Raw genomic sequence first — 55937 nt, forward strand, 5'->3', positions numbered from 1 at the left:
CTCTGCGCGATTTCGATGCGGCAACGAAACATCTTCTCGCTGATGCCTTAAGTGAAGTGAGACACGCCGCACCAATGCCTTAAGTGTGGTGAGACAGAAACCGCCAATGCATCATCTGTAGTGAGATTGCCTCAACTTAGATGAGACAGGACAACCGGATAGTCGACGAACGCACATCCTGATCCCGCAGATCCTGATCCCGCGGGGGATGCCCAAATTCCGAACTACTTTACATAATGTAGATTATCGGCGTTATAGGGGAGAAGTCCGGCCAGGCGAGAGGGGGCCTGTTTTCCGCCCGTTTTCCGTGTCGTGGTTACGGCTGATCGTGCCGTGCTTAAACCGCGTTCCGTTCACCCTGAAGCTCGGACGTTCAGCCGCCGACGTACGCTGCGAGGTGCTCGCCGGTCAGCGTCGAGCGTCCTGCAACGAGTTCTGCCGGGGTTCCTTCGAAAACGATCCTGCCGCCGTCGTGCCCGGCGCCCGGGCCGATGTCGATGATCCAGTCAGCGTGAGCCATGACGGCCTGATGGTGTTCGATCACAATGACCGATTTGCCGGAGTCGACAAGCCTGTCCAGCAAACCCAGCAACTGCCGGACATCGGCAAGGTGGAGGCCGGTGGTCGGCTCGTCGAGGACGTACACGTCGCCCTGCTCGGCCATCTGGGCGGCCAGCTTCAGCCGCTGGCGCTCACCGCCGGACAGCGTGGTGAGCGGCTGGCCCAGGCTGAGGTAGCCGAGCCCGACGTCGGAAAGCCGCGCGAGGATCTTATGGGCAGCCGGAACCTTCGCGTCGTCTGAATCGAAGAAAACCGTCGCCTCGGTCACCGGCATCTCCAGCACCTCCGCGATGTTCCGGCCGCCCAGCGTGTATTCCAGGACCGATGCCTGGAACCGCCGGCCTTCGCAGTCCTCGCAGGGCGACTCGACCGTGGCCATAACGCCAAGTTCGGTGAAGATGACACCGGCACCGTTACAGGCGGGACAGGCGCCTTCAGAATTGGAGCTGAAGAGCGCCGGCTTGACGCCGTTGGCCTTGGCGAACGCCTTCCGGATCGGCTCGAGCAGGCCTGTGTACGTAGCAGGGTTGCTGCGGCGCGAGCCCTTGATGGCTGCCTGGTCGATGACCACCACGCCGTCGCGGCCGGCAATAGAGCCGTGGATCAGCGAGCTCTTCCCGGAGCCCGCTACCCCCGTGACGACGCAGAGCACGCCGAGCGGGACATCGACGTCCACGTCCTGGAGGTTATGCGTCGATGCGCCGCGGATCTCCAGTTTGCTGGCTGACGTACGAAGAGCGTCCTTCAGGACCGCCCGGTCGTCGAGGTGGCGCCCGGTGGTGGTATCGCTCCCCCGCAGCCCCTCGACGGTTCCCTCGAAACAGAGCGTTCCGCCGGCCGTACCTGCGCCCGGTCCCAGGTCGACGACGTGGTCTGCAATGGCGATCGTCTCCGGCTTGTGCTCGACCACCAGCACCGTGTTGCCCTTGTCGCGCAACTGGAGCAGGAGCCGGTTCATGCGCTCGATGTCATGCGGATGCAGGCCGATCGTGGGCTCGTCGAAGACATAGGTGACGTCGGTGAGCGACGAGCCCAGGTGGCGGATCATCTTGGTCCGCTGTGCCTCTCCCCCGGACAGCGTCCCGGCCGGCCGGTTAAGCGAGAGGTAGCCGAGGCCTATTTCGGCGAAGGAGTCGAGCAGGTGCTGCAGTCCCTTGAGCAACGGCGCCACTGAGGGCTCGTTGAGGTCACGGATCCAGTCGGCAAGGTCGGTGATCTGCATCTCGCAGAGCTCGGCGATGTTCTTGCCCTGGATCTTCGAGGTCAGGACGTTCTTGGTCAGCCGCGTGCCTTCGCAGTCGGGGCAGGTCTGGAACGTCACCGCCCGCTCGACGAACCGGCGCACGTGCGGCTGCATCGCCTCGGGGTCCTTGGAGAGCATCGACTTCTGCATCTTGGGGATGATGCCCTCGTAGGTGAGGTTGATGCCCTCCACCTTGATCTTGGTGGGCTCGGCGTACAGCATCGTGTCGAGCTGCTTCTTCGTGAACTTGGCGATCGGTTTGTCCATTGGCAGGCCGACTCCCTCGAACAGCCGGCCGTACCAGCCGTCCATCGAGTAGCCGGGAACCATGAGGGCGCCGTCGCTGAGTGTCTTGCTGTCGTCGTACAAGGCGGTGAGGTCGATATCGCTGACATTGCCCATGCCCTCGCAGCGCGGGCACATGCCGCCCAGGTAAACAGCCTGGCTGACAACGCTCTTCTCGACGCGGCCGCCCCGGTCGGTGGACATGACGCCGCTGGCCTTGCGGGTGGGCACGTTGAATGAGTATGCCGTTGGCGGGCCCACGTACGGGCTGCCCAAGCGGCTGAAGAGGATCCGCAGCATGGCGTTGGCGTCGGTGGCGGTGCCGACCGTGGAGCGCGGGTTGGCACCCATCCGCTCCTGGTCCACGATGATGGCCGTGGTCAGGCCCTCGAGGAAGTCGACGTCGGGCCGCGCCAGGTTGGGCATAAAGCCCTGCACGAACGCGCTGTAGGTTTCGTTGATCATCCGCTGCGACTCGGCGGCGATTGTCGCGAAGACCAGTGAACTCTTGCCCGATCCGGAGACGCCCGTAAACACCGTCAGGCGCCGCTTAGGGAGCTCCAGGCTGATGTCCTTGAGGTTGTTCTCCCGCGCACCCTGCACACGGATCAGGTCGTGAGTGTCGGCTACATGCAGCGCGGACGACTGCGGGTCCGACGTGGTGGCCATGGTCATCGTCTCTCCATCTGCTCATCGGGGCCGCCTCGTGGCATTCGCCGGGCGGTCACCTGGCTCAATCTAACCAGCCTCTAGGGGTCCGCCGGGCTTCCTACCGTATGGTAGCCACCATTGTCTTAAGGCGAAAGCTCACTGAGAATGAACCATGACGGTCTACCTGAGGTCCCTGGAAACTGCTGTCCCGCCCACCGTACTCATTCAGTCCGAGGCCCGTGATGTGTTTGCTGCCCAGCCGGGGCTGACCAGGCTGGGGTCGCGGCTCGTGAACACCTGTTTTGATTCCGCCGCCATCGACACCCGCCATACTGCCGTCACGGAGCTGACCAAAGAGAGCCGTGCCGACGATCCACAATTTTTTGACCCCGATACCGGCCTGGTACTGAGTCCCAGTACGAAGGTCAGGAACGACATCTTCGGCCGCGAAGCCACCAAACTCTTCGTGGAGGCTGCCAAAGCCGCGCTTGATGCCTGTCCCGGCGTCGAGTCAGCTGATATCACCCATCTGGTCACGGTCTCGTGCACCGGTTTCTTCAACCCGGGTCCTGACTACAAAATCGTCCGCGCACTGGGCCTTAACCCGGCTGTGCAGCGCTACCACCTTGGCTTCATGGGCTGTTACGCGGCTTTTCCGGCCTTGCGTGCCGCCAAATCCTTCTGCGAGGCGGACCCCGACGCCGTGGTCCTGGTGGTCTGCGCCGAGCTCTGTTCGCTCCACGTCCGCACCTCCAACGACCCCGACACCATCATGGGCTCGGCCCTGTTTGCGGACGGCGCCGCTGCCGCGGTCGTCTCGGCCCGGGACATCCCCGACGGCAACCCCCTGCTGCGGCTGGACCACTTCGAGACTGTGCTCACTCCGGTCGGCGAGGAATCCATGGCATGGAACATCGGCGACGAAGGCTTCGAGATGGTGCTGGGCAACTACGTCCCCCACATCATTGACGACCACATCATCGGCGCACTGGAGCCGCTGCTTGCGCGCGACGAATCCCTGCGGGGACTCCCCTACCGGGACATCACCCACTGGGCCATCCACCCCGGCGGGCGGAGCATCCTGGACAAGGTGCAGTCCCGGCTTGAGCTCACGGACGAGCAGCTGGTTCCTGCCCGGGAAACCCTCCGCAAATTCGGCAACATGAGCAGCGCCACGGTGCTTTTTGTCCTCAAGCACATCGCCGGACTCCCGCCGCAGGACGGCGACGAACGCATCTGTTCGATGGCGTTCGGGCCGGGGCTCACGGTGGAAACGGCGATGTTCACCAAGGTGCGTGCACCGCTCGCAGGATCTTCACCCGAGGCAGCCGGGGAGTCCTCAGTACTGCCTGCTGCAGCACGGACAGAGCCGTCGCTCCTCTGATGGCAGCCCGTTTGATGGCTGGCTCGGGATGGCTGCGCGAGCGGGACGTCCACGCCCTTGAGGAAATGGACCGTCCCGGCTGTGATCCGGCGCGGCTGGACCGCACGTACGCGCAGTTTTCCGTGGTGAACAGGGCCATTGCCGGGTGGCGCGGAATCTACCGGACCCATCTCAGGCCCGTTCTCTCAGCCACAGAAGTGACGACGTTGCTGGACATCGGCTGCGGCGGCGGGGACGTGCCCGTAATGTTGGCGGCGTGGGCGGCCAGGGACCGGCGGAGGGTGGAGATCACGGCCATTGATCCGGATCGCCGGGCCTTCGAGTTCGCCCTGCGCCGCAGGCGCGTCGACGGCGTGACGTTCCGGCAGGCGTCAACTGCCGGCCTGGTAGCCGAGGGACAGCGCTACGACGTCGTCCTGTCCAATCACGTCCTGCACCACCTGGACACAGTTGAACTACCGCAGTTCCTTGCCGAATCGGCGCTGCTATCCCGCGGCCACGTCCTCCACAACGACATTCGCCGCAGCCCCGCCGCGTACGCGCTGTTCTACGCCGTTTCGTGGCCGTTTCCCGGATCCTTCATCAGGGACGACGGGCTGACGTCCATCCGCCGCAGCTACACGGCGGCGGAACTCCAGGCTGCCGCTCCCCCGGGCTGGGCCGTTGCGCCCCGTTTCCCCTTCCGCAACCTGCTCACTCTGGACCGGACCAATCGCGGTGATTGACGTCGTCGTGGTGGGCGGCGGGCCGGTGGGGATGTTCCTGGCGGCCCTCCTGCTGCAGCACGGAGTGTCGGTCCGGATCCTGGAACAGCGCGCGGAGCCCAACGCCCACTCCCGCGCCATCGGCATCCAACCCCCGTCGCTGGAAGCCCTCGACTGCATCGGCGTAGCGTCCGGCCTGGTAGCCGAGGGCGTCCGGATCCGCCGCGGAGTTGCCATCGGGGGCGGCGTGGAAGTGGCGGGAATGTCCTTCGACTCAGTGTCCCGGCGCTACCCGTTCGTGTTGTCCGTTCCGCAGGCGCGAACGGAAGCCGCCCTGGAACGGCGCGTCCGGGAGCTGGACTGCGGCGCGCTTCTCCGCGGCGCAACCGTGACTCGAATTCACGACGACGGGACGTCAGTTGCGGTGGACGTCCTCACCGCCGGCGGGGAATCCAGGATTCATGCGTCCCTGGCAGTGGCCGCGGACGGGGTGCGCTCCACTGTCCGCCAGTTGCTGGACGCCCCCGCCCGGCTGAAGGTGTATGGCGACAGGTACCTGATGGGAGACTTCGCCGACAACACGGCGTTCGGCCCGGACGCAGCCCTTTTCCTGGAAACCGCCGGCATCGTGGAGTCCTTTCCGCTGCCGGGCGGAGTGCGGCGTTGGGTGGCCAGATTGCCGGGCGCCCTGGTCGCTGCTGGCGCTATTCCGGGTGCGCCGACTCCCGGCAGCCTGGCGCGGATCGTGCAGGAGCGGACCGGGATCGCGGTCGACGCTGGCACCAATTCGATGCTGAGCAGCTTCGGCGCCCGTACCCGGCTGGTGGAGCGCATGGTCCACGGGAGGATCACGGTCATCGGTGACGCCGCCCACGAAATCAGCCCCATCGGCGGCCAGGGCATGAACCTGGGCTGGCTGGATGCTGCTGAACTGGTGCCGGTCATCCTCCGCCGGCTGGCGCGGACCGGGCTGGAGCGGGATCTCCGGTCGTTTGAAGGTCACAGGCTGCGGGCGGCCGCTAAGGCTGCCCGGCAGGCAGAAATCAACATGGCGCTGGGCAGGCCGTTGGCGCATCCGTGGTGGACAGTCCGGAACCGGCTGATCGGATCTGCGGCGGGCGTGCCGGCGGTCAATTCACGCGTGGCCGCCCGGTTCACCATGCACTAGCGCAGTTCACCGCCGCAGCGGACTACTCCGCACCTGCCGGGTCCGCCTCTGAATCACTGCCGAAGTAGCAGTCGTAACTGTCCTGACTGGTGATTCTTCCGTCGCGGACCTCGAAGACCGATGTGGTGCGGGCCCGGATCGTATCGCCGGCGTCCCAGTAGCGCAGGTCCATCAGCAGCGTGGCCGACCAGTCCGCTTCCAGGACCACGCGGCCTCCTTCGCATGTGGTCCGCCGGACGTCGAAACGCTGCCCGGACACCACCTGGCGGCTCTGATCCGCCCCCGCCAGCACCTGCGCACGGCTGCGAGTGGACCCTTCCGGCGCGAGCAGGTGCGGCGCTTCAGCCAGCGTGAAGTCCTCGGCCAGGAAGCTGTCCACTTCAGCGGCGCCGCCGCCGGCCTCAATGGCGCGGACAAATCCAAGGACACAGTTGAGCGGGGTCTGTTCGGTCATGGAACGAGGGTAGCCCATGGCCAGGCGCCCGGATTCAACGGGCCTTTAGACTGCTGGCATGGACGGCGCAGCGCAAGGGAAGCGACGATGGTCAGCAACAGCCGCCGTCGTACTCGCTGCTGCGGTGGCAGTTCCGGCGCTGCAGGGCTGCAGCACGGAGGCGGCGGTGGCCGCTCCGTTGACGGCGGAACTCAACCAGTTCAGGGACAACTACGGCAGGCAGATCATCGAGATCCAGCTCAGCAACACCTCGTCCGTGCCGCTAACGGTCTTCAGTGCTGAGGTGTCCAGTTCCCTGTTCCCGGCGGGCACATCCTGGCGGGCAATGCCGGAGGGCACCGAAGTGCCGCCGGGCCAGACAAAAAGCCTGCCGGCCATGCTGCCGGCGCCAGCCTGCGGCAGCCCTGGGGCGGATGCCGACGCAGATACCTCGGCGGGCGCGGCGGCGGCGGAGGTAGAGGTGTCCTTCCGCCAGGGCTCTATATCCAGCGACGTGCGTTTGCCGGCAGCGGACCCCTTCGGAGTCCTGCCACGGAACCGCGCTGAACTCTGCCTTGCGCAGGACGCCGGGCGCATCGCCCGGATGGATCTCGCCCCGGAACTGGAGGTTGCGGCGGACGGCCGGACCGCCGTCGTACGCCTTCAAGTGACGCCCCGCGCGGCCGAAGCCGGGACACCGCGCACCCTGACCATCGAAAGCATCGAGGGCACCACCCTTCTCGCCGAAGCCCCGAACAGTCCGTGGCCGCGCGGAGTCATGGTTGCTGCCGGCGGGAGCCCCGGCGAGTTCCGGCTCCGGTTCCGCCCCGCCCGCTGCGATCCGCATGCCGTCGCTGAAGACAAGGTGGGAACCCTGCTGCCCCTGCGCCTTGATGTCGGCGGACGGCGCGGCGTGTTCAAGGTTCCTGCCGGTGCCGCCCTGACGGGCCGGATCCACGCGTTCGTCACGGCGGCCTGCACAGCGCACTAGGCTTTTCCCATGCTTCACGTCGCGAACCCCACCCCGTTCAGCAACGCCCGGATCAGGGAAACCGTCCAGGAGATCCTCGCCGCCGGGGTGCTTCCGCCCATTGTGCAGGCCGGCCATCCGGTGCTCCGGCAGCTCGCTGCACCGTACGACGGCCAGCTGAACAGCGCCGAACTCGCGGCGCTCATCGCGCTGATGCGTGAGGTGATGCATGACGCGCCCGGGGTCGGCCTGGCGGCCCCGCAGCTGGGCATTCCCCTGCAGCTCGCCGTCCTCGAGGACCAGTACGACGTCGACGCCGACATTGCCGCTGTCAGAAACCGGACACCGCTGGAGTTCTTTGCGGTCATCAACCCGAGCTATTCCCCAGTGGGGACCGGCGCCGCGGCCTTCTACGAAGGTTGCCTTTCGCTCCAAGGCCTGCAGGCCGTGGTGTCGCGGCACGAGTCAGTGCGCCTCGACTTTACCGACGCAACCGGAACCACGCTGCAGCGGGATTTCTCCGGCTGGCAGGCGCGTATCGTCCAGCACGAGACGGACCATCTGCAGGGAGTGCTCTACATCGACAAAGCCGAGCTGCGCTCCCTCAGCAACAACGCGGAATACGGTGCGCGGTGGGCCCACCCGGACATTGGCCTCGCCCGGCAGGAGCTGGGCTTCCTGCCGGACGAACCCGCGGACTAGGGGTTGGCCCGGGTGGGCAGGTAGCGGGACCACCAGCGCAGGATTTCCTCGAAGCGCTGCTTCCGGTGGTGCGGGGTGCCGGACCGGGACAGCTCGTGGTTTTCGCCCGGGAAGACAAGGAACGCAGCGTCCACACCCTGCTGCTTCAGTGCCGTGAAATATCGCTGGCCCTGTTCCACCGGGCAGCGGAGGTCTTCTTCACTGTGGATGACCAGCGACGGCGTGCGGACGTTGCGGACGGTGGCCATGGGGCTTTGGGCGGCCATCTGTTCCGCTGAACTTCCGGTGTATTCGCCGCCGAAGAACCAGCCGATATCCGAGGAGCCGACGAAACTGACCGGATCGAGGAATCCGCGCTCCACGATGGCCGCTTTGAAACGGTGGTCCTGGCTGATGGTCCACGCCGTGAGGTATCCCCCGTAGGAACCTCCCATGATCCCGAGCGAACCGCCGTCGAGCTCCTGGAACTTTGCCAGCGCGCCGTCGAGGAAGGACAGGACGTCCAGCATGTCCACGGTTCCCATCTTTTCCTTGATGGCACGCCCGTGGGCCTGGCCGTAACCGGCAGAGCCGCGGGGGTTGCACATGAGCACCGCGTAGCCGGCCGCGGCGTAGACCTGGGCTTCGTCGAACAGGGCCACGGTGTACTGCGAGAAAGGCCCGCCGTGGATGTTGAGCAGGACGGGGTGCGGACCTTTTCCGGGCGGCAGCACCAGCCAGCCGTGGACCGGGTAGCCGTCAGCCGCATCGAAGGTCAGTTCCCGGGGCTCAATAATCTCGGCCTGAAGCCGCAATTCGGCCGAAAAATCCGTCAACAGCCTCAGCTGGCCGCCCTCCAGCGCCGCGACGTCCCCCGCTGTGGCGGCGTCGCAGAGGCTGACGAACAGTGAGCCGCCCGCGGACGCAGCGCCTGTGACGACCCGGTCTCCGTGGACCAGCAGCGAGTGGTTGCCTGTTGCTCCAAACTCGAGCAACTCAACCGTTCCCTGCGCGTTGTTCAGGAGCAGTACCGAATCAGGGCCGCGGAGCTCCAGTCCCCCCGAGCCTCCGGCAAGGTCCATCATTTCCACGTCGCTGAGGACGCTGGCGTCGCCGCCTTCCGCCGGCATCACGTACAGGGCCGTATTCCGTGCCACAAAGTCCTGGCCGGACTCGCCGAGTTCCTGGGCGGTGTAGAATAGCCACTTCCCGTTCCTGGACTGGCGTGCGGCACCGACCGTCTGGCGCCCGCTGTTGGCGGCTTTGATGGATACCGGCTCACCGCCCGAGGCTGCCACCCGGTACACACCGGCTTCCAGATCACGGTCACTGCCTTCGTGAAGGGCGGCAACGAAGTACACGGATTGTCCGTCCGCGCTGAACGATTCACCGCTGTGGTCTGCCGCGGCAAAGGTCAGTTGCCGCGCGGCCGGGAGCAGTTCGCTCGCCGCCGCATGGGCTGCGGCTTCGCGGGCGTCGGCGTCTGCCGCCGGACCGGGGCCCGCCGCCGGATCTTTCGCTGCGGGCTTGCGGGCCTTCAGCGCCCGGCCAACCGGCGCCACGCGCGGTTCGTCGTCCAGTTCGGGGACCTCCACGATGAAGAGCTGGAGGGGCTTGTCCGCCGTATACCCGACACCGTTCATCCGGTATTTGTAGTCCGTGATCAGCCTTGCGTCCTCAGCACCGGCGGATACGCCGTCCAGCGTGCCGTACCGGCCGTCGTCGGGCGTTCTGGCGCCGAAGACAATGCTGCGCGAATCGGGAGACCACGCAAAGGATGAGACGCCGAGCTTGGCGTTGGTCAGGACCTGCGGTTCGCCGCCGGCCGCCTCCACGACGTGAAGCTGCGGCCTCCCGCCTGCCGTCGCGCGCAGGAACGCCAGCACCAGCCCGTCCGGCGAAAAAGCCGGGGCAGTGTCGCGGAAACCGCGGGTCAGCCGGCGGGGCAGCTTCTCCGGATCCAGCGGCACGGTCCAGAGCTGGCCCACGTAGGTGTCGGCGTCGAAATCGGGGCGGACCACCGAAACCACGGCCCGGCTGCCGTCAGGGTGGACGGCGGGGGCGGAAACGGACTTCAGCAGGGGCAGATGTTCAGGCTTCACGCCTGTGAGCCTAACGGCTCCCGCATGACCTGTGAAATAACTCACGCCGCGCTCGGTCGCGGTGCTTCAGGCCGTGGGGCGCCGGGGACGGCGACCCCCGCCGCGGCCCTAGGATTGGGTGCATGCTTCCCGACGCCGCCCGTTTGCTCCTGTGCCCCGTCTGCCGGAACAGCCTTACCTTCCGCGGAGACCGGCTGGCCTGCCCGGAGGGCCACAGTTTCGACGCGGCCAGGCAGGGCTACTTCAACTTGCTGGTGGGCAAGGGCACTGTCTTCGAAGCCGATACCGCCGCTATGGTGGCCGCCCGCTTCGACTTCCTGTCCAGCGGGCATTACCGGCCGCTTGCCGACGCGGTCGCGGAACTGGCCGCCGCGGCGCTTCGCGGGGCGGACGCTGCGGTGCTGGATGCCGGAACGGGAACCGGACATTACCTGAATGCGCTGCTGGCGGTGGCCCCCGCGTCCGCCATTGGCCTGGATATTTCCAAATTCGCGCTGCGGCGCGCGGCCCGGATGAATCCCGACGCCGTCAACCTGGTCAGCGACGTCTGGCAGCCGCTTCCGGTCGCGGACGCAGCTGTTGACGTCGTCACGGTGGTTTTCGCGCCGAGGAACGCCGCGGAATTCGCCCGCGTGCTCCGCCCCGGCGGGCGGCTGATCGTGGTCACCCCGCGGTCAGGCCATCTTGCTGAAATAGCGGGACAGACCGGCATGCTCGGGATCGAGCCGGCCAAGGAGGAGCGGCTTGCCGCCTCCCTGGCGGGACATTTCGCCCAGCGCTCCACCCGGGAGTTGGACCTGGATCTGGGGCTTGAACCGGCCGACGTCGGCAATCTGGCCCTGATGGGGCCCGCCGGCCACCACTTGGATCCCGCAGCCCTGGACGCCATCATCGCGGCGCTGCCGCCCCTCACGCAGGTCTCGGCCCGGTTCCGAATCAGCGTGTTTGAACCCTTGGAGCAGCCGCCCGCATAACGACTTGACTACTTTCCGAACGTGCCAAACGGTCCCCTCCTGCGCCCCGCCGCTTCGGTCTAGGATGGAAGGACAGTTACTGAGGGCCTGCGTCCGCAGCCCCGGGGACGGAGGGGGAACGCATGTTTGAATGGCTTAACGAGAACTGGTGGGCACTGTGGCTCACCGTTTTCCTGGCGTTTGCCGTGGTGGAGATGCTCACCTTGGACCTCTTCTTCATCATGCTGGGAGGCGGAGCGCTGGCCGGACTGCTGGCTGATTTCGCCGGTGCCGACTTCTGGCTGCAGATCGTGGTCTTCTGCGTAGTCTCACTGCTGATGGTGGTCTTCGTCCGTCCGGTTGCGCTGAAGCACCTGAAGAAAGGCCCTGCGGAGCAGCGGACCAACATCGACCGCCTGATCGGCGAGTCCGCCCTCGTCATGGAGACCGTCAGCACCTCCTCCGGGCTGGTCAAGATCGGCGGGGACGTCTGGAGCGCACGCTCGGAGAACGGCGTCCTGAACGCCGGGCAGCGAGTAGTGGTTTCGGCCATCGAAGGAGCCACCGCGGTGGTGGCGCCACAGCCGGAGACGGCCGTCCAGTAGGACCGGCAGCGCCAGCACGCAAGGACATTTTTCCGGCCGCCGCCACCGGCGCCGGGCACGCGGCGGACCACCGCCGCGAAAATAGCAAGGCACATAACTGGGGAATAGGTGATGTATGGATATCGCAGTCGCAATCGTGCTGCTGGTTCTCGTTGCGTTCGTAATAATAGTGCTGGTCCGGTCGGTGCGGATCGTCCCGCAGGCCCGCGCGGGCGTCGTGGAACGGCTCGGTAAGTACCAGCGGACCCTGCTCCCGGGCCTCACCATCCTGATTCCCTTCGTGGACAGGCTCCTGCCGCTCCTGGACCTTCGCGAGCAGGTTGTGTCATTCCCCCCGCAGCCGGTTATCACCGAGGACAACCTCGTCGTCTCCATTGACACGGTGGTCTATTTCCAGGTCACGGACGCCAGGGCAGCCACGTACGAGATTGCGAACTACATCCAGGCGGTCGAACAGCTGACCACCACCACGCTCCGAAATGTTGTTGGCGGCCTGAACCTCGAGGAGGCCCTGACCTCCCGCGACCAGATCAACGGCCAGCTTCGCGGCGTCCTGGATGAAGCGACCGGCCGCTGGGGCATCCGGGTTTCCCGTGTGGAACTGAAGGCCATTGATCCGCCCCACTCCATCCAGGATTCGATGGAAAAGCAGATGCGTGCCGAGCGCGACCGCCGCGCAGCCATCCTCACGGCTGAGGGCACCAAGCAGTCGGCCATCCTCACGGCGGAAGGGCAGCGCCAGTCTTCCATCCTGAAGGCCGAAGGTGATGCCAAGGCTGCCATCCTCCGCGCCGACGGTGAAGCCCAGGCCATCCAGAAAGTATTCGACGCCATCCACAAGGGCAACCCGGACAACAAGCTCCTGGCGTATCAGTACCTGCAGACACTGCCGAAGCTGGCCGAGGGTTCCTCCAATAAGCTCTGGATCATCCCCAGCGAAGTCGGGGAGGCCCTGAAGGGCATCGGCAATGTCCTCGGAGGCAACAATGCCGATCCCCGCACCGGCGGTCTCTTCGACGGCGGCAGTGACACCAAGTCGGACGACGGCGGCACTGGCGGCGGCACCGCCGCCAATCACGGGGGCACGCAGCCCGCGGACCCGCGGCAGCCTCTGTAGGCAACAACGTCCGGCATTGGCCGCGGGAGGTGTCCGCGTTGCGGGCACCTCCTTGCGCCTGCGGCAGCGTCCGGCTTTACGCGCCGGGAAGTTAGCCCGTATAATGGGATATTTGTCCGGCCGGTTCAGACCTGCTGGAACAATCAAGCTTGGCAAAGCGTTGTGTCTAATGATGCAGGGCAGTGCAAACAGTAGTCCGAGGCGTGAGCTGCCCCGGCTAGCGCGGAGCCTGGCTCCGCGAACCGACCAAAGGGAGAAATCATGAGCGATCGCAGCCTCCGGGGCATGCGTCTTGGCGCACAGAGCATGGAGACCGAGTCCGGTGTTGAGCCGGCTCCGCGCCAGCGGGTTGAGTATCGTTGCGAGGACGGCGAGCAGGTCTTCGTTACCTTCTCCTCCGAAGCCGAGATTCCTCCGGTGTGGGTTTCGAAGACCGGCAAGGAAGCCTTGCTCGTTGACGGCGAACGCCCCGTCAACAGCAACGAGAAGGCCGTGCGCACGCACTGGGACATGCTCCTGGAACGCCGTTCACTGCCCGAGCTCGAGCAGATCCTCGAAGACCGTCTGACCATCCTTCGCGAACGCCGCGGCGAACGGCGCTCGGCCTAAACCGGCGCCCCGCGAAGTCGAGAACGCAAGGGCCGGGCCCGTAACCTCTTGGAGAGGTTACGGGCCCGGCCCTTTTCTTGTGTCCGGCTAGTGTTTCTTGTGTCCGGCTAGTGCCGGACGTTCAGCACGGGCCGGCTAGGACGTGGCCGAACCGCGGCCTGTGAGCTTCCGCCAGCGGGCGGTGAGTCCCCACTTGGTGACGTTGATCATGGCTTCCACCACGATGTTGCCGCTCATCTTGGAAGCTCCGAGTTCCCGCTCCACGAACGTGATGGGTCGTTCCACGATCTTCAGGCCCATTTTGGCCACCCGCCAGGCGAGGTCCACCTGGAATCCGTAGCCCACGGAGTCCACCTGGTCCAGGTTGAGCTTCTCAAGCGTCGTCCGCCGGAAGGCGCGGTAGCCGCCTGTGACGTCCTTGATTTTGATGCCCAGCATAAGGCGGGCGTACGTGCTGCCGATCCGTGAGATGCCCTGGCGGTACAGCGGCCAGTTGACCACGCTGCCGCCCGGCACCCAGCGGGAGCCCATGGCTAGGTCTGCGCCTTCTTCCACGGCGTCCAGGAGCTGCTGCAGCTGCTCGGGCTGGTGGGATCCGTCGGCGTCCATTTCCACCAGGATGTCGTACCCGGCTTCCAGCCCCCACTTGAAGCCGGCGATGTAGGCGGCTCCCAGGCCGGCCTTGCCTTCGCGGTGCAGAACGTGGACCTGGCTGTCCTCCGCGGCGATGCCGTCCGCAAGCTGTCCGGTGCCGTCCGGGCTGTTGTCGTCCACCACCAGCACATCGGAAGCCGGGACGGCTGCACGCAGACGTGCGAGTGTCTTGGGCAACGATTCCAGCTCGTTATAGGTCGGGATGATGGTGAGGACACGCACAGCGAGGCCCTTTCCTTGATGGGAGCGGTCACGCGCCACGAAGCCGAACAGAAGTGAGGGCTTTAAGGCGCAAGTCACCATTATAGGGAGTTTGCGCTGGCGGGGCGCGTCACGCGGGCGGGCCGCGGGCAGGTCCACATGCCTCGGGCCAGTTGCATCCGGATACGATGTGCCTCGGCGGAACTGTTTTCTGCTGCAAAGTGGACCTGCCCCCGGGACTGCCACGGTCTGGCCCGACGGCAGGTCCGGGCTGGGCACCTGCTGGCGAGTCACGCGGCCAGACGGAGACCCCTTGACTGTTGGTTCCGTCCGTTGCGACTCAATGCTACGGACAGCCCCGGCAGTGTCAACCCGGGTTTGACCTGCAGTTTTAGGCATAACTGCAGGTCAGGAGCATACGGCGCGCCGGTAAGCTTTCCGGCCTATGACCGCAGGGAGCCGTTTGTGAACAACTCTTTTCCGTCCCGGACGGTCTGCAGGCACACAGGATCGCGGCCGGTGTCCAGCGCCGGCAGCAAGGGTGTGCGCGCCCGGGGGTCCGTACTCCAGGACTGAACCCGGCCGTCGGCGACCTGCACCATGAGTTCCTCCACTTCCCAGACCGCGAAACTGGCCGGTGCGCCCGGAACCAGCTGGCCGGCCATCGGGTTGCGGTACTTGGCTGCCCGCCAGCCGGCCCTGGTATGGCCAAGGAACGCCGCCCTCGCTGAGATCCGCTGGTCCGGGTTGCTGTGCTCAAGGCAGGCGCGGACGCTTGCCCAAGGGTTGAGCGGAGTGACAGGACTGTCGCTGCCAAAGCTGATGGGAACCCCTGCGGCATAGAACGATGCGAAAGCATTCATCCCGCGCTCCCGGTGCCCCAGCCGTTCCTGATAAAGGCGCCCGGCCCCGCCCCACGCCGCGTCGAATCCCGGCTGCACACTGACTGTCACGGAGTATTTGGCCAGCCGGCCGATTGCTTCGGCATCGGCCATTTCCACATGTTCGAACCGGTGGCCGGCGGCCCTGACCCGCTGCTCCCCCACTTCCGCGGCCGCCCGGTCCAGTGCGTCCAGGGCCGCGTCGAGTCCTGCGTCTCCGATGACGTGGAAGCCCCCCTGGATGCCCAGCATGGAACAGGCGGCCAGGTGGGCGGCTGCCTGGTCCACCGACAGGTAGAGGCTGCCGCGCTCTCCCGGGGCATCGCTGTAGTCGTCCCTCAGTGCGGCAGTGCGGGACCCAATGGAACCGTCAACGTTCAGGTCACCGGCGAGTCCGCGCACGCCTGCTCCGAGGCCTGCCAGGATAGCGCGGGCATCTTCCTCGGACCCGGCCAGCTGGCCCCAGTACGGCAGGACCTCGGGCATCGGCTTCCCGAGTGCATCCGGGCCGTTCCAACCGGCGGCAATCCGCAGGTCTGCAGGGCTGCCGATATGCGGCGCGGCCATTTCCGCCACTGCCACATAGCCGTTTGCGGCGGCGTCGGCCAAGGCGCGCGACTGGTAGCTTCGCAGGGCCTCGTCCGGCAGTTGCCGCGCGGCAAGCCTGGCCGACGTGTGGGCCTGGCGTTTCACCTGGCTGCCGGCCGAGTAGCCGTCCAACCCGGCCAGGCCGGCTGCTTCGGCCAGGGATGATGACACCAGCGCGGAATGGGCGTCGACGCGGGAGAGATACACGCGCCGGCCCCCTGCCGCACGTTCCAGTTCCTCGCGGCTGGGCAGTGCCGGGTCGGACCAGTTGCTCTCGTCCCAGCCATGGCCCAGGACGGTGGCACCGGCATCGGCTGACGACCCCGCAACGGAGGCAGCCACGGCATCCAGGAGTTCGGCGGCCGAGCGCACTGCGCCGAGTTTCAGCGAGTCCAGGGCAATGCCCGTTTCGGTCAGGTGAACATGTGAGTCAACAAAGCCGGGGGCCAGGAGTGCGCCATGAAGGTCGACGATGTCCATGGTCGAATCGGCGATGGATGTTGCTGCCTGCTCTGAACCGACCCATGCCACGGTGTCACCGTCCACCAGCAGTGCGGTGGCAAAGGGGTCGGCAGCGGTGTAGACGGAACCATTGCGGTAAAGCGTAACTTTGCGTTCTCCGGCCGGCTGGTCCGCCCGTGCGTCAGTCATGTTGTGTGGTGCTCCTAAGCAGCCTTGAAGGTAGTGGAAATGTGCGGGCGGGACCGTTGGGGTCACACCACCGTGGAGTAGGCAACCACTCCGCGGCGCACCAGGATGATGGCCTCCGAACAGAGCCGTGAGAGCCTCGGATCCAGGCCGGGGATCTTCGCCAGCTGGTCCAGGAGGTCGATGACCTGCTTGACCCACCGGACAAAGTCGCCGGCTGCCAGGTCCGTGCCGCTGAGGACCTCCTGGAGGTGCCTGCCCTTGGCCCACTTGAAGATGGGCCACACGAGCCCCAGCTCCGGCTCACCGGTCAACGGAAGCTTGTTCTCTTCCTCGGCATCTTCCAGCACAGACCATTCCCGAACGACGATGTCAACGGCGGTCTCCAGCGACACGCTGGGCATCCTGGGCCGCAGCCCGCGTTCCTCCCGCTTGGCCTGGAAAACCAGCACGCTCGCGAGTGCCGCCACTTCGGTGGCGTCAAGGTCGCTGAACGCACCCTGCCGGAGGGACTGGGAAATGAGGAGGTCCTTTTCGCCGTAGATACGGCGCAGCTTCTGGCCGTCGGCGTTGATGGTCACCCTTCCCGAATCGGACGTTTCGAGGTAGCCATAGCTGGAGAGAAGGTCGCAGACCCGGTCGAACGTCTTGGCGATGGTGTTTGTCCGGCCCTGGATTTCGCGGGCCAGTCCGTCCGTTTCGCGGCGGAGTTTCAACCAGCGCTCCGACCAGCGTGCGTGATCCTCGCGTTCACTGCAGCCGTGGCACGGATGGGACCGGAGCGCCAGCCGCAGTTCGGTAATCCGCTTCTCCTGGTCCGGCAGGGCAGCCGCCCTGCCGAAATCAGTGTTGCGGGTGTTTCCGGGCGCCGGGGGACGGTTTTCCCGGATGGCGTTGCGGACCGAAGCCGCCAGGTCTTTGCGCGACTTGGGGACCTTCGCGTTGAACGACTTGGGGATGCGGACCCGGGTCACCGGGGTGATGGGCCCTTCAAGGTCCTGGATGCCTATCCTGCGCAACTGGTTGTCCAGCGTCAGCACCGCGGGACGCGGCTCGCGGGAGTTGTGGTCTGAGCCGAGCACCACAGCCAGACCGGGCGCCCTGCCTGTCGGCACGTCCACCACGTCGCCGGGGAGTAGCCTGCTCAGGGAGTCCTCGGTAATGGACTTGCGGGCCTTCGAAGTGCTGCGGGAGGCGGCGTTTTCCGTGTCCGAAAGTTCCCGCCGAAGCCGGGAGTACTCGGTGAAATCACCGAGATGGCATGTCATGGATTTTTGGAAGCCGGCCAGGGACTCCTCCCTGCTCCGGACCTGCTTGGCCAGGCCCACCACGGAACGGTCCGCCTGGAACTGGGCGAAGGAGGACTCCAGGATTTCCCGGGCACGCGGCCTGCCGAACTGCGCCAGGAGGTTGATGCTCATGTTGTACGTGGGGCGAAAGCTCGAGTTCAGCGGGTAGGTGCGGCGGGACGCGAGGCCTGCCACTGCTGTGGGGTCCGTCCCGGGCTGCCAGAGCACCACGGCGTGGCCCTCGACATCGATGCCGCGGCGTCCGGCGCGGCCGGTGAGCTGGGTGTACTCGCCGGCGGTGATGCCAACGTGGGCTTCGCCGTTGAATTTGTCCAGCTTTTCGAGGACCACGGAACGTGCCGGCATGTTGACGCCCAGCGCCAGGGTTTCGGTGGCGAAGACCGCCTTGACCAGGCCTTCGACGAAGAGCTTCTCCACGACTTCCTTGAACGTCGGGAGCATCCCTGCATGGTGGGCTGCCAGACCCCGCAGGAGGCCGTCGCGCCAACTCCAGAATCCGAGTACGTCCAGATCGTCAGAGGGGATGTCCTGTGCCGCTTCGTCAACGCGGCTGGCTATGATCTGTTGTTCCCGCTCGGTAGTCAGCCACAAGCCGGCTGCGACGCACTGGGCCACTGCAGCATCGCAGCCGGCGCGGGAGAAGATGAAGGTAATGGAGGGCAGCAGGTCCTGCCGGTCCAGGCTGGCGATGACCTGGGGGCGGCTGGCCTTGCGGACGGCACTCTGCTGGGCTGCCTGGGAGCGGTTGTCGCCGCGCTGGTTCTGCTGGCGACGCTGGCTGCGTCCGCCATGGCCGAAGCGGGCCCGTGAATTCATCTGGCTCTCGGTGCGTGCCATGGCCAGCAGGTCGGGGTTCACTTCAAACCCCCGTTCGAGGGCTACGTTGGCCGTCATGGCCGTTGCGCCGGGGTTCGCTTCCCCTTCGGGGGCAATCTCATCGAATGTCGTTTCGCCCGCGAAGAGGTCCACGATCTCCCGTCCCACCATGACGTGCTGCCAGAGCGGCACCGGCCGGTGCTCGGTAACGATCACGTCGGTGTGTCCGCGGACAGTGTCAAGCCAGGCGCCGAATTCCTCGGCATTGGAAACTGTGGCGCTCAGCGAAGCCACCTGGACTTCGCTCGGCAGGTGGATGATGACTTCTTCCCAGACGGCGCCGCGGAACCGGTCAGCGAGGTAGTGGACCTCGTCCATGACCACGAAGCCGAGGTCGTCCAGGGTGTCTGAATCCGCGTAGAGCATGTTCCGCAGGACTTCGGTTGTCATCACAACCACCGGGGCGTCGCCATTGAGGCTGGTATCGCCTGTCAGGAGTCCTACGTTTTCCGGGCCGTACTTGTCCGCCAGCTCCGAGTACTTCTGGTTGCTCAGCGCTTTGATCGGGGTGGTGTAGAAGGCTTTGAGCCCGCGCTGGAGTGCCAGATAGATGGCGAACTCCCCCACGATGGTCTTGCCGGCACCGGTGGGGGCCGCGACCAGCACTCCCCTGCCCTGTTGCAGGGATTTGCAGGCCTGGCGCTGGAAATCGTCGAGTTCGAAATCCAGCGTCCGGACGAATGCGCCGAGGTAGGTGTTGGCTTCTGCGGTCCGTTCGGCACTGGCCCGATAGAGTTCGGATGGCGACTGTGGCCCGGTTGTGGAGGACATACTTCCAGCCTAGTGGGCGAGGGGCTACAGTTTCCCCAGTTCCGACCCGGGCGTCGCGATGTCTGCCGTCGCGTCAGTTTCGGCGGCGATCTTCGCAGCCTTACGGTCCCGGCGCCGGTCGTTGAAGATACAGAGTCCGATGGCGGCGAAAAACAATGCAAGCAGCGGGCCTGCGAGCAGGAACATGGACAGTGCGTCCGCTCCCGGTGCCGCGACGGCGGCAAGCACGAAGACCAGGAAGACCGTGATGCGCCATGCTTTCAGGATGGTCTCGCCCCTGATAATGCCGGCCATATTGACGCCCACCAGGACGACGGGGACGAGGAACGCGAGGCCAAGGAACAGGACCATGCGGGTGACGAAGTCGACATAGTCGCGGGCATCGATGAGGTTGGAGAACCCGGCAGGGGTGAACTGGGTCAGCGCGCGCACCACCTGCGGCGTCACCATCCAGCCAACCCAGACGCCGGCAAGGAAGAGCGGCACGGCTGCGGCCATGTAGCCGAGCGTGTAATGCCGTTCCTTCTTGGTAAGGCCGGGGGTAATGAAGGCCCACAGCTGGTAGATCCAGATGGGGCTCGAGATGACCGCGCCGATCAGCAGCGAAAGCTGCAGTTTGAAGTCAAACGGCGATGCAATGCTTGAGAAGTTCACCGAAGAGGTGCCGCCGGTTGTCTCGGCGATCCGATCGACGGGTTCCTTCAGGGCGCTCAAAACCGGGTCGTAGAGGATCCAGCCCCCGATGCCGCCGATGACAAGTCCGATGGCCGACTTAATGAGCCGGTTCTTGAGCTCCTTAAGGTGGTCCATCAGGGCCATCCGGCCCTCGGGGTTGGATTTACGGCCCTTCGTCAGTGCCACTTCAGGTCAAACGCGGTTCGACGGCGGAACGTCGGTGCCGTCGGCGCTGCCAGTGCCGCTGCCGGTGTCACCGTTTTGCGGCCGGGACTGCGGGTGGTTGACGATTTTGCCTTCAACCGGGTCCGTGCCGTCTTTGGCCTCGGGCTTGCCGTCGTTCTTCATTTCCTTGACCTCGGATTTAATGATCCGCATTGACTGGCCGAGGCTGCGGGCCATGGCCGGAAGCTTGGGGGCAGCAAAAAGAAGCAGAGCCACGATGATAATAATGACGATGGGCCAAGGGCCATCAAAGAGTCGTCCCACTGGAAGTCCTTTCCTCGAAATACATCCTACGTCTAACCGAAATCGATGTCGCGCAGCGCCTGGGGCTGGCCACGGTCCGCTTTGCGCTGAACCCGCCGGCGGCGGCGTTCATCCCTGCGGGAGGATTTGGACGTGAGGTAATCATGTCTCATCTGCATCGGCGAGGCAAAAACCGCTGAACCGGCCAATGGGTGCCGTTCCGGGCCGTGCTCCCCGTCGGGCGTCTGGCCCAGCAACGGTGCTGGGTCGGTGAGGTTGGCGAGCGGTGCGCCGAACCGTTCACCGGCAGCACCCAGGTCCCTGGCCGTGGCCATGAACTGCCTGAACAGCCTTATTCCCAACAGCACATAAAAGAGTAGGGAAACGGCTACGAGCGCTATCCAGATCAGGATCCAAGACCACCAAGGCATGCTGAGTAGTCTAGCCGCCGTAGCGGGCCAGGGCCGCGCCGATCCAGTCACTGGCAGCCTCAGCCAGGCTGGCGGGCGCAAGGATACGGACGGCTCCGCCATGCTGGGCAACGAACGTCGGTAGCCACCCGGTGCTGCCGAACCTGATTTCGGCAAGGAGACCGCCGTTGGGAAGCGGAGCCGTCCGCTCCGAGTAGTAGTCGTCGGCGAGCCCGATGGCCTGCGGCGCCAGTTCCACGGTGACCAGAGTGTCGTCGTCGTTCGGGGTGAAGAGTTTCACCGGGAAACCCTCGGCGGGCTTTGCAGCTTCGGTCACGGGCCGGCCGTTCGGTTCCAGGCTCTCGATGCGGTCCAGGCGGAAGTTCCGGAGCCCCTGTGCGCTGTGGCAGTAGGCCTCGAAATACCAGGTGTTGTCCAGTGAATAGAGCCGCAGCGGGTCGACGTCCCGTTCGGACATGGCGTCGCGTTGCGCGGAGAAGTAGGCGAGGTGCAACTGCAGGCCGTCCGCGATGGCCTGCCGGATCGTCGAAAGGTATGCGGAATTAGCCGGGCCCACCTGGGGTCCGGCGATGGACGCTGCCTTCAGGCCCTCCTCGCCCGCCGCCGCCATCAGTTTCACCGTGACGGACTCCAGGGCGCTCCCCTCTGCGAGCTCGGGCAGGCCGTTGAGGGTCTCCAGGCCCGTCAGGAGAGCGCAGGCCTCGTCCACCGTGAAGCGGACCGGACGGTTGAGGTCAAGGTCCTGGGTGATGAAGACGTGGTCGTCTTCCCACTGGATGTCCAGGAGGTCATCCGGGTACCCCTCGGGCAGGCCGGAGCAGATCAGGATCCGCAGGTCGTCTTCCAGTTCCTTCCGGGTCACGCCGAAACTGGAAGCAACCTCGGTGATATGCAGGCCCTGGTTGTGGACCAGGAACGGCACCAGCTGAAGCATCCGCTTGAGCTGGTCCTCGGACGTTCGCTTACGCGGGCGCTTCGCCGGGGCAGCTTCCGAAAAGGCGATCGCGGGCGCCGGCGACGCTACGAAGTCCGCTGCAGCTTTCAGCCGCCTCCGGACTGCCGATACCAGTTCGGCCGGCGCGCGGACCACCACGTTGGGCCCGTAGGAGGCGAGTTCCTCACCCAGCACCTCAGCATCCCTGAAGGGGACGCTGAGCCGGTCCCACCCGGCGTCGGACGTCTCCAGCGGCGCGTCCAGCGGGATGTCTGCGGGGGCTTCGGTGGCGCGCTTGCGCAGGCCAAGCACCCTGCCTTCCGCCACGTCCACCACCGAGGACTGCACCGGCAGCTCGGGGAGGGAGTCCAGCTCCAGCCGGACGTTGAAGCCTTGCGGACGCGAGTAGTCGTCTTTCTCCTGGACGGCTACGGCGGACGTAAAGCGGGACAGGCGGAAGAAACGCTTCGCTTTACGGGCCCGGTCGAAGCCCACCAGGTACCACTGCCCGAAGCGGCTGCCCAGGCCCCAGGGCTCAACGGTCCGGGCTTCTTCACGGCCCGTGCTGCCGGCCAGGTAGGTGAAGCTGACGGGATGCTGGGCGTGCATCGCCCTGATGAGGTCCTCAAAGGCCTGGCCGGCGGGCTTGATCCGCGGCTGAACGCCGGCCGGCAGTTCGGCCTCCGTGAGGCCGCCGGCCGCCTGCAGCTTGCGCATGGCGTCCTGCGCTGCCGATCCGAGTGCGGCCTGCTCCCAGAGCTGCGCCGCCAGGATGAGCACCGTGCATTCGGCGGAGGTGAGGCTGACGTCGGGGAGCCGGTTGGACTCCTTGCCGATGCGGTAGCGCGTTGTGGCAGGATCATCCGAGCCCCAGCCCTGGTCCATCACTGTTTCGACGTCGAAGCCGAACTGGCGGAGGTCGCTCTTGTCCCGCTCGAACATGCGGCCGAAGGCAACCTCGCTGCTGCTCGTGTCGTGGTACACCTTGTCGCGCAGTTCACTGCGTCGCAGGCCGTAGCGGGTGTTGAGGAGCGCGATGAGCAGGTTTAGGAGGCGTTCTGTACGTGAGGCGGACACCTTGGCTACGTTACTAAAGCCGTTGCGCCTTAACCCCGAAAGCGCGGCAACAAACGGAAATTTCCTTCCGATTGTTACCGCGCTTCCTCAGGCGTGTCCGGCTGGCGCCGGACCGTCGTCCGTTTAGCGGACTCCGACGAGGTCCACCACGAAGATCAGTGCTTCGTTGGGTCCGATCGCTCCGCCGGCGCCGCGGGAACCGTAGGCGAGCTCGGAGGGGATCTCCAGGCGGCGGCGGCCGCCGACCTTCATGCCCAGCAGGCCCTGGTCCCAGCCCTGGATGACCTGGCCAACGCCAACGCGGAAGTCCAGCGGTGCACCGCGGCCCCAAGACGCGTCGAATTCTTCGCCAGTGGACCAGGCGACTCCGACATAGTGGGTGGAGACGGTGTCGCCCGGCTTGGCCTCGGCTCCGTCGCCCTCGATGAGATCGGTGATCACCAGTTCGGTGGGGACATCCCCCTCGGGGAAGTCAATTTCCGGCTTCTGGCGGTCGAAATTGCGTTGTCCAAATGACATGCTTGCTCCTTCTTAGTTTGGGTTGGCTTGGAGGTTGAGTGGCTTATTTGACGCCGAGGATATCGACGACGAACACGAGGTCGCCCTTGGCTTCGCCCTGTCCGGCATCACCGTAAGCAAGGTCCTTCGGAATCACGAGGAGGACCCGGGAGCCTACGTTCTTGCCGGCCAGGCCCTGCGTCCAGCCCTTGATGACGCCGGTCAGCGGGAAGCTGGCCTTTTCGCCGCGGTCAAAGCTGGAATCGAACTTCGTGCCCCCGTTCAGGGTGACACCCACGTAGTTGACGGTCAGGGTATCGGTTTCCTTGACCGCCGGGCCGGTCCCCTTGATGAGATCCTGGGACACCAGCTCAGTGGGTGCCTTCACACCGTCAACAGAGATCTCCGGGATTCCTTTGTCGTTTTCCTTGACGGTCGGGAGTCCGGCAGGCGGCGTGACCGTCTCACCCTCCGGCTTGTCCAGCACCTTAGGGGCGTCCTTGGCGGAGAGCACCTTCACAACAAGCAGCTGCGTGGGGCCGGCCTCGGCGCCTTCCGCGGCGGCCTGGCCCGGCACGGCGAGGGCAAGCTGCGAGCCTATTTTGGCGCCCACAAACGCGTTGTAGATCACGGCGTTGCCGGTCTTGAGGGCGTCGTTCAGCTCAAGCGGCTCGGGGTCCTTGGCGAAGGTGTCCTCAAGGGTGCTGCCGTCCTTGCCGCTGACGGCGAGAATCGAGATGTCGGCGATCTGGTTGGCCTTCAGGCGCTCTCCGTCACCCTCGGTGACCACCTTGACGGTGGGTTCCTTCACGTCCAGAGGCTTGTCGAATTCGACGCCGGGTGCCTTCTTGTCCCCGTTATCCGTAAGCTTCAGGGAGTCGAGCTTGGCGGTCTCGCCAGCAGACTGGCTGGTGGGCTCCGGGGCTGCAGGCGATCCGCCGCAGGCGGTGATAAGCAGCAGTCCGGGAATGAGAATTGCTAGTAGTCGGCGCACGTAAGAACTTTCGTCGGGGCAAGATGGATGCGATGCCGCGAGTGGTGCGCGCGGCAACGCAGTCGGGGCCGGATAAACGGCCCCATCCAGAATAGCCCCTGAAGCTGGGTATCAGCCCATAGAGTCCAGCAGGGCGTCCACGCGTTCGTCCACGTTGCGGAACGGATCCTTGCACAGGATGGTCTGGTGGGCCCGGTCGTTCAGCTTCAGATGCACCCAGTCAACCGTGTAGTCGCGGCCCAGTTCCTGGGCACGGCGGACAAAGTCGCCGCGGAGCTTGGCACGGGTGGTCTGCGGCGGCGCATCGACGGCGTCCTTGACGGCTGTGTCATCCACCACCCGGCGGACGGCTCCCCTGGACTGCAGCAGGTAGTAGAGGCCGCGCGTGCGCGAAATGTCGTGGTAGGTGAGGTCCAGCTGGGCGATCCTCGGAGCGTCCAGCCCGAGTCCGTGCCGGTTACGGTAGCTGTCCATCAGCTTCTTCTTGATGGCCCAGTCGATCTCGGTGTCGATCGTGCTGGTGTCCCCGCTCTCAATGGCAGTGAGCGTCCGTTCCCAAAGGTCCAGGATGAGGGGCACGTGCTGGTTGTGTGCGCCGTTTTCAGCGACGAAGGACGTGACTTTGTTCAGGTACTCGCGCTGGATCTCCAGCGCCGTCAACTGCCGTCCGTTGGCAAGGCGGATGAGCGCCCTGCCACTGAGATCGTGGGAGATCTCACGGATGCTGCGGATCGGATTCTCCATCCGCATGTCCCGCATGATCACGCCAGCCTCGATCATCCGAAGGATCAGGTCCACGGTGCCGACTTTCATCAGGGCCGTGGTTTCGGACATGTTGGAGTCACCCACGATCACGTGCAGGCGGCGGTAGAATTCCGCGTCTGCGTGGGGCTCGTCCCGGGTGTTGATGATGGGCCGCGACCGGGTGGTGGCCGAAGAAACGCCTTCCCAGATGTGGTCCGCGCGCTGTGAAAAGGCGAAGGTGGCGCCGTGCGGGGTCTTCAGGATCTTTCCGGCCCCGGCGATGAGCTGGCGCGTCACCAGGAAGGGAATCAGGATCTCCGCCAGCCTCGAGAATTCCCCGCGGCGGGGTATGAGGTAGTTCTCATGGCTGCCGTAGGAATTGCCTGCGGAGTCAGTGTTGTTCTTGAACAGGTAGACCGTGCCGTTGAAACCTTCGGCGGCAAGTCGTTCCTGTGCCTCGTCCACGAGGTCGTCCAGGATCAATTCGCCTGCGCGGTCATGGGCGATCAACTGCGCCAGGTCATCACATTCGGCGGTTGCATACTCGGGGTGGGACCCCACATCGAGGTACAGCCGGGAACCGTTGGTCAAGAAGACATTGGATGAACGTCCCCAACTGACCACCTTGCGGAAGAGGTAGCGTGCCACCTCCTCAGGTGCGAGCGGACGCGAGTCGGGGCTCGAGTATGAGATCCCGAACTCGGTTTCAATGCCGAAAATTCGCTTGTCCATTTCAGTTCTCCTCAGACAACAGGGCGGCGATTTCGTCGTCGCCGAGGCGCCGGAAAGCCCGCCGGGATCCCCGGGTGCTCTCTGAGGCGCGGTCCAGTACCGCCACTTCCAATGCTGACGCCGGCAATTCGCCGGCCTCCTTGTCCGTGACGAGCCCCTTCATAGCGAGCCTGATGGCACCGGCGAAGTTCAGTTCCCGCTGCCATCCGCCCTCGACGGTCTCGGCGACTTTGTCGGCCTGGCCGCCCATCACGATAAAGCGCTTTTCGTCAGCGATTGACCCGTCGAACGTCAGCCGGTACAGGTGGTCGTCCGCCGCACTGCCCCCGACTTCCGCAACAGCAAGCTCAACTTCGAACGGCTTCTGTTCGGCCGTAAACACGGCGCCGAGGCTTTGCGCATAGACGCTGGCCAGTCCCCTGGCGGTGACGTCTTCCCGGTCATAGGAGTAGCCGCGGACATCCGCGTACCGGACACCCGCCTGGCGCAGGCTCTCGAACTCGTTGTACTTGCCGACGGCGGCGAAAGCGATTTTGTCGTAGATCTCGCCGATTTTGTGCAGCGACGGCGACGGATTCTCCGCGACGAGGGCAATCCCCTCTTCACAGCTGATCACCACGACGGAGCGGCCCCGGGCAATTCCCTTCCGTGCGAAATCCGCACGGTCCTTCATCAGTTGTTCGGGCGAAACATAAAACTGTTGAGTCATATCAGGCCTCCCGCCGTGCGGCAGTTCTGGCCTCGATGATGGCGCCCGCTACGGCAGCCAGATCATGCTCGGGGATGCGCCTGGCGCCTGTCCGGCCCACGGTGTAGACAACCGGCCACAATTGCCGGACGGGGTCCGGCCCGCCAGTTGCCGAGTCGTCATCCGCGGCGTCGTAGAGGGCTTCCACGGCGACAGCGACCGCTTCGTCCTCGGTAAGTCCCGGCCGCCAGAGTTTCTTCAGGGCTCCCCGGGCAAACATGGAACCGGAACCCACGGCATGGTGTTCCTGCTCCTCATATCGTCCGCCGGTGACGTCGTAGGAAAACAGGCGGCCGATGCCCGCCGGCAGGTCGAAGCCGGCGAAGAGCGGCACCACGGCCAGGCCCTGCATGGCCATCGGCAGGTTTCCGCGGATCATTGCGCCGAGCCGGTTGGCCTTGCCCTCGAGGCTCAGCAGCGTTCCTTCGATCTTTTCGTAGTGTTCCAGTTCCACCTGGAACAACCGCGTCAGGTCGATCGCGATGCCTGCGGTGCCCGCAATTCCCAGCACCGAGTACCGGTCGGCCGGGAAGACTTTTTCAATGTGCCTGCTCGCGATGACGTTCCCCATTGTGGCGCGCCGGTCGCCGGCCATGAGGACACCGCCGCCGTACGTCAGCGAGACGATGGTGGTGGCGTGCGGCACCTGCAGCGGCTGTGAACCGGCGGAAGCTGCAGGCAGCGGCTGGTTGAAGGGAAGTAAGCCGGGCCTGTTGCGTTGGAGGTGTTCAGTGAATGATGACGTCGCGTTGGCAGCTACCTGGTTGGCTGTGGTGTCCTGCACTGATGCACTCCTTCAACGTGGTGGGTCAACGTCTCTTCGGCCGTCCGGGCTGCCGTCCCTTCGGTTCAGGCGGTGGCAGCCTGGGCCCTATTGGCCGCCTTTTTGGACGAAGGCCCGGACGAATTCTTCGGCGTTGGATTCGAGTACGCCGTCGATTTCGTCAAGAAGATCGTCCACACCCTGGGTGGCTGCCGATGCCTGGGCGTCCCCGGATGCGGGCGGCGTGGCGGGGGCGTCGTCTTCGAATTCGTCATCGCGTGACTGCGGCTGCTGCTGCTCCTGGCCTGCCATTTCCTTCTCCTTCTATCCGTCCCCGATGAGAGGGGACATCCTGTAAGCCCATATTGCCACGCCTTAAGCCGTGGTGGGGTGCTTTATGCCGGTGGCGGAGGCGGAGTTTGTCCCAGCAATTCGGCCAGGAACGATCCGGCGTCCCTGTGCCTCGCGAACAGGCCTCCGGTGAGGGCTTCCGTGCCCCTCAACGGCTCGCGGGTAGGCACTCGCTGGAGGCGTCCGTGGCCGGGGACATCGAAGATTACCGAGTCCCAGCTGGCGCCGACAACGTCTTTGCTGAAGTTGCTGACGCAGCGCCCCCGGAAATAGGCGCGCGTGTCCGACGGCGGTTCCGTGACCGCACGGGCGATCGTTTCGTCGTCGACGATCCTGTCCATGCGGCCCCGGGCGAGCATCCGGTGGTACAGCCCCTTTTCCGGCCGGACGTCGGCCCACTGCAGGTCCACAAGCCCCAGCCGGGCGTCGTTCCACTCCAGTCCGTCCCGCTGCCGGTATCCGTCCAGCAGGGAAAGCTTGGCCAGCCACTCCACGGACGAGGCAGCGGCGGTTCGGTTGCTGTCGAGATCGGTCAGTGTTGCCGCCCAGCGTTCCAGGAGGGCGTGGGTATGGCCGTCTCCGTCCACGGCATCGCCCACTCCGGTGTCCTGGGCGAGCTTGGCGGCGGCTTCGTAATAGATCCACTGCAGGTCCAGGGCCGTGACCCGTCGTCCATCCAGGAGCCGGAGGGTGGCCGTCAGCGAGGTGTCGTGGCTGACGGTCTGGAGGGCAGCTACCGGCTCGTGGACCTCGATGCGGGGTGCCAGCCCGGCCTCGATCAGGCTGAGCACCATTGCCGTGGTGCCGAACTTCAGGTAGTTGGCCACCTGGCTGAGGTTCGCATCTCCGATGATCACATGCAGCCGGCGGTACTTGTCCGCCGTGGCGTGCGGCTCATCCCGCGTGTTGATGATGGGCCGGCGGATGGTGGTCTCCAGGCCTACCTCCGCCTCGAAGAAGTCGGCCCGCTGGCTGATCTGGTACCCCGGCCGGGAGCTGTCCTGTCCAAGGCCCACGCGGCCGGCGCCGCACATGACCTGACGCGTGATAAAGAACGGCGTCAGCCCGCGGACGATGTCGCCAAAAGGGACCACTCGCGGCATGAGGTAGTTCTCGTGCGAGCCGTAGGACACTGATTTGTTGTCGGTGTTGTTCTTGTAGAGGTTCACCGGCGGCAGCTGCGGATCGGTCGCCATTCTGCGCACCGCGGAGAGTGCAACGACGTCCCCGGCGGCGTCCCAGGCGACCGCATCCGTGGGACTCGTGACCTCAGGGCTGGAATACTCAGGATGCGCGTGGTCGACGTACAAGCGCGCGCCGTTGCCCAGCACCATGTTCATCAGGAGCGAGCCGGTTTCGTCCTCGCCGTCCTGCTCCAGTTCTTGCCGTCCGTAGGCCAGCGCCACCGCTTCGGCGTCAAGGACCGGCGGCTGGTCCGTCAGCTGGCTGGGATCCGCCTGGTTCCGCTCCAGCGTCCAGCCGCGGGCATCGTGCAGCGGCTCCTCATCGGTGTAGTCCCACCGGGTTTCGGCGCCGCCGGCGGCGCGCTGCCGGGTCAGCTGGGCGTAAGCCTGGATCACGCGGGCGGACATCATCGTGGCATTGGCGCCCGGGGCGGATGGGGCATGGATGCCGTATTCCGTCTCCGATCCCATCACCCGCATGGCGCCGCCTACCGGCAGCGGCCCCCCTGGTAGCCCGTCGCGGCGAGGCGTCACAGGTACTGGCCCGTGTTGGGCATTGTCTCGATGGATTTACCGGGCTCCTGTCCTGCCTTGCCCTGGACGATGGTGCGGATGTAGGTGATGCGCTCACCCTTCTTGCCTGAGATGCGTGCCCAGTCATCCGGATTGGTGGTGTTGGGCATGTCCTCATGTTCACGGAATTCGTCGACGACGGCGCGCAGCAGGTGGTCGATGCGGAGGCCCTTTTGCTGCGTGGTCAGAAGGTCCTTGATGGCGTACTTCTTGGCACGGTCCACCACGTTCTGCACAACGGCGCCGGAGTTGAAGTCCTTGAAGTAGAGCATCTCGGTATCCCCGTTGGCGTAGGTCACCTCGAGGTACTCGTTGGACTTCTCGGTGGAGTACATCGCTTCAACGGTGCGCTGGATCATGGCATCGACGGTTTCCTGTACGTCGCCGCCGTGTTCGGCGAGATCGGACTCGTGGAACGGGAGGTCCGTGGTGATGTACTTGTAGAAGATGTCGGCGGCGGCCTCCGCATCCGGACGCTGGATCTTGACCTTGACGTCCAGCCGGCCGGGGCGAAGGATGGCCGGGTCGATCATGTCCTCTCGGTTGGACGCGCCGATGACAATCACGTTGTCCAGGCGTTCAACACCGTCGATCTCGCTCAGGAGCTGGGGCACGATGGTGGTTTCGACGTCGGAAGAAATGCCGGTGCCGCGGGTGCGGAACAGCGAATCCATCTCGTCAAAGAACACGACGACGGGGCTGCCGTCCGATGCCTTCTCCCGTGCTCGAGAGAAGATCAGGCGGATGTGCCGCTCCGTTTCGCCCACGTATTTGTCCAGCAGTTCCGGGCCCTTGATGTTGAGGAAGTAGCTCTTCAGGTCCACGTTGCCGGTCCGCTCGGCTGCCCGTGCGGCCAGCGAATTGGCCACCGCCTTGGCGATGAGCGTCTTGCCGCATCCGGGCGGACCGTAGAGGAGGATTCCCTTGGGAGCCTTCAGTCCGTGTTCGCGGTAGAGGTCCGGGTGCAGGAACGGCAGTTCAACGGCATCCCGGATCTGCTCAATCTGCGGGCCCAGGCCGCCGATGTCCTCGTACGTAATGTCCGGGACCTCTTCGAGCACCAGGTTCTCCACCTCGGAGCGCGGAACCTTCTCAAGGGCATACCCTGTCCGGGAATCGATGGAGAGGGCGTCGCCGACGCGGAGCTTTTCCGACATCAATGCCCCCGACAGGCGGATGACGCGCTCCTCGTCAGCGCGACCCACCACCAGGGCACGGTCCGTGCCCAGCATTTCCTTGAGCGTGACCAGTTCTCCGGCGCGTTCGTAACCGAGTCCGGCCACCACCAGCAGGGCTTCGTTGAGGAGGACTTCCTGCCCCACGGCCAGCTGGTTCATGTTCACCAGAGGGCTCACGCCGACGCGCATTTTGCGGCCGGCGTTGAAGATATCCACCGACTCTTCCGTGGCGGCCTGCCCGCTGTTGCCGGCAGTGGGCTGCCGTTTGGGGTTCAGCTGCAGAATGGTGCCAAAGCTGTAGGGCGGCTGGCCCTCCTGGTCCAGGGCGTTCTTAAGACGCAGGATTTCCGCCTTCGCGGTTTCCAGCATGCCCACCAGTTTTGAATTGTTCTGCGTCGCGGCAGCAAGCTGGCGGTCTATGTGCCGCAGTTTGTCCCGGAGGATGTTCACCTGCCGGTCTGCAACTGAGAGTTCGTTTGCCACATAGCGGGCATTCTCAGGTTCCACAGCCCCTGCGGCTTCGTCCGGTGTCCATGAGGAGTCGTTGTTCGGAGTTTCCATCATGCATCAGCCCCTTCCTGCGCTTCTATTAAGACCATAGCCCCAAGAAGCCGGGTACTGCTGGAGACATCCGAAATACGGACTAGTTCGTGACCTCCGGATCGTCCTTCACATTGGTTCCGGCAATTGCATCGCGGGCAGCGCGGCGGAGTTTCTTGTCCGAGACGAGCCGCTCCCCCACTGCGCCCGGAGTCCAGGCATTGACGTCCTCTTCGTTGAAGTCGGTCTTGGACGGCCGCCGCTTCACCGAGATGCCGGTGACGCCGTCCGCGAGCCTGCGCGTAACCAGCAGGAAGCCGGTGTGGGCGACCATGCGGTGGTCCGGCCGCACAGCCAGGCCTTCCAGGTGCCAGCCGCGGACCATGGATTCCCAGGCATCGGGCTCGGTGAAGCGGCCGTCGGCACGGATGGCCTCCGCCGTCCTGGACAGCTGCGTCACGGTTGCCACGTAGTTGATCCAGACACCGCCGGGGGCAAGGACCGTGGCAACCGCGTCGAGGCATTCCCACGGTGCCAGCATGTCCAGCACCACGCGGTCCACTGAACCGGGAGCTTCGCTGCGGACCACTTCCTCCTGGAAGTCGCCGAGGGAAATCTTCCAGGCGGGGTGCGGGCCGCCGAAGATCGTTTCCACGTTGCCGCGGGCGATGTCCGCGAATTCCTCGCGGCGTTCGAAGGAATGCAGGTAGCCGTTGTCTCCGACGGCGCGCAGCAGCGAAATCGACAACGCGCCTGAACCTACGCCGGCCTCCACCACGCGGGCGCCGGGGAAGATGTCCGCCATGGTGACGATCTGGCCGGCGTCCTTGGGGTACACCACAGCAGCTCCGCGGGGCATGGACAGCACGAAGTCCGAGAGCAGCGGGCGCAGGGTCTGGTACTGCTGGCCCACGTTGTTGGTGACCACTGAACCGTCCACCTTGCCGATGATTTCATCGTGGTTGAGGAAGCCCCGGTGGGTGTGGAATGCTCCCCCGGCCTCCAGGGTGATGGTGTTCATCCGGCCGCGCTCGTCAGTCAGCTGCACACGTTCGCCCTCGCGGAACGGTCCGCGACGCCGGGCAGCGCCCACCGGCGTTGCCCCGGTGGTGCCGGCGGCGTCTGCGGTGTCGACCGGCGTGATGTTGTTGGCGGCAGTTTCGCTGCTCATGGGATATTCCTCGCTTTTGTAAACCTGTGTGGCCGTGCATCAGGATGGCCTGGCACCAGTCGCCGGGCCCGGGGCGCCGTTATTTCACGACCGGCAGGTAACTCTACCGGTTCCGCGCCTTGGCGCGCCCGCCGCGGCGCATTTCCTTGCCTGTAATGGCAGTCACTACGGCGGATTGGCGGAGCAGGCCGGTCACCCTGCCGTGGTGATCGACCACTGCGTACTCCTGTCCTTCGAGCTGGGCGAGGAACTGCACCAATTCCTGGCCCTGGGACCACTCGGGCACGTAGGCGCCTGCTCCGAGGGCGTGCGAGACCGCGGTTGCCGGCGTCACTGCTGCCGACCCCGCAGGAACGGAGGCGACGGCGACATCGGAGACGATTCCCGCGGGCCGTCCGTCCGGTCCGCACAGGACAATGACCGGAGTTCCCTGGGGGGACAGCCGAAGGATGTCGGCCACGGTGGAGGATTCCGGGATTCCGATGGCCGGTTCGGCGAGGGCGGCGGCGTTGACGAGATGCAGCCGGCTGCGGAGCCGTCCGTGCTGGATGGAAGCCGAGGCCCCCATCCAGAGGAAGCTGCCCACCAGTACCGTGATGAGCATCAGCGACACGTCGGGGCGGTCACCGCGCGCCAGCGGAAGCAGGACGAACCAGACAGCGAGGCCAATGACGATGATCCGGCCTGCCCAGCCTGCGGCCACGGTGCCCTTTTCCTGGCTTCCCGTGGCTTTCCAGACGGCGGACTCTACCAAGCGGCCGCCGTCGAGGGGAAGGCCGGGGAGGACGTTGAAGATGCCGATGAGCATGTTCGCCCAGACAAAGATGTTGGACAGGATGCCCGCCACACCGGAGGGGTCCGCGGCGAGGATGAACAGCCAGCCGGCGCCGGCCAGGGCCAAGTTCGCAGCAGGCCCGGCCATGGCCACCAGCACCGAGCGTCCGGGCGTGGCGGTAAAACCCTCGAACTGGGTGTGGCCGCCCCAGAGGTTGAGTACGATCTTCTCCGTGGGCCAGTGGAAGATCTTGGCCGTCAGGGCGTGCGCGAGCTCATGGACCAGGACTGAGATGAGCAGGAGCAGTGCATAGGCGAACGCCACGTAGTAGGCTGCGATGCCCATGTCCGGGTATTGCCCTTCGAGCACAGGTCCGTAAACAATCACCGTGAACGCGGCGATGATGAACCACGAATAAGCCAGGACCACCCGGATCCCTGCGATGCGCCCCAGTGATATGCCTTCCCTGCGGCCGTTGGGTGCCTTCGGGTCCCCGCCGCGCGTAGGTTCAGTCAAGGCCGTGGCTCCGGACTGCTGCATCCTCGAGGCCGATGTCCCCGGCCGGGAAGTCGCCCCGGCGGGCCACCAGCTGCTGCAGGTCGCTCACGGTGCGTCCTTCCAAGGAATGCCAGGTGGCCCGGGCGGGGTCGGCGGGCAGCGGAACGATGTGCGGGATCGCCACGGTGACCACTCCCGAGGCCATGGCAGCGGCAACTCCCGGTGCTGAGTCTTCCAGCGCCACACAGTCGTGGATGGTGAGCGCGGGGTCTTCCTGTTGCAGAAGTTCAACTGCTTTCAGGTAAGCCTCGGGGTGGGGCTTGCCGTGGGTGACGGTGTCCCCGGTGACCAGGAATTCGAAGTAAGGCTTCGGCAGCGCCGCGACCACCTCGCGCGCCAGGGGCCCTTCGGACATCGTCACCAGGGCGCACCGGACACCTTCCTCGTGGAGCTGGTCCAGCAATTCACGGGCTCCCGGCCGCCACGGAACGGACTTGCGGACTTTGCTGACGACCTGGGCTGTCAGTGAGTCGATGATCTCCCGGGCCTCAAGCTTGACTCCGGCTTTCTGGAGAACGCCGGCGGAGAAAACCAGGGACTGTCCCACCAGCTGCATGGCCTGGGCATGGGACCACTGCCCGCCATGGGCTGCGACGAGCGCATGCTCCGCTTCGATCCAGTACGGTTCGGTGTCGACGATGGTGCCATCCATGTCCCATAAAGCGGCTTTGAGAAGGGGCTGGGAGGCTGAGGATCGCATGGCTCCAAGTCTACGGTGCTGACATCCGGAGCAAGCGGGCAGTACGCCCTTGGCGAATATCCTGCGGGACACTGCGGTGTGGCGCGGTACGGATGCGGCCCGCCGAAGATTTGTGGCGCTTCATTCCATGCACCCGGCGGGGTCTTGGACGTAGGGTGAAGAAATGAATAGCTTCGACGGAGACACCAGCGAACCGGGTGCCACGCCCGAGCCGGAACGGCTGCTGCAGCCCGTGCCAGAAGGCCAGCGCATCACTGTAATGCTCGCCGCCTTCGAGGGGTGGAACGATGCCGGTGAAGCAGCGAGCGACGCCCTGCGCTACCTGAACAAACTGTGGGGCGGCAAGAAGGTGGCCTCGATTGACGCCGACGAATATTACGACTTCCAGTTCACTAGGCCCACCATCCGCCGTACCTCATCCGGGGAACGCAAAATCAAATGGCCGTCCACGCGGATCTACAAGGCCAGTGCCCCGGACGCGAATGTCGATGTGATCTTTGTCCAGGGCACGGAGCCGTCCTACAAGTGGCGGGCCTACACGGCTGAGCTGCTGGTCCATGCCGAGGCGCTGCACGTGGACTACGTCATTCTGGTGGGCGCCCTGCTCGCCGACGTGCCCCACAGCCGTCCGATCCCGGTAAGCACGTCCACGGACGACAGCGCGCTGCGGGAACGGATGAACCTGGAGGCGTCTCAGTACGAGGGACCGGTGGGTATTGTCGGCGTGCTCTCGGAAGTGGCGCTGCTTGCGGGGCTGCCGACCGTGTCCCTCTGGGCGGCGGTACCGCACTACGTCGCCCAGGCCCCCTCGCCCAAGGCGCAGCTCGCCCTCCTTCACCGGATTGAGGAATTGCTCCAGGTGCCGCTCGATACGCACGAACTTGCGGAAGAGGCGGATGCCTGGGAGCGCGGGGTGGATGAGCTCGCCACGGAAGACCCGGAGATTGCTGCTTACGTGCGGCAACTGGAAGAGGCCAAGGACACCGCGGACCTTCCCGAAGCAAGCGGGGAGTCGATTGCCCGCGAATTCGAGCGGTACCTCAAGCGCCGCGGCAAGGACAAACAGTAGGGCCTGGCGAGGTCTAGAGTTCGACGCCGAGCAGTGCGTTAACGGCGTCACTGACCAGCGCCTGGTCCATCGGCGAGCCGGCAGCCGACCGCTTCCGCGCGTCGGCGGCCCAGCGGTCCACGGCCGAGAGTGCGCCGGGGGCATTGAGGTCGTCCGCGAGCTGGGCCCGCATTTCGGCGATAAGGGCCGCGGCTGATCCTTGCGGGGCCATTGTCAGGGCGCTGCGCCACTCCTCCAGCCTGGCCTTTGCTTCGGCGAAGCCGGCGTCCGTCCACGACCAGTCAGCGCGGTAGTGGTGGGCGAGGATTGCGAGGCGGATGGCCGCGGGTTCCTCGCCGGCAGCCCGGAGTTTGGATACCAGCACCAGGTTTCCCTTGGACTTGCTCATCTTTTCGCCGTCGAGTCCCACCATTCCGGCGTGGGCGAAGTGCTGTGCCAAGGGAACCCCGGCCAGCGAATAGGCGTGGCCTGCGCCCATCTCGTGGTGCGGGAAGATCAGGTCTGATCCGCCACCCTGCACGGTGAACGGTGCAGGAAGGTATTTCTGCGCGATGACCGTGCACTCAATGTGCCAGCCGGGCCGGCCCTCCCCCAGTTCGCCGCCGGGCCAGCTGGGTTCCCCGGCACGGGCCACCCGCCAAAGCAGCGGGTCAAGGGCCTGCCGCTTGCCTCCGCGGCCGGGGTCGCCGCCACGTTCGGCGAAGAGTTCAAGCATCTCGGTTTCGGAGAGCCCGGACACCGATCCCAGTGTCCAGGCCCCGGCGTCTGCTGACTGCTTGCTGGCGGCCTCGACGTCGTAATAGACGTCGCCGTCCGGCTCACCGGCAGTGCCGGCGACGCGGTAGGCCAGGCCCAGGTGCAGGAGGCGCTCGATCGCGGGAACGATTTCCGGGATGGCTTCGACCGCCCCCACGTAGTGGTCCGGCGCCAAAACGTTCAGGGCCGCCATGTCGGTCTGGAAGAGGTCGATCTGGCTCGCGGCAAGGTCGCGCCAGTCCACGCCCGTGGCCGTTGCCCGCTCGAGCAGGGGGTCGTCGACGTCGGTCACGTTCTGGACATAGGCGACGCGCTGGCCGCCGTCCCGCCACGCACGGTTCAGCAGGTCGAAGGCGACATAGCTGGCCGCGTGCCCCATGTGGGTGGCGTCATACGGGGTGATTCCGCAGACATAAAGTGATTGCTCACCGGTCGCCGCCAGGGTGCTGTAGGCCCCCTCGGCGGTGTCGAAAATCCGAACAGCGGGCATTCGGCCCGGTAGCTGAGGGACAGGGCGGGAGATCCAGGATTTCACAGACCAAGCCTAGTGCTAGGCGCTGATGACATTGAAACCGAGCAGTAAGTACAGCGCCAGCCCCAGGAAGATGCGGTACCAGACGAAGAGCCGGTAGCTGCGGGTGGAGACGAACTTCAGGAACCAGCCGATGATCACGTAGCCAACAACGAGGGCTATCACGGTGGCCAAGGCTGTTTCCGGCAGGCCGAAGGGGCCCGTGATCCCTTCCTTGGATACGACCTTGTACAGCTGGTAGAGTCCGCTACCGAACACTGCCGGAATGGCGAGGAGGAACGAATACCGGGCCGCCGCTTCGCGGGTGTATCCCATCAGCAGGCCGGCCGTAATGGTTCCGCCGGAGCGCGACACGCCGGGGATAAGCGCCATCGCCTGCGCGAACCCGTAGAGGATGCCGTGCTTGTACGTCAGGTTCGTCAGGTCGCGCTCCTGGCGGCCTACAGCATCCGCCACGGCGAGGATGAGGCCGAAGACGATGAGCATGGTGGCCACGATCCAGAGGCTGCGGAGGACGGACTCAATCTGGTCCTGGAAGATCAGGCCGAGGACGATGATGGGAAGGCTGCCCAGGATGACCAGCCAGCCCATGCGGGCATCCGGGTCGTCGGACGGCACGCGCCGCGTCAGGGAGCCGAACCAGGCCTTGACGATCCGGACGATGTCGCGCCAGAAGTAGATGATCACCGCAGTCTCGGTTCCGAGCTGCGTGATGGCCGTAAACGCTGCTCCCGGGTCCGCCGCATTGGGAAGGAACGAACCGACGATGCGCAGGTGGGCGCTTGAGGAAATCGGGAGGAATTCGGTCAGCCCTTGGACAAGACCCAGCAGGGCCGCTTCAAACCAGTTCACGTTTATAGACCCTACGTCATGGACCCGGGTGAATCCCCGTAAGCTAACTGCTATGCAGCAGCGTTATGTCGGCAACAGTGGGTTGCGCGTGTCCTCACTCTCCCTTGGAACCATGTCGTGGGCACGGGAGACGGATGAGCAGGACGCCTCCGAACTGCTGCGTTCGTTCGTTGACGCCGGCGGAACCCTGATCGACACTGCCGCGTCCTACGCCGACGGCCAGGCGGAGGCCCTCCTGGGGTCCATGCTTGGCGACGTCGTGTCCCGGTCGGAGGTGGTGATTTCCACCAAGGCGGGAATTTCGACGTCGGACGGCCGGCGGAGCGTCGATACCTCCCGTAACGGGATGTTGTCCGGGCTCGATGCCAGCCTCGCCCGGCTCGGCACCGACTATGTCGACATCTGGTTTGCGCAGGCGTGGGATGCCAACGTCCCCCTCGAGGAGACGCTGTCGGCCCTGGAATTTGCCGTGCGCACAGGCCGCGCCCGGTATGCCGGTGTGTCGAACTTCACAGGGTGGCAGACGGCCAAGGCCGCGGCGGTGGCCGGCTTCCCGCTGGTGGCAAGCCAGTCGGAGTACTCGTTGCTCCAACGCAAGCCTGAATCCGAGCTCATTCCGGCCATCGAGGACGCCGGCCTGGGCTTGTTTGCCTGGGCACCCCTGGGCCGCGGAGTGCTGAGCGGCAAGTACCGCGGGCACATTCCTGCGGATTCGCGGGCGTCGCAGAAGAGGCTGGCCAGCTACGTGGAGCCGTATCTGGGGCAGCCTGCGTCCAGGATTGTGGAGGCCGTGGCGATGGCCGCGCGGGGACTCGGCCGGTCACCGGTCGATGTTGCCCTGAGCTGGCTGCTGTCGCAGCACGGCGTGGCCACCGCAATCGTGGGGGCCAGGTCCCCCGTGCAGCTCAAGGAGATCCTGGACGCGCAACTGACTCACGTTCCTGCGGAAATCGCCCGGGCGCTGGAAGACGTTTCCGCGCCGGAGTAGGCAGTCCGACTAGTGAGCATTGGGGCGGGCCGGCGCCCGTAGTCAGTCCTGGACGATTTCGAGGTCCTCGTCGTCCTCGGCATCCTGCTCGTCGTCGTCATCCACATCGTCGATAACCTCCAGCGGAGTCACTTCGCCGTAGGCCTCGTAGAGTGAATCGTCATAGACTTCGAAGGCATCAGCAACGGCAAAGAACGCCGCTTCGACCGTTGGGTCTCCTTCACCCCGCCGGGCGGAGGCTGCGATCAGGTGTTCTTCAAGGGCTGTGGTCAGGGACTGAAGCGCGACACGCGGATCGATGCTCATGACTTCACGTTAGTCGGAAATGGACGAAAATGGAGAGCAATGAAAGAACATTTTCTGAGCAGTTCAGTCCAGCGGGAGCGGGACTACGCGAGGCAGTACGAGTACCTCGTACTGACGGTCAGCCCTGACGATTCGCTGCCGGAAGCCCGGCGGCGCCTGGTTGAACACTCCGAGTACGGCAAATGGGAACTGGAGCGCAGCGTCCTCTATCTGGGCGGCGGACGGCGCTTCTGGCTCCGCCGGAAAGTCATTCAGGTCCAGCGGACGGTGTAGCGCCCGGCCCCCCGATTAGTAGTGCCGGCGCAATTCAGCACGGCCGGTGCTATGGCGTCTCCAATGGCCCCAGCCAGGCATTGGCCACGGTGTTGTGCGCCGACTCGTCGTCCGAGGGGTGGAACATCCCGGCGAGCACGTCGCGGTAGAGCCGTTCGAGTTCAGTCCCCCGGAAGTAGCTGGAGCCTCCGGAGACCCGGATTGCCAGGTCCACCACCGTGCGCGCAGTTTCCGTAGCCTGGACCTTGAGGCCAACGAGCTTGGGAAACCACTGGCCGCCGTGATCCGCCAGGCCATCAACGTCGCGGGAGAGTTCGGCCAGCCGGGGATATAGGGCGTCCATCGCCATGGCGGCCTCCGCCACCTTCCAGCGGATGTCAGGATCCTGGGCGTAACTCCGCCCGTCATTCTTGAAGGACGTCCGGCGTTTGACGGCGTCGACGCCCAGCTCCAGTGCACGTTCTCCCAGGCCGGTGTAGACCGCGGCCAGCAGGGTCTCGAAGCAGGCGAAGATCGCGAAAATCAGCGGGTCCGCGTTCGGTCCCACCGGAAGTTTCCGGAAGATCCGGTCCGCGGGCACCACAGCGCCGTCCAGCACCGTGGTGTTCGACTGGCTGGCCCTCATACCCAAGGTGTCCCAGTCGTCAAGGATTTCGTAGCCGGCGGTGTCCCTGGAGATGAATCCGTGGACGAGTTCGCCTTCGCCTGCCCGGGCCGAATTGTCCTTGCCGAAGATCCCGAGCCTGGTCCACGCCGGAGAGAGGCTGGTGAAGATCTTCCGCCCGGTGAAGCTGTAACTGCCGTCGGCATGCGGGGTGGCCACAGTCCGTGAATCGAACAGCACCGAGTCGTTGCCTGCCTCCGAATTCCCGAAAGCGAAGATCTCCCCCTGCGCGGCCTCCTGGAGGACAAAGTCCAGAGACGAATCACCGCGGGCTGCCAGCACATGGGCGACGCCGGTCCACACCAGATGCATGTTGACCGCCAGCGCGGTGGCGGGGGCCGCCGTCGCCAGCTTCCGTTGCAGCTGCGCTGCCGCCGCAAGCCCAAGGCCCAGACCGCCGTCGGAAGCTGGCACAAAAATCTTGAGGTATCCCGCTGCGGTGAGTTCCTCCAGATCCTCTGTGAAGAACGAGTTCTCCCGATCGTAGTGTGCGGCACGGCCCCGGATGCGTTCCAGCAGGGGCTCGGTGAGGATCTGGTCCGGTGTCATGGCCTGGCTTAGGTCAGCTTTCTGTGGTTTGGGAACAGGGCATGGTTCAGTAGGTGGTCAGCAGCCTGTCCAGCACCCTGGCGCCGAATTTGAGTGAGTCTGCGGGGACCCGTTCGTCCACGCCGTGGAACATGCCGGTGAAATCGAGCTCGTCCGGGAGCTGGAGCGGAGCAAAGCCGTACCCGGTGATACCCAGCCTGCTCAGGGACTTGTTGTCAGTACCACCGGACAGCGTATAGGGAAGGACCTTGGCGCCGGGATCCTCGGCGTGCAGGGCGTCAATCATGGAGTCCACGAGGTTGCCGGCAAACGGCACCTCAAGGGACACGTCGTTGTGGACGTATGACACCTCTACACCTTTGCCTGCCAGTTCCCTGACGATCTCAAGCACCTGCTGTTCCTGCCCCGGAAGCGTCCGGCAATCCACCAGGGCCTCGGCCGACTCGGGAATGACGTTGTGCTTGTACCCGCCTTTGAGGAGCGTCGGGTTGGTGGTGTTCTGCAGCGTGGCGCCCACGAAGCGCGCCACGGTTCCGAGCTCCTTGAGAAGCTTCTCCGGATCGTCCGGATCGAATTCCACGCCCGTGAGTTCCGTCACGCCGTCGAGGAACTGCCGGGTGGTCGGCGTCAGCTCTACCGGCCACTTGTACTCGCCGATGCGGGACACGGCACTGGCGAGGCGTGTCACGGCGTTATCGGTGTTGATCTGCGAACCGTGGCCCGCCCGGCCGTGGGCCACCAGCCGCAGCCAGGAGAGCCCCTTTTCCGCGGTTTGCAGGAGGTACGTGCGTTGGCCGCCAATGGTGGCGGAGAAGCCTCCGACTTCAGAGATCGCCTCGGTGGCGCCGTCGAAGAGTTCGGGACGCTTCTCGACGGCGTAGCGGGCGCCGTAGGTACCGCCCGCCTCCTCGTCGGCGAAGAACGCGAAGATCAGGTCCCGCTTTGGCTTGCGCCCGGTCCGGGCAAAGTTCCGCATGACGGAGAGGATCATGGCGTCCATGTCCTTCATGTCCACGGCTCCGCGGCCCCAGATCAGGCCGTCCTTGAGCTCGGCTCCGAAGGGATCCACTGACCACTGTTCCCGCAGTGCAGGTACAACGTCCAAGTGCCCGTGAACCACCAGGGCGCTGGCCGAGGGGTCCTCGCCCGCAATCCGCGTGACAACGTTCGCGCGGCAGGGCGCCGATTCGAAAATCTCCGCGTCCAGCCCCACTTCGGTGATGAGGCCCGCGGTGTATTCCGCGGCCGCACGCTCCCCCGGTCCTGTTCCGTCGCCGTAGTTCGAAGTGTCGATCCGGATCAGTTCCTGGCAGATCCTGACAACTTCATCCTCGGGGCGTACTTCAGTCATGTTTCACTCCTCGTGGGGGCGGCCTGATTGCTGGTTTCAGCCTACCTACAAGCCTCCTCCAACCCTCGATTATTTGTTTCCGGAAAAGTCGTGCTAGAGTCTTTCTCGCTGCTTCGGAGAAATCCAAAACGCTGAAAGGCGGAAACGATCTCCGAATTACCACCTGCGCGGGTGGCGGAATGGCAGACGCGCTAGCTTGAGGTGCTAGTCCTCGAAAGGGGGTGGGGGTTCAAGTCCCCCTCCGCGCACAAGGGAAAACCCCCGGAATCCAAGGATTCCGGGGGTTTTTTTGGGTGATGTCGCGCGCATGATGGCATGACGATAGCTCCTGAAACATGCCGGCATCGTGATGACCCGCCCGCGGCTAACCCGCCGGCGGAGCGGCGGGGACGCTGAGTGCAGCGCCGTTGCCCCAGCCGGCGTCCACTGCAGCCTGCGAGAGCGCGCGGGCCATCGCGTCACCGTCCGGGACGTCGGAACCGGCCATGGGCGGTGATGCCACGTAGGGCATCTCGAGGGTCTCGTTGCCACGGACTGCTGTGAGGACGACATTCGCGGAAGCGCCGCCGGCCTCACCCCGGAAGTATCCCGTCCACTGCAGGCATGCGAAGTCGCCGATGCCGGTGACGGGTGAGCAATCGGGCGTCGACTTGGCTTTGGAGATGTCGGCGGCCGACGCGGGAGACGTGAGTGCCACCGACAGGGCCGTCAGACCTCCCTCTTTTGACTTGCTCGAATAGGTGCACAGGTACGCCTTGCTGCCTGGCGGCCTGGCGGGGCTGTTCTGGCCCGCGGGCATGAGCCCGGGTTCGACCTTCGCCGAAATCTCCGGGGTGATGAGATTGCAGGCCGGGATGCCCGTGCCGGAGGTGGGGCCAGGCGACGAGGCCTGCCCGCTTTGGCCCGCAGGCTGGGAGCACGCGGCGAGGAACAGCGCGGGCACGGCCACGAGCATGACCCCGAGTCGGGTTGGCCAGGAGTGGTGACTAGGCATGGGGTTCATTTCCGGCCTCGCGGGCGAGGCCTACCCGGGCGTTGCCGGCCAGATGCACGAGCACCCCGGCTATGAGGAACGCTGCGAGCACCTGGGCGCTCGTGGCGATCACTGCCGGCCAGCCGCCGTCGAGCCTCGGGTCCAGGAAGTCGTAGGGATACCAGCCGGCGAGGGCGCCGCGCACCCACGAGAAGATCAGGAATGCGACCGGGTAGCAGAGCCACAGGAGGGGCCGCTGCCACGGACCACGGACGGTGCGGGTGACGACGAGCCAATCGAGCGCCGCGACAACCGGTGCGACGCGGTGGGTGATCATCCACGGCCAGTACATGTCCAGCGTCCACCACGGCTCGTCGGGCGGTGCCACGAGCACCACGTAGATCATGCCCGTCATCACCAGGTAGAACGCGAGAGCCCCGATGAGGTGATCCCACCACGGCGGTAGCCTCACCCGCGGGCGTGCGGCCGACACAAGCAGCACGAGCCCAAGGACGAGGTTCGACTGGAACGTGAACTGGGAGATGAGCTGGGGAATGTCGACGGAGTTGCCCGGCTGCGTCGCGTCGAAGAGCTCCTGGGCGAGGGCGGCGAGCATGGCCAGTCCGGCCCCGCCACGCACCAAGCGGATCCAGGGACGGTCCGGATGCAGGGCCCGGTTGGTGCCCACGTTGCGTTCGACCGGGGGAACCAGTGTCAGCACCACACTCATTGCACCAGTGTGATGCTGTGGAGGGACGATCCCCAGAGTCAAAAGTACCGGTGATGGAACGGGACCATCGCCCGGGATCACGCGCAGTCGGTCAGGACGCCCTGGATCGCGTCGTGCTCGGGCGGGGTGACCCAAAGCTTGTACTTTGCCTTCACCGCGGTGATCCGGGCCGTATATTCGCATCTGAAGGCCTTGTTCGGCGGAAGCCAGGTGGCGGCATCCTTGTCGGACTTGGCCATGTTGGAAGGACCGTCGGCGGCCATGAGGTTCAGGGGATCGTTGGCGAACTCCTGGCGCTGGTCGTCGCTGATCTGCTGTGCCCCGGTCTGCCAGGCCAGGGACAGCGGAACGATGTGGTCTATCTGGACAGCCGAGCTGGTGTCCGCGCCGCGGACAAACCGGATTGTCTTGCCGGTGTATCTGTCAGCCAGGGTTCCGGTGGCAACTACGCAGTCGTGAGTGCCGGGTTTGAACGTCTCTCCGGTCAGGTCCCGGGCCAGGATGTCGTTGCGTGTGTCGCAGCCGTTGTGGTCGGTGTCAGCCCAGGCGGGACCGAACCGGTCGCGGCTGTAGCCGGTCTTCGGAGCGCGCCCCTTCACCGGGATGGAAGCGAGCCGGGCGATGGCGGCAGTAATCTCATCGGGGTCCGTGGCCGGCTGTGCGGCCGAATTTTTCCCGTCAACAGAAGGTGCGGCGCTGCGGAGGGCTTCCGCGATCGCGGTTCCGGCGGACTCCGCGGCGCCGCAGCCGGCCAGGCCTCCCAGTAGTACAACGGCTGTCACAAGGGTCAGTGCTTTGGAACTGCGGCGTGGAATCGTCTTGTCCTTCATTGATACGGAGTCCAGCTCAGGCTATCGCCGCAGCGGACACTGACCTGGCAGGCGTGGGGGTGCCGCCCGTCACAGCAGGCCAGTCGGGCTTAGTGCCGCCGTCCGCAACAAGCCCAGGGCGGGGCCTAGGGCGTGCCGTATGCCGAGCGGGAGCCGTAGAGGTACGCGAGATCGTTGAGCGTCTGCAGGGTCAGGTCCCGCGCCTGTGTAACTGATCCTTCGCCGGCAAGCGTCTTCAGGTACTCAAGCTCAAGGCGGCCGCGGACGCCGTCGGCCGTTGAGTGAATGTCTGTGACCGCGAGGAGCGCAAAGGCGACATGCCGCCGCTCCATCCGCAGGCCGGCTCGCAACGCGAGCCTGAACAGTCCGTCAAGCTCCAGGCCGGCGGGGGCTTTGGCCTTACCCACGTAGATTTCGGCCGCGAGGCCGGACTCTGCAGCCGTCCATCGGAATCCGACGGGCACGCTGCGACCTTTCCTGGACAGATACGTGGCGGACACGGCCAGCTGCTGCCCGTTGTCCAGGCCTTCATTGGTCAATGCAATGTCGCTCAGCTTCTCCTGCCGGCAGGCGGCTATGAACTCCTGCACGGCCTTGTCCCACAGCCGGTCCGTAACTCCGTTCTCCATGTCATGCACCCCCAAATAAACGGTACCGGCCAATGGCGCGACGGGTCAGGAGACTCGCTGCTGCAGCTTCCAAAATGCCGGCCCGGCAGGCGTCCAAGGCCTAGGCTGGACATGTGACGTTGTCCCCTGCCCCCCTTGAAGCTGCGCTTTCGGCCCCTGCCGAGTGGTGGCAGATCGTTGCCGCACTGGGGCCGCTGGCGGTCCTGGCCGGTGCCGTCCTTGCCGCTTTCATCGGCTGGCGGACCCTGCGGCAAAAAGCTCTGGCGGACGCGCAGGCACTCAGGCAAAGGACACGGGCCGACGACCGGGCCGAGTGGTGGAAACGCACGCAGTGGGCACTGGATAAGGCCCTCGACGGCGACGAGGATGCCAAGGCCCTTGGCCTGGCATCGCTTGCGGTACTCGCACGGAGCGACCTCGCCCGGGAAGAAGAGCTTGAGCTGCTGGATATTGCGTGGCAATCGGTGACCGAGGCCAACGGCGGCGACGGCACGTGGGACGAGGACGTCGACGCCGTGGACTCCGCGGAACCAATCGGCGACAATGGAACAACGAGCACGGACCGAACGGAGGAGGGAAGGCCATGAGCACCAGCACACCGGAACAAAAGAAATCCCGGACACCCCGTCACGTCTCCGCGTCCCGCGATAAGCAACTGACCCCTTCGGAGCACAGGGTCCAGGTGGCCGCAGCAAGGCTGCGGGTTGCACTCGACGAACGTTTGGGCCGGTCCACCCCGGCTGAGACCAAGGCGCTCTCCAAGGAAGACCTTTAGGCTGGAGCCCCACGAAGCCAGTGCCCACAGAAAAGGCCCCGCAAAGCGGGGCCTTTTTCTTGTTTCTTTGTCCAGGTTCCGTTAGACCTTCTCGGGGGTGCGGTCCACCACCGGCTCTGAACCTGTGAACTTCCGTTCCCGGCGCGGGAAGGCCCAGAACTTGAAGTCCTTCGCCTCGACGCGTGGCTCGGGCTGCTTCTCAGGTTCCCTCGAGTCCTCTTTCCGAATGTCCCTCCGGAAGTCCTTGTTATACGGATAGCACATCCCTGACCTCCTCATAGTGAATGCCCTTTAATCCTCCTCCCAATTTGCGCGCGGGTCGACAGTTTTTGGACCGAAGGTCAGGGGGTGTCGTTAGGCCCAAGACACCGGCGGGAGTTGCACCATAGATTGAACAACCACAGGTGCGTGGGGACCGGCAGGGAGCTCACGCCACCATGGATGAGGAACGGGCAGGCAGCAGTTTCAGTTTGGATGAGAGGCAATGCACATGGCGAAGACAACGGGTGTGGCATCACGGCTGGCCGAAGCACTGGCCGTAGTCCTCGGCACTGAAGGGATCCCGCTGAGGCTGCGCGCCTGGGACGGTTCGGAGGCAGGTCCGGAGGACGCCCCGGTCCTCGAGTTCCGCTCCAAGCGGGCCCTGCGACGTATCATTTGGTCGCCCGGGCAACTGGGCCTCAGCCGGGCTTACGTAGCCGGGGACATCGACGCGCCGGGGGACGTTTTCGCCAGCTTCGCGGCGCTGAGCTCGGCCGGTAAGTTCGCCGAGCCCGGGCCGTTTCCGCCGCTGACGGCAAAGGAAGCGTGGACACTCGCCAAGACCGCAGTCAGGGTCGGCGCGATTGGTCCGAATCCTGCTCCGCCACCGGAGGAATCCAAGATCCACCGGCACGGCCGGCGCCACTCCAAGAGCCGCGACGCCGCAGCGATCTCGCATCACTACGATGTGGGCAACGACTTCTATGCCCTCGTCCTGGGTCCCTCAATGGTCTACTCCTGCGCTGTCTGGAACGACCAAACGGACGAATCTGGGGGCCCGAACAGCCTGGAAGCGGCCCAGGAAGCCAAAATCGACCTGGTCTGCCGGAAGCTGGGACTGCGGCCCGGCATGCGCGTATTGGACGTCGGCTGCGGCTGGGGCAGTTTCGCCCTCCACGCAGCCCAGCGTTTCGGCGTCGATGTCGTAGGGGTGACCCTTTCGAACGAACAGGCGGGGCTTGCCCGCAAACGTGTGGCGGACGCCGGCCTGACAGACCGCGTGGACATCCGGGTCCAGGATTACCGTGACGTGGACGATGGCCCGTTTGATGCGATCAGCTCCATCGGCATGTCCGAGCACGTGGGCCGCGAACAGATTTCCCGCTACGTATCCCAGCTCCACGGACTGCTGCGTCCCGGCGGTCGGCTCCTAAACCACGCCATCTCCTGGAATGCGGGTCCGACGAGCCCGGACCCGGACTCGTTTATACCCCGCTACGTCTTCCCCGACGGCGAAATGCTCAGCCTCGCGGACATGATCGGTGCGCTGGAGTCCGGCGGACTCGAAGTGCTCGACGTCGAAGCGCTTCGCCGGCACTATGCCCTGACCCTCCGGGCCTGGGTGCGAAACCTGGAGCGGCACTGGGATGAGGCCGTCAGCACCGCCAGCCCCGGGCGGGCACGGATCTGGAGGCTCTACATGGCCGCCAGCGCGCTGGGTTTCGAGGACGGCCTGACCGGAGTGAACCAGGTGCTCGTGCAACGCCCTGGCGGAACCGAACCGCCGCTACGGCGGCATGCATGGATCTGACGGAGCGGAATTCAGCCAAGAAACGGGCCGGAAGACAGGATCAATGACTGAACGCGTGGGCATCATTGGAGGCGGCATCGTGGGCATCGCGATCGCACGCGCCCTGAGCAGCCGCGGGCTCGCGGACGTCACCGTCCTGGAAAAGGAACAGCGGGTCGCCGCGCACCAGACCGGGCATAATTCCGGGGTAGTGCACGCAGGCCTCTACTACGCGCCAGGCTCCCTGAAAGCCCGGCTATGCCAACGCGGGCGGGTGCTCACGCGTGACTTCTGCCGCGACAGGAATCTTCCCTACCGGGAACTCGGCAAACTGGTCGTTGCCCTCACGGAGGGCGAACTTCCGGCCCTGGCAGACATTGAAAGCCGCTCCGTGGCGAACCGCGTGCCCGGGCTGCGCCGCCTCGGTGCCGCCGCGATGCGCGAGGTCGAACCGCACGTCGCCGGGGTTGCAGCACTGCATTCGCCGCACACCGCCGTCGTGGACTTTGTGGCCATCACAGAGGCCATGGCCGATGATATCCGGTCCGCGGGCGGGCAAATTCTGTTCGGGCATGAAGTCGTCGCCATCACCCCCGGACCCGGCGAAGTCCGCGTCACAACAACTCACACCGACTTCGCGTTCGATCGCCTCATCGTGTGCGCCGGCCTACAGTCCGACGTCGTCGCCGGACTCGCCGGGGCCTCTCCGGCACCTAAAATCCTGCCCTTCCGCGGAGAGTATTGGGGGTTGTCGGCGGCGAAGCAGCACTTCGTCAGGGGCATGATCTACCCCGTCCCGGACCCCCGCTTCCCTTTCCTGGGCGTCCACTTCACCCGCGGTGTCTACGACACCATCCATGTGGGGCCGAACGCTGTCCCTGCCCTGGCCCGGGAGGGCTACGGCTGGAACAAGGTGTCCTTCAAGGACACCGCTGCGTCGATCATGTGGCCGGGGGCCCTGGCCCTGGCCAGGAAACACTGGCGCATGGGGGCCAAGGAGATTGCCGCATCCCTGGTTAAGCCGCTGTACTTCCAGCAGGCCCGCAGGTTTATCCCTGAACTTCACATGGATGACCTCACTGCGAAGACTGCCGCCGGCGTCCGCGCCCAGGCATGGTCACTGGACGGCAGCCTCCTTGACGACTTTGCGATCGAGAGAGTGGGCCCGGTAACGCTCCTACGGAACGCCCCCTCCCCCGCGGCGACCTCGGCGATGGCGATTGCAGACTACGTTCTTGAGCATCACCATGTCCCCCGCAAATGATGCGCGGCGGCAACCTGCGTGGTTGATGGACAACGGTGGCCTGCCCCGTTAGATTGACGCCGGGGCAGGTTTCCCGGCCCTGAAACGCCGGGGGAATTGCAGCCGCCCGGCTGCACTGGGCACTGCCCCTTTGGGGGAGTCAATGACATACAACACCGGGGCCAATGTCAGCGTGGGCCGTGTAAGCCAGGGCATATCGCGGATCACCCTCCGGCCCAGCGCCCGGATCACGGAGGAGGACGGGCAGCGCACCCGGGAGGAACTGCTGGCCTTGACCGGGGGCACGCGGGGCGGCGTGCTACTTGAGATCACGGGCGTGGGCTCAGTCAGCAGGGAAGCGATCAGCGTGTACAGCTCAGCGGTCACTGTCAGTGCGTTCGCCATCCTGGGCAGCACTCCCGTGGACCGAGTCATTGCCCACGGCCTGCTGGGTCTCCCGCTGCCGGCCTGTCCGAGCGAGTACTTCACGGACGAGGACGAAGCACTCAACTGGCTTCACTCCGTCAGCGGGTGAACTTCCGCTTCGGAGGGCCAACGGGTTCACTCAGCGGTAGCCCTGAAAGAATGGGCGCATGACAGCCATCTTCCTGGTGTGGAACCAGGACCGCGAGGACGACTGGAACTACACATCCGTCGTCGTGCAGGTGCAGGAAACCGGGCAGTCCCACAGTGAGTGGAGCGTTGCGGGCGCGGCCGGTATCCCCGATGGATCGGACGCCTGGCTGCTGTTGAGGGGAAAGCACTGGCGGGGCCTGCTCGGGCACGGCGTGGTGATCTCTGCGGGGCGCTGCCCCGGACCGCGCTCCGGAGCTGCCGGAAGGCCTTCGTCCCGCCTGATTGTCGCGTTCGACTCTCTCCTTCCCCTCGGCGACCAGGTGGGGCCGGAGATCCTCAGCACTAACCTTCCCGAAATGCCGTGGAACGACGTCCGCAACGGCCAGGCCATGGACCCGGCCGCAGAAGCCCGGGTCCGTGACCTCTGGCGGCTAGAAGGCCCGGCGCCGATTCCGGAGACGACCTTTCCGCTGCCAGGGAGCTACCCTGCGTGGGCCGTGAGTACAGTTGTGGTGAATCGGTACGAAAGGAATCCGGAGGCGCGGCGCGCCTGCATCGCCCACTACGGGACCAGCTGTGCCGCCTGCGGCTTTTCCTTTGAAATCGCGTACGGCGAAGCCGGCAGGGACTTCATCGACGTCCACCACACCGTTCCGGTTTCGATGCTCGACAGCACCTACAGGCTGGATCCCGTCACGGATCTGCTGCCGCTCTGCGCTAACTGCCATGCCATGGCGCACATCGGTGTGTCTACACCGCGGGCGCTTTCGGAGTTGCGCCAGATGCTGGCCGGCGCCGGCTTCATGCGCGGACAGACCCTGCGCCCCGCGGAAGTTGAGTCGCAGAACGAGGCACTGCGGATCCTGGGACCGGCAAGGACTGATCCCGGGCATCCGCCGGGACCAGAACGCTAGGAATGCCCTGGCGGGCTTAGCCGGACGGCTTGAGCGCGTTCCGGACCACTCCCACCAAAGAATTGAAGCGGCCGTTTTCCGGCAGATCGTCGATGAGCACAGGACCGTCCGGCCCCGCAAGCGGGATGCGCCAGTTAGGGTGTTCCGCGTCCGTTCCCGGCTGGTTCTGCGTACGGGTTTCCCCGACGGCGTCCACAAGGGCGACACCCAGCAGGGCAGACGGCGTCAGGGCGGTGAAGGCGTACAGCGCCTCGACGGTGCGCTGAGCGTCGGCCGACGAATCAGGAAGCAGCCCGCGTTCGCGGACAAGGGCCAGCACGGACTCCTGTTCGGCCGCTGCCTCTGCCCGCTCCTCTTCGACCGGCCGCAGGAGCAGGCCCAATGATTCGCGGAGTGTCACGTGCTCACCCGCAAGGTAACCCGCCGTCGGTGGCAGATCGTGGGTGTTGACGCTGGTCAGGCACTGTTGACGGTATTCCTCCGGGGACAGCGGACCTGATTCATTGTGTTCGAACCATAGGATGGACGTGCCCAGGATCCCCCGCTCTGTCAGGTAATCCCGTACCCACGGCTCGAACACGCCAAGGTCCTCCCCGACAACGGTCGCGCCGGCCCGCTGGGCTTCAAGGGCCAGGATCCCGATGAGGGCTTCATGGTCGTAGTACACATACGTGCCCTCGTCCGGACCGGCTCCTTCCGGGATCCACCAGAGGCGGAAGAGTCCAAGGATGTGGTCCACGCGGATGCCGCCTGCATGGCGGAGTACCGTCCGCAGCATGTCGCGGTACGGCTTGTATCCTGCGGCCGCGAGCCGTCCGGGGTGCCACGGCGGCTGGGTCCAGTTCTGTCCCTGCTGGTTGAAGACGTCTGGCGGGGCACCGACAGTCACGCCTTGGGCGAGCACGCCGCGAAGCGTCCACGCGTCTGCTCCGTTTGTCTTGACGCCCACGGCCAGGTCATGGACGATGCCGATGGCCATCCCGCAGTGTTTGGCCGTCCGCTGGGCGGTAGCCAGCTGCTCATCGCAGATCCACTGCATCCAGCGGTAGAACTCCAGCCGGTCCGCCTGCTCAAGACGCACGTTGTCGCAGTACGGGGTGTCCGGTGACAGTGCCTCGCCGGACCACTCGGGCGCCGTCGGCGGCAGTCGCTCCGCGAGCGTGCACCACAGTGCGAAGTCATCCAGGCCCTTGCCTTCCGCTGCGCAGAAGTTTTCAAACATGCGGACACGGCCGGGACTGCGGCGGACCTTGAAAATGAGCTCAAGTGCCTCGAGTTTGGCCTGGTAGCTGGCGTTTCTTTCCAGCAGGCCGTCCGCCGTATTGGCGGTGTGGAGCAATGCCGCGTTCTTCTCGATGCCTGCCCTGGCTTCAGGGTTCAGGTATCCGTACTCCGGCACGTCCTCAACGCGGATATAGAGCGGGTTGAAGAAACGGCGGGTGGTGGGCAGATACGGCGAATCCTCGATGGGAGGTCGGGGTTCCCCCGCATGCAGGGGATTCACCAGGACGAAACCCGCGCCGTCCTTTCCTGCAATCGCAGCAAGGTCCACAAGGTCGGAGAAATCGCCGATGCCCCATGAACGGGAAGACCGGACCGAATACAGCTGGGCTGTCAGCCCCCACTGCCGGTCGGACGCCAGACGCCGGGTGGTCTCCAGCCGCTCGGGCGTAATGACCAGGGCACATTCCGCGAGTTCTCCGCCAGCGTCGGCATGCAGGGTGTGCCAGCCCAGGGGCAGATCGCCGGAAATGGCAAAGGAGGCCCGGCCGGTGAGCGTGCCGTCCACTTCACGAGGCTCCTCCCAGTTGTCCCGCTGCTCGGCGTCCACTCGGTTCCCATCCTCGGTTACCGCCCACACACTGACGGGTGTTCCGTGCGGGACGTGGACGGCAACGTGGATTTCGCGGCCTTCCCTCGAAACGACCGACGGCGGGAGGAGGCGATGCCACGGCGCCTGTTCCGCATCGCGCAGGGCGCCATGGAGGTCATCAACTGTCCCGGTTCGGTCCCCCAGTGCAGCCAGCACGCCGTGCAGCGTCCCGGCCGCGACGGGATGTTCCCTGCCATCCCAGCCGCGGAAGGAGGTGCTCACGCCGCGGGCTGCCGCCAGTTTGCGAAGCAGTTCATCGGCCATCCCTGTGGTTTCTTGTCCCGTTCCATGCGCCATGGCCCTTACTCTATTGGGTCGCCGGGCTTCGGCAAGGACACCAGCGCCACCTATTTTCGTGCTGCTGCGCCCTGTGCTAGTGATGCGCGCTGCCCCGGTGGTGCGCGTGCTCTTCGCCCACCAGCTCGTGCAGCCCTGAGACGGCTTCGGCCAGGGACAGTTCGGGCGATGACACCACAAATGGCATCAGGAGCCTGTTCTCTTTATCCAGGTGCAGGGCAAAGATGCGTTGAATGGAGCCGGCTGCTACGGCGGCGGCGACGCCCCGCGCGCCACGGAACTCTTCGACGAGTGCCACGACCACCTGGTGTTCTGCCAGCATGCCTTCAACCAGCAGCCTCGCTTCCGCTGATTTCCGGGGACCACCGTAGAGCGGGCCTTCTTCGGCGAGGGCATGGGGCACCAACTCGTTTTCCAACCATTCCAGCAATATCTCGTGCGCATCATGCTCGCCCCCGGCATCGCGTTTCTCCACCGAACTCGTCAAAGCGGCAACGAGCGCCGTGAGGCGTTTCAACATGCTCGCGTGGTGCCTTTCCACGGCCTCCAGGGCTTCGTTCTCCGAAGCAGGGTCCTTCTCTGACGGATGGTTCATCGTCCCTCCCGATCTCGTGCGCGCCTGCCGTCCGGCGGGCGGCCCCTCACCGGGCGGGTACTGGCTTTACGCAATTTCACTCTACGTACGCGCGGCCCGTCGGTGAGGGGTCTTATGGCCCGAAAACCTTCTGCCCTTTAGACTCGGCCCCCGCGCCGGGCTAGCCTTGAATACTATGGTTGACGTCGAGAGATTCCGGATCCTGCTTGAATCCGAGCGCGCCCGGAAAACGATATTGCTGCCGGCGCTCCGTGCCGACATCACCGCCGCGAACGCTGCTCGCCAGAACTCGAACGTCGATGACGAGCATGATCCCGAGGGCGCCACTATTGCCTTTGAGCTTTCCCAGGCTGCCGCGCTGATGCAGCAAAGCAGCGCCACCCTTGCGCAGGTTGAGGCGGCACTTGCCCGGATAGCGGGTGGCAGCTACGGCCACTGTGAAATCTGCGGCGTGGCGATTACCGAGGGCCGGCTCGAAGCCCGCCCTTGGACGCCCTATTGCATCGATCACGCCGGCGGAAAGTCAGGTCCGAGGCCATGACGGATGTTGCCGGTTCATTGTGGGAGCGTATCGTTTCGGGATTCTCCCAGTCGCCCTTGCCTCAGGTGACGGCGACGGAACTGTTGATTGTGGTGGTGCTTGCTACGGTGTTGTCGCTCCCCCGGGCTTCGTGGCGGTACTTCGGGCTGCTGGCCACCGTCACCCATGAACTCGGGCATGCGTTCGCTGCCCTCATTACCGGGCAGCGCCTGGGCGGTATCAGGCTGAGCCTGGACCACTCCGGGACCACCACCACGTACAGCAGGGGACGCTTCCCCGCAGTCTGGTCCACGTTCTGGGGCTACCCCGTGCCCGGCGTGGTGGGAGCGGCCATGGTGTGGTCGGGTTTCAACGGCTGGGGACCGGCGGCGTTGTCCGTCGGCACGCTGATCCTGGCGGGTTCGTTCCTGTTTATCCGCAACGCCATGGGGCTGCTCATTACCTCTGCAGCAGTCGTGGGCAGCGCACTCCTGGTGCTCTTCGTCCCGCCGCAGTTCACCGGCCATGTGGTGATTGCACTGGGCCTCGCCCTGCTGGTGGCCGCCGTCCGCGACCTGGCCAAGCTGTCAAACGTGCACCTGCGGCGCCGGGACAGGCTGCCCACATCCGACGCGCATCTCCTTTACAGGGCCACGTCGGTTCCTGCCGCCGTCTGGATCCTGCTCTTCGCCGCGGTGGTTGCCGGTTCGTGGTGGGTGGCCTGGCAGCCCATGGCCCGGGTGTTTGCAACGCTGCTGAGCCAATAGGGTGGAAACATGACTTCAGTTTTCCGCGCCGCGGCTGATCACTCTTCCGACCCCGGATTCAGCACCAAGGGCTCATACGTCACCGGCGGTGAAGAATTTTCCCGGGACACCAACTACATCGAGGACCGGATCACCCGGGACGGCGCGCCGGGACGGAACGGGGAGCCGGGGTGGCCGGTGGAAGCGGGACGGTACCGCCTGATCGCAGCCCGTGCCTGCCCCTGGGCGAACAGGACAGTTATCGTCCGCAGGCTGCTGGGACTGGAGGATGCCATCTCCCTGGGGCAGCCCGGCCCTACGCATGACGCGCGGTCCTGGTCCTTTGACCTGGACCGGGGCGGCGTTGATCTTGTCCTCGGAATTGAGCGGATCCAGGACGCGTATTTCAAGAGATTCCCGGGGTACCCCCGCGGAATCACCGTGCCGGCCATCGTGGACGTACGCTCAGGCGGCGTGGTCACCAATAATTTCCCGCAGATAACGCTCGACTTCTCCACTGAGTGGGCCGCGTTCCATCGGCCCGGGGCCCCGGAACTCTACCCTGCCCATCTCAGGACCGAGATCGACGAGGTTAACAAGAGGGTGTTTACCGAGGTAAACAACGGCGTCTACCGCTGCGGTTTTGCCGGTTCGCAGGACGCCTACGACGCCGCGTACACACGCCTGTGGACCGCCCTGGACTGGCTGGAGGAACGCCTCGCCGGCCAGCGGTACCTGGTGGGCGACACCATCACCGAAGCGGACGTGCGGCTGTTCACCACGCTGGTCCGTTTCGACGCCGTCTACCACGGCCACTTCAAGTGCAACCGGCAAAAGCTTAGCGAGATGCCGGCGCTGTGGGCCTACGCCCGGGATCTTTTCCAGACCCCAGGATTTGGCGACACCATCGATTTCGTGCAGATCAAGCAGCACTACTACATCGTCCACGAGGACATCAACCCCACCGGAATCGTCCCGCAGGGGCCTGACCTGGCCGGATGGCTGACAGGCCACGGCCGCGAGGCCCTGGGCGGCCGCCCCTTCGGAGCGGGCACCGCTCCCGGTCCCGTCCGCAGCGGCGAGGAAGTTGCCGCGGGACACGGCGCACGCTGATCGGGAGTGATCCTGGCGCGCCGCTAGTGTTGTCCCATGCAACTTTCGTCAGGCTTTGCCGTGCCCGAATACCAAGCCGTCCGGAGCCTGTTCGATTCATTCCTCCGGGATGACCCGCAGTACAGCGCCCAGCTTGCCGCCTACCGTTCAGGCACGAAAGTGCTGGAGGTCAGCGGCGGGCCCCGCCTGGCAGCGGACTCGATCACGGGCACCTACTCCTGCTCGAAGGGTGCCGCCGCGTTTGTCATCGCCCTCCTGGTCCAGGACGGACTGCTGGACCTTGACCGTACAGTGGCGCACTACTGGCCCGAATTCGCTGCCCACGGAAAAGACACGATCACAGTCCGCGAGGCGCTCTCGCACCGGGCCGGGCTGCTTGGGGTGGAAGGAGGATTCGCGCTGAGTGAATTCACGACGGCGGACGCGGCCGGGAAGCTGGCTGCGGCGCCTCCGCTGTGGCGGCCGGGCGCCACGTTCGGATACCACGCCCTGACCATAGGCATCATCATGGAGGAACTCTGTC

At 65.3% G+C, this 55937-nt stretch carries 55 protein-coding genes and 1 tRNA gene (1 of these 56 running past the window's edge); 23 read left to right on the forward strand and 33 right to left on the reverse strand.

What is annotated here, in order from left to right; translation table 11 throughout:
* Nucleotides 1–373: 373 nt before the first annotated feature.
* Nucleotides 374–2764, reverse strand: coding sequence for an ATP-binding cassette domain-containing protein (locus ASF98_RS19690; RefSeq protein ID WP_055805666.1), 2391 nt, complete (start codon nt 2762–2764; stop codon nt 374–376).
* Nucleotides 2765–2912: 148 nt separating this feature from the next.
* Here ASF98_RS19690 and ASF98_RS19695 point away from each other — a divergent pair, with 148 nt between their 5' ends.
* The 3 genes from ASF98_RS19695 to ASF98_RS19705 are packed head-to-tail and all read left to right on the forward strand — an operon-like array spanning nt 2913 to nt 5996.
* The gene (locus ASF98_RS19695; RefSeq protein ID WP_055805670.1) at nt 2913–4124 is read left to right on the forward strand and encodes a type III polyketide synthase; all 1212 of its coding nucleotides are present in this window, start codon (nt 2913–2915) and stop codon (nt 4122–4124) included.
* 14 nt (nt 4125–4138) lie between these two features.
* Nucleotides 4139–4849 (forward strand): class I SAM-dependent methyltransferase, encoded by a 711-nt coding sequence (locus ASF98_RS19700; RefSeq protein ID WP_055806601.1) that lies wholly within the window; start codon nt 4139–4141, stop codon nt 4847–4849.
* Nucleotides 4842–5996, forward strand: coding sequence for an FAD-dependent oxidoreductase (locus ASF98_RS19705; protein ID WP_055805673.1), 1155 nt, complete (start codon nt 4842–4844; stop codon nt 5994–5996). Before ASF98_RS19700 ends, ASF98_RS19705 begins: the two co-directional genes overlap by 8 nt.
* A gap of 22 nt (nt 5997–6018) precedes the next feature.
* Here ASF98_RS19705 and ASF98_RS19710 read toward each other — a convergent pair whose 3' ends face one another.
* On the reverse strand, nt 6019–6450 hold the full coding sequence (locus tag ASF98_RS19710; protein ID WP_055805675.1) for a nuclear transport factor 2 family protein: 432 nt from the start codon (nt 6448–6450) through the stop codon (nt 6019–6021).
* 58 nt (nt 6451–6508) lie between these two features.
* Between ASF98_RS19710 and ASF98_RS24315 the strand changes: the two genes are divergently transcribed.
* Nucleotides 6509–7420, forward strand: coding sequence for a hypothetical protein (locus ASF98_RS24315; RefSeq protein WP_235506094.1), 912 nt, complete (start codon nt 6509–6511; stop codon nt 7418–7420).
* A 9-nt stretch (nt 7421–7429) separates the two neighbouring features.
* On the forward strand, nt 7430–8101 hold the full coding sequence (locus ASF98_RS19720) for a peptide deformylase (protein ID WP_055805678.1): 672 nt from the start codon (nt 7430–7432) through the stop codon (nt 8099–8101).
* Here the strand turns inward: ASF98_RS19720 and ASF98_RS19725 are convergent.
* Nucleotides 8098–10182 (reverse strand): S9 family peptidase, encoded by a 2085-nt coding sequence (locus ASF98_RS19725; RefSeq protein WP_055805682.1) that lies wholly within the window; start codon nt 10180–10182, stop codon nt 8098–8100. The genes ASF98_RS19720 and ASF98_RS19725 overlap by 4 nt on opposite strands.
* 122 nt (nt 10183–10304) lie before the next feature.
* Between ASF98_RS19725 and ASF98_RS19730 the strand changes: the two genes are divergently transcribed.
* The 4 genes from ASF98_RS19730 (at nt 10305) to ASF98_RS19745 (ending at nt 13466) form a co-directional block, all read left to right on the forward strand.
* Complete coding sequence (locus ASF98_RS19730; protein ID WP_055805684.1) at nt 10305–11156, forward strand: putative RNA methyltransferase; 852 nt, start codon at nt 10305–10307, stop codon at nt 11154–11156.
* A gap of 122 nt (nt 11157–11278) precedes the next feature.
* Entirely contained in the window at nt 11279–11740 is a 462-nt protein-coding gene (locus ASF98_RS19735) for an NfeD family protein (protein WP_055805686.1), read from the forward strand.
* A 115-nt stretch (nt 11741–11855) separates the two neighbouring features.
* Entirely contained in the window at nt 11856–12857 is a 1002-nt protein-coding gene (locus ASF98_RS19740) for an SPFH domain-containing protein (protein ID WP_082506966.1), read from the forward strand.
* A 261-nt stretch (nt 12858–13118) separates the two neighbouring features.
* A complete protein-coding gene (locus ASF98_RS19745; protein WP_026266329.1) occupies nt 13119–13466 on the forward strand; it encodes an RNA polymerase-binding protein RbpA in 348 nt (115 codons plus the stop codon).
* Nucleotides 13467–13601: 135 nt separating this feature from the next.
* Here the strand turns inward: ASF98_RS19745 and ASF98_RS19750 are convergent, their stop codons facing one another.
* From ASF98_RS19750 to ASF98_RS19835, 18 genes are all read right to left on the reverse strand, one after another.
* Nucleotides 13602–14342, reverse strand: coding sequence for a polyprenol monophosphomannose synthase (locus ASF98_RS19750; protein ID WP_055805688.1), 741 nt, complete (start codon nt 14340–14342; stop codon nt 13602–13604).
* Between the two features lie 422 nt (nt 14343–14764).
* Nucleotides 14765–16441, reverse strand: a complete 1677-nt coding sequence (locus tag ASF98_RS19755) for an amidohydrolase (protein WP_055805691.1) — start codon at nt 16439–16441, stop codon at nt 14765–14767.
* A 62-nt stretch (nt 16442–16503) separates the two neighbouring features.
* Complete coding sequence (locus tag ASF98_RS19760) at nt 16504–19395, reverse strand: DEAD/DEAH box helicase (RefSeq protein ID WP_055805694.1); 2892 nt, start codon at nt 19393–19395, stop codon at nt 16504–16506.
* A gap of 24 nt (nt 19396–19419) precedes the next feature.
* A complete protein-coding gene (tatC, locus tag ASF98_RS19765; RefSeq protein ID WP_055806611.1) occupies nt 19420–20214 on the reverse strand; it encodes a twin-arginine translocase subunit TatC in 795 nt (264 codons plus the stop codon).
* Between the two features lie 48 nt (nt 20215–20262).
* Nucleotides 20263–20559: a Sec-independent protein translocase subunit TatA gene (gene tatA / locus ASF98_RS19770; RefSeq protein WP_055805697.1), complete on the reverse strand. Its 297-nt coding sequence runs from the start codon at nt 20557–20559 to the stop codon at nt 20263–20265.
* 32 nt (nt 20560–20591) lie between these two features.
* Nucleotides 20592–20969, reverse strand: coding sequence for a hypothetical protein (locus ASF98_RS19775; protein ID WP_055805700.1), 378 nt, complete (start codon nt 20967–20969; stop codon nt 20592–20594).
* A gap of 10 nt (nt 20970–20979) precedes the next feature.
* The gene (locus ASF98_RS19780; protein WP_055805702.1) at nt 20980–22980 is read right to left on the reverse strand and encodes a helix-turn-helix transcriptional regulator; all 2001 of its coding nucleotides are present in this window, start codon (nt 22978–22980) and stop codon (nt 20980–20982) included.
* Nucleotides 22981–23103: 123 nt separating this feature from the next.
* Nucleotides 23104–23499, reverse strand: a complete 396-nt coding sequence (locus ASF98_RS19785) for an FKBP-type peptidyl-prolyl cis-trans isomerase (RefSeq protein WP_028269209.1) — start codon at nt 23497–23499, stop codon at nt 23104–23106.
* Between the two features lie 43 nt (nt 23500–23542).
* The gene (locus tag ASF98_RS19790; RefSeq protein WP_055805705.1) at nt 23543–24472 is read right to left on the reverse strand and encodes an FKBP-type peptidyl-prolyl cis-trans isomerase; all 930 of its coding nucleotides are present in this window, start codon (nt 24470–24472) and stop codon (nt 23543–23545) included.
* A 111-nt stretch (nt 24473–24583) separates the two neighbouring features.
* Complete coding sequence (pafA, locus tag ASF98_RS19795; RefSeq protein ID WP_028269211.1) at nt 24584–25948, reverse strand: Pup--protein ligase; 1365 nt, start codon at nt 25946–25948, stop codon at nt 24584–24586.
* A 1-nt stretch (nt 25949) separates the two neighbouring features.
* Nucleotides 25950–26657, reverse strand: coding sequence for a proteasome subunit alpha (prcA, locus tag ASF98_RS19800; RefSeq protein WP_055805706.1), 708 nt, complete (start codon nt 26655–26657; stop codon nt 25950–25952).
* A gap of 1 nt (nt 26658) precedes the next feature.
* Nucleotides 26659–27480: a proteasome subunit beta gene (gene prcB, locus ASF98_RS19805; protein WP_055805709.1), complete on the reverse strand. Its 822-nt coding sequence runs from the start codon at nt 27478–27480 to the stop codon at nt 26659–26661.
* 87 nt (nt 27481–27567) lie between these two features.
* Nucleotides 27568–27771 (reverse strand): ubiquitin-like protein Pup, encoded by a 204-nt coding sequence (locus ASF98_RS19810; RefSeq protein ID WP_028269214.1) that lies wholly within the window; start codon nt 27769–27771, stop codon nt 27568–27570.
* Between the two features lie 83 nt (nt 27772–27854).
* The gene (dop, locus tag ASF98_RS19815) at nt 27855–29474 is read right to left on the reverse strand and encodes a depupylase/deamidase Dop (protein ID WP_055805712.1); all 1620 of its coding nucleotides are present in this window, start codon (nt 29472–29474) and stop codon (nt 27855–27857) included.
* Between the two features lie 50 nt (nt 29475–29524).
* On the reverse strand, nt 29525–31306 hold the full coding sequence (gene arc / locus ASF98_RS19820) for a proteasome ATPase (RefSeq protein WP_028269216.1): 1782 nt from the start codon (nt 31304–31306) through the stop codon (nt 29525–29527).
* Nucleotides 31307–31388: 82 nt separating this feature from the next.
* The gene (locus tag ASF98_RS19825; protein ID WP_055805714.1) at nt 31389–32456 is read right to left on the reverse strand and encodes a tRNA (adenine-N1)-methyltransferase; all 1068 of its coding nucleotides are present in this window, start codon (nt 32454–32456) and stop codon (nt 31389–31391) included.
* 103 nt (nt 32457–32559) lie between these two features.
* Nucleotides 32560–33771, reverse strand: a complete 1212-nt coding sequence (locus ASF98_RS19830; protein ID WP_235506095.1) for a site-2 protease family protein — start codon at nt 33769–33771, stop codon at nt 32560–32562.
* Nucleotides 33740–34489, reverse strand: a complete 750-nt coding sequence (locus ASF98_RS19835) for an HAD family hydrolase (RefSeq protein WP_055805717.1) — start codon at nt 34487–34489, stop codon at nt 33740–33742. The genes ASF98_RS19830 and ASF98_RS19835 overlap by 32 nt, the downstream gene beginning before the upstream one ends.
* 163 nt (nt 34490–34652) lie before the next feature.
* Between ASF98_RS19835 and ASF98_RS19840 the strand changes: the two genes are divergently transcribed.
* On the forward strand, nt 34653–35558 hold the full coding sequence (locus tag ASF98_RS19840; protein WP_028269220.1) for a PAC2 family protein: 906 nt from the start codon (nt 34653–34655) through the stop codon (nt 35556–35558).
* A 13-nt stretch (nt 35559–35571) separates the two neighbouring features.
* On the opposite strand, the gene mshC is transcribed toward ASF98_RS19840, so the two are convergent.
* Together mshC and ASF98_RS19850 are read right to left on the reverse strand one after the other, a co-directional pair.
* The gene (mshC, locus tag ASF98_RS19845; protein WP_055805720.1) at nt 35572–36849 is read right to left on the reverse strand and encodes a cysteine--1-D-myo-inosityl 2-amino-2-deoxy-alpha-D-glucopyranoside ligase; all 1278 of its coding nucleotides are present in this window, start codon (nt 36847–36849) and stop codon (nt 35572–35574) included.
* Between the two features lie 15 nt (nt 36850–36864).
* Nucleotides 36865–37698 (reverse strand): undecaprenyl-diphosphate phosphatase, encoded by an 834-nt coding sequence (locus tag ASF98_RS19850; protein WP_055805723.1) that lies wholly within the window; start codon nt 37696–37698, stop codon nt 36865–36867.
* A 52-nt stretch (nt 37699–37750) separates the two neighbouring features.
* Between ASF98_RS19850 and ASF98_RS19855 the strand changes: the two genes are divergently transcribed.
* A complete protein-coding gene (locus tag ASF98_RS19855; RefSeq protein ID WP_028269223.1) occupies nt 37751–38686 on the forward strand; it encodes an aldo/keto reductase in 936 nt (311 codons plus the stop codon).
* 42 nt (nt 38687–38728) lie between these two features.
* Here the strand turns inward: ASF98_RS19855 and ASF98_RS19860 are convergent, their stop codons facing one another.
* Nucleotides 38729–38992: a hypothetical protein gene (locus ASF98_RS19860; RefSeq protein WP_055805727.1), complete on the reverse strand. Its 264-nt coding sequence runs from the start codon at nt 38990–38992 to the stop codon at nt 38729–38731.
* 39 nt (nt 38993–39031) lie between these two features.
* Between ASF98_RS19860 and ASF98_RS19865 the strand changes: the two genes are divergently transcribed.
* Nucleotides 39032–39265: a DUF5703 family protein gene (locus tag ASF98_RS19865; RefSeq protein WP_055805730.1), complete on the forward strand. Its 234-nt coding sequence runs from the start codon at nt 39032–39034 to the stop codon at nt 39263–39265.
* Between the two features lie 49 nt (nt 39266–39314).
* On the opposite strand, the gene ASF98_RS19870 is transcribed toward ASF98_RS19865, so the two are convergent.
* Both ASF98_RS19870 and ASF98_RS19875 read right to left on the reverse strand, forming a co-directional pair.
* Nucleotides 39315–40478, reverse strand: coding sequence for an acyl-CoA dehydrogenase family protein (locus ASF98_RS19870; protein ID WP_055805733.1), 1164 nt, complete (start codon nt 40476–40478; stop codon nt 39315–39317).
* Nucleotides 40479–40524: 46 nt separating this feature from the next.
* Nucleotides 40525–41829 (reverse strand): M20/M25/M40 family metallo-hydrolase, encoded by a 1305-nt coding sequence (locus ASF98_RS19875; RefSeq protein ID WP_055805735.1) that lies wholly within the window; start codon nt 41827–41829, stop codon nt 40525–40527.
* 165 nt (nt 41830–41994) lie between these two features.
* On the opposite strand from ASF98_RS19875, the gene ASF98_RS19880 reads away from it, so the two are divergent.
* Nucleotides 41995–42077: transfer RNA gene (locus ASF98_RS19880), tRNA-Leu, on the forward strand.
* A 116-nt stretch (nt 42078–42193) separates the two neighbouring features.
* Here the strand turns inward: ASF98_RS19880 and ASF98_RS19885 are convergent.
* The 4 genes from ASF98_RS19885 to ASF98_RS19900 all read right to left on the reverse strand — a co-directional run bounded on the left by ASF98_RS19885 (nt 42194) and on the right by ASF98_RS19900 (nt 44991).
* On the reverse strand, nt 42194–42823 hold the full coding sequence (locus ASF98_RS19885; RefSeq protein WP_200939415.1) for a hypothetical protein: 630 nt from the start codon (nt 42821–42823) through the stop codon (nt 42194–42196).
* A complete protein-coding gene (locus ASF98_RS19890; RefSeq protein WP_055805739.1) occupies nt 42816–43532 on the reverse strand; it encodes a Pr6Pr family membrane protein in 717 nt (238 codons plus the stop codon). Before ASF98_RS19890 ends, ASF98_RS19885 begins: the two co-directional genes overlap by 8 nt.
* A gap of 77 nt (nt 43533–43609) precedes the next feature.
* Nucleotides 43610–44362 (reverse strand): HNH endonuclease family protein, encoded by a 753-nt coding sequence (locus ASF98_RS19895; RefSeq protein WP_055805741.1) that lies wholly within the window; start codon nt 44360–44362, stop codon nt 43610–43612.
* Nucleotides 44363–44487: 125 nt separating this feature from the next.
* On the reverse strand, nt 44488–44991 hold the full coding sequence (locus ASF98_RS19900) for a hypothetical protein (protein ID WP_055805744.1): 504 nt from the start codon (nt 44989–44991) through the stop codon (nt 44488–44490).
* Nucleotides 44992–45104: 113 nt separating this feature from the next.
* Between ASF98_RS19900 and ASF98_RS19905 the strand changes: the two genes are divergently transcribed.
* Together ASF98_RS19905 and ASF98_RS19910 are read left to right on the forward strand one after the other, a co-directional pair.
* Entirely contained in the window at nt 45105–45578 is a 474-nt protein-coding gene (locus ASF98_RS19905) for a hypothetical protein (protein WP_055805749.1), read from the forward strand.
* Nucleotides 45575–45766: a hypothetical protein gene (locus ASF98_RS19910; protein ID WP_055805752.1), complete on the forward strand. Its 192-nt coding sequence runs from the start codon at nt 45575–45577 to the stop codon at nt 45764–45766. Before ASF98_RS19905 ends, ASF98_RS19910 begins: the two co-directional genes overlap by 4 nt.
* A gap of 81 nt (nt 45767–45847) precedes the next feature.
* On the opposite strand, the gene ASF98_RS19915 is transcribed toward ASF98_RS19910, so the two are convergent.
* Nucleotides 45848–46030, reverse strand: coding sequence for a hypothetical protein (locus ASF98_RS19915; RefSeq protein WP_028269234.1), 183 nt, complete (start codon nt 46028–46030; stop codon nt 45848–45850).
* 226 nt (nt 46031–46256) lie between these two features.
* Between ASF98_RS19915 and ASF98_RS19920 the strand changes: the two genes are divergently transcribed.
* The 4 genes from ASF98_RS19920 (at nt 46257) to ASF98_RS19935 (ending at nt 50270) form a co-directional block, all read left to right on the forward strand.
* Nucleotides 46257–47558, forward strand: a complete 1302-nt coding sequence (locus tag ASF98_RS19920) for an SAM-dependent methyltransferase (RefSeq protein ID WP_055806616.1) — start codon at nt 46257–46259, stop codon at nt 47556–47558.
* Nucleotides 47559–47601: 43 nt separating this feature from the next.
* Entirely contained in the window at nt 47602–48801 is a 1200-nt protein-coding gene (lhgO, locus tag ASF98_RS19925) for an L-2-hydroxyglutarate oxidase (RefSeq protein ID WP_055805755.1), read from the forward strand.
* Nucleotides 48802–48943: 142 nt separating this feature from the next.
* On the forward strand, nt 48944–49315 hold the full coding sequence (locus tag ASF98_RS19930; RefSeq protein ID WP_055805757.1) for an STAS/SEC14 domain-containing protein: 372 nt from the start codon (nt 48944–48946) through the stop codon (nt 49313–49315).
* A gap of 58 nt (nt 49316–49373) precedes the next feature.
* Complete coding sequence (locus tag ASF98_RS19935) at nt 49374–50270, forward strand: HNH endonuclease (protein WP_055805760.1); 897 nt, start codon at nt 49374–49376, stop codon at nt 50268–50270.
* Between the two features lie 16 nt (nt 50271–50286).
* Here the strand turns inward: ASF98_RS19935 and malQ are convergent, their stop codons facing one another.
* Both malQ and ASF98_RS19945 read right to left on the reverse strand, forming a co-directional pair.
* Nucleotides 50287–52440: a 4-alpha-glucanotransferase gene (gene malQ, locus ASF98_RS19940; protein WP_055805763.1), complete on the reverse strand. Its 2154-nt coding sequence runs from the start codon at nt 52438–52440 to the stop codon at nt 50287–50289.
* A 76-nt stretch (nt 52441–52516) separates the two neighbouring features.
* Nucleotides 52517–53035, reverse strand: a complete 519-nt coding sequence (locus ASF98_RS19945; protein ID WP_055805765.1) for a hemerythrin domain-containing protein — start codon at nt 53033–53035, stop codon at nt 52517–52519.
* Nucleotides 53036–53210: 175 nt separating this feature from the next.
* Between ASF98_RS19945 and ASF98_RS19950 the strand changes: the two genes are divergently transcribed.
* The 4 genes in view from ASF98_RS19950 to ASF98_RS19965 are tightly spaced (at most 36 nt apart) and all read left to right on the forward strand, a layout consistent with a single transcriptional unit that may run on beyond the window.
* Nucleotides 53211–53576 carry a TraR/DksA family transcriptional regulator gene (locus ASF98_RS19950; protein WP_055805768.1) on the forward strand — a complete coding sequence of 122 codons (366 nt, stop codon included), beginning with the start codon at nt 53211–53213 and terminating at the stop codon, nt 53574–53576.
* On the forward strand, nt 53573–54322 hold the full coding sequence (locus ASF98_RS19955) for a M50 family metallopeptidase (protein WP_055805771.1): 750 nt from the start codon (nt 53573–53575) through the stop codon (nt 54320–54322). The genes ASF98_RS19950 and ASF98_RS19955 overlap by 4 nt, the downstream gene beginning before the upstream one ends.
* A gap of 9 nt (nt 54323–54331) precedes the next feature.
* Complete coding sequence (locus tag ASF98_RS19960; protein ID WP_055805774.1) at nt 54332–55414, forward strand: glutathione S-transferase family protein; 1083 nt, start codon at nt 54332–54334, stop codon at nt 55412–55414.
* A 36-nt stretch (nt 55415–55450) separates the two neighbouring features.
* Nucleotides 55451–55937, forward strand: partial view of a serine hydrolase domain-containing protein gene (locus tag ASF98_RS19965; protein ID WP_055805776.1) — the 5' portion only. 653 nt of this gene lie beyond the right edge of the window; only the first 487 of its 1140 coding nucleotides appear in the window; its start codon is at nt 55451–55453; the stop codon falls past the right edge of the window.

The organism is Arthrobacter sp. Leaf337, assembly GCF_001423745.1.
In the GTDB taxonomy this organism is placed as follows: Bacteria; Actinomycetota; Actinomycetes; order Actinomycetales; family Micrococcaceae; genus Arthrobacter.

Bases quoted from the DNA above. Each gene is read 5' to 3' on its own strand.
- ASF98_RS19700 (WP_055806601.1), top strand. From the start codon at position 4,139: ATGGCTGGCTCGGGATGGCTGCGCGAGCGGGACGTCCACGCCCTTGAG.
- ASF98_RS19825 (WP_055805714.1), bottom strand. From the start codon at position 32,456: ATGAGCAGCGAAACTGCCGCCAACAACATCACGCCGGTCGACACCGCA.
- prcA (WP_055805706.1), bottom strand. From the start codon at position 26,657: ATGACTCAACAGTTTTATGTTTCGCCCGAACAACTGATGAAGGACCGT.
- tatC (WP_055806611.1), bottom strand. From the start codon at position 20,214: ATGGCCCTGATGGACCACCTTAAGGAGCTCAAGAACCGGCTCATTAAG.
- ASF98_RS19855 (WP_028269223.1), top strand. From the start codon at position 37,751: ATGCAGCAGCGTTATGTCGGCAACAGTGGGTTGCGCGTGTCCTCACTC.
- ASF98_RS19875 (WP_055805735.1), bottom strand. From the start codon at position 41,829: ATGACTGAAGTACGCCCCGAGGATGAAGTTGTCAGGATCTGCCAGGAA.
- malQ (WP_055805763.1), bottom strand. From the start codon at position 52,440: ATGGCGCATGGAACGGGACAAGAAACCACAGGGATGGCCGATGAACTG.
- ASF98_RS19690 (WP_055805666.1), bottom strand. From the start codon at position 2,764: ATGACCATGGCCACCACGTCGGACCCGCAGTCGTCCGCGCTGCATGTA.
- ASF98_RS19755 (WP_055805691.1), bottom strand. From the start codon at position 16,441: ATGACTGACGCACGGGCGGACCAGCCGGCCGGAGAACGCAAAGTTACG.
- ASF98_RS19810 (WP_028269214.1), bottom strand. From the start codon at position 27,771: ATGGCAGGCCAGGAGCAGCAGCAGCCGCAGTCACGCGATGACGAATTC.
- ASF98_RS19895 (WP_055805741.1), bottom strand. From the start codon at position 44,362: ATGAAGGACAAGACGATTCCACGCCGCAGTTCCAAAGCACTGACCCTT.
- ASF98_RS19915 (WP_028269234.1), bottom strand. From the start codon at position 46,030: ATGTGCTATCCGTATAACAAGGACTTCCGGAGGGACATTCGGAAAGAG.
- ASF98_RS19830 (WP_235506095.1), bottom strand. From the start codon at position 33,771: ATGCAGCAGTCCGGAGCCACGGCCTTGACTGAACCTACGCGCGGCGGG.
- ASF98_RS19890 (WP_055805739.1), bottom strand. From the start codon at position 43,532: ATGAGTGTGGTGCTGACACTGGTTCCCCCGGTCGAACGCAACGTGGGC.
- ASF98_RS19710 (WP_055805675.1), bottom strand. From the start codon at position 6,450: ATGACCGAACAGACCCCGCTCAACTGTGTCCTTGGATTTGTCCGCGCC.
- ASF98_RS19920 (WP_055806616.1), top strand. From the start codon at position 46,257: ATGGCGAAGACAACGGGTGTGGCATCACGGCTGGCCGAAGCACTGGCC.
- ASF98_RS19735 (WP_055805686.1), top strand. From the start codon at position 11,279: ATGTTTGAATGGCTTAACGAGAACTGGTGGGCACTGTGGCTCACCGTT.
- ASF98_RS19865 (WP_055805730.1), top strand. From the start codon at position 39,032: ATGAAAGAACATTTTCTGAGCAGTTCAGTCCAGCGGGAGCGGGACTAC.
- ASF98_RS19785 (WP_028269209.1), bottom strand. From the start codon at position 23,499: ATGTCATTTGGACAACGCAATTTCGACCGCCAGAAGCCGGAAATTGAC.
- ASF98_RS19745 (WP_026266329.1), top strand. From the start codon at position 13,119: ATGAGCGATCGCAGCCTCCGGGGCATGCGTCTTGGCGCACAGAGCATG.
- ASF98_RS19760 (WP_055805694.1), bottom strand. From the start codon at position 19,395: ATGTCCTCCACAACCGGGCCACAGTCGCCATCCGAACTCTATCGGGCC.
- ASF98_RS19835 (WP_055805717.1), bottom strand. From the start codon at position 34,489: ATGCGATCCTCAGCCTCCCAGCCCCTTCTCAAAGCCGCTTTATGGGAC.
- ASF98_RS24315 (WP_235506094.1), top strand. From the start codon at position 6,509: ATGGACGGCGCAGCGCAAGGGAAGCGACGATGGTCAGCAACAGCCGCC.
- ASF98_RS19945 (WP_055805765.1), bottom strand. From the start codon at position 53,035: ATGAACCATCCGTCAGAGAAGGACCCTGCTTCGGAGAACGAAGCCCTG.
- ASF98_RS19960 (WP_055805774.1), top strand. From the start codon at position 54,332: ATGACTTCAGTTTTCCGCGCCGCGGCTGATCACTCTTCCGACCCCGGA.
- ASF98_RS19955 (WP_055805771.1), top strand. From the start codon at position 53,573: ATGACGGATGTTGCCGGTTCATTGTGGGAGCGTATCGTTTCGGGATTC.
- ASF98_RS19885 (WP_200939415.1), bottom strand. From the start codon at position 42,823: ATGCCTAGTCACCACTCCTGGCCAACCCGACTCGGGGTCATGCTCGTG.
- lhgO (WP_055805755.1), top strand. From the start codon at position 47,602: ATGACTGAACGCGTGGGCATCATTGGAGGCGGCATCGTGGGCATCGCG.
- ASF98_RS19870 (WP_055805733.1), bottom strand. From the start codon at position 40,478: ATGACACCGGACCAGATCCTCACCGAGCCCCTGCTGGAACGCATCCGG.
- ASF98_RS19950 (WP_055805768.1), top strand. From the start codon at position 53,211: ATGGTTGACGTCGAGAGATTCCGGATCCTGCTTGAATCCGAGCGCGCC.
- pafA (WP_028269211.1), bottom strand. From the start codon at position 25,948: ATGGACAAGCGAATTTTCGGCATTGAAACCGAGTTCGGGATCTCATAC.
- ASF98_RS19740 (WP_082506966.1), top strand. From the start codon at position 11,856: ATGGATATCGCAGTCGCAATCGTGCTGCTGGTTCTCGTTGCGTTCGTA.
- ASF98_RS19775 (WP_055805700.1), bottom strand. From the start codon at position 20,969: ATGCCTTGGTGGTCTTGGATCCTGATCTGGATAGCGCTCGTAGCCGTT.
- dop (WP_055805712.1), bottom strand. From the start codon at position 29,474: ATGCGGGTGATGGGATCGGAGACGGAATACGGCATCCATGCCCCATCC.
- ASF98_RS19860 (WP_055805727.1), bottom strand. From the start codon at position 38,992: ATGAGCATCGATCCGCGTGTCGCGCTTCAGTCCCTGACCACAGCCCTT.
- ASF98_RS19935 (WP_055805760.1), top strand. From the start codon at position 49,374: ATGACAGCCATCTTCCTGGTGTGGAACCAGGACCGCGAGGACGACTGG.
- ASF98_RS19730 (WP_055805684.1), top strand. From the start codon at position 10,305: ATGCTTCCCGACGCCGCCCGTTTGCTCCTGTGCCCCGTCTGCCGGAAC.
- ASF98_RS19930 (WP_055805757.1), top strand. From the start codon at position 48,944: ATGACATACAACACCGGGGCCAATGTCAGCGTGGGCCGTGTAAGCCAG.
- ASF98_RS19840 (WP_028269220.1), top strand. From the start codon at position 34,653: ATGAATAGCTTCGACGGAGACACCAGCGAACCGGGTGCCACGCCCGAG.
- arc (WP_028269216.1), bottom strand. From the start codon at position 31,306: ATGGAAACTCCGAACAACGACTCCTCATGGACACCGGACGAAGCCGCA.
- ASF98_RS19910 (WP_055805752.1), top strand. From the start codon at position 45,575: ATGAGCACCAGCACACCGGAACAAAAGAAATCCCGGACACCCCGTCAC.
- ASF98_RS19900 (WP_055805744.1), bottom strand. From the start codon at position 44,991: ATGGAGAACGGAGTTACGGACCGGCTGTGGGACAAGGCCGTGCAGGAG.
- ASF98_RS19720 (WP_055805678.1), top strand. From the start codon at position 7,430: ATGCTTCACGTCGCGAACCCCACCCCGTTCAGCAACGCCCGGATCAGG.
- ASF98_RS19695 (WP_055805670.1), top strand. From the start codon at position 2,913: ATGACGGTCTACCTGAGGTCCCTGGAAACTGCTGTCCCGCCCACCGTA.